Raw genomic sequence first — 57,671 nt, 5'->3', positions numbered from 1 at the left:
GGAACTTCTATCCATTAACGAACGAACTTTTTTTTCAATTTTAAAAGTATTTGGATCAGATTTAATGATAGGGAAAATTCGATTAACTTCGCCAATTATCGAAATATCTATATTATATGTATACCAATTTATAGGCACTAGTGGGTAAACTCTTGATTTTATATCTGAAAAAATAGGTTTGATTAGTTTTTTTCTATTCTCCTCCTTTTCTTCTAATATCATCAATTGTTTTTGAGCAATATGTAGATTCTTATCAGTTTGTTTGAAGGTAAGAAATAACCAGAGAAATGCTAATGGAGAGAATATTCCTGCAAGAAGACTACCAAAACCGCCAAAATCGATAGATTGTAATTTAATACCTACATTACCCCATAAATACTGATCAGGTTCTGCTAGAAAACAGATGTAAAAGATATAGAGTAAATATATTAATGTTAATAAGTAAGGTATGGTTTTTAATGAGAAAAATTTATCCATCCATGGTTTTGATGAATTAAATAATTTATTGTGCATGTTCTTAAAACCTATCATAAAGTCCAATAATTTTTCAATATGATAAATTTGTTCAAACAAATAATCATTAGAAATTGTTATTAAGTTATTAGGATTCTAAAATCTATACCTTTTATTAAAGCTAATACTATCTAAGTGTGGCTAAATTCTCTCTATATCATCTTAAAAAAGAACTAACAAAGACACGATCAAGTACTGACAAATTAAGTTATCTGTAAAGAATTTCCAATTTTTAAAAATTGAGCTTTATGAGCTTGTTGAGTGCATAATTTAGTTACGTGACAGGCTCATAACTATATAGCTATTTTTCAAGCCTAATGACCAACCGATTTCTTTATAGAATGGTTCGCCATATTTAATGGTATGTTCGATATAAAAATAGACCCAATCTTTCATTTGCTCATTCTCAGTTTTTCAGTAATTGATGTAATAATTAGGACTACCTAACCAGCCAGCCTATTAATTTTAATATCACTTATTATAAATACCTAATATTTTAGTATGATGATCTATTAATGTTTGAGCCTGATTTCTTGATTCGTTTTTCTCGAAATACAAGCGACTTTTGATTAATGCTTTTACCTGTTCAGAAATAATCACATCTTCAATCATATTCATAGCTTTCTTTAAATCATCGAAAGAAACTTGAATATAGCCATCAGTTACATCGTTATCATCATCGTCTGTGGTGTGATTAATTAGTCTTTTAATCGTATAGCTTCCAATTGCTAAACTGTTCGCAATAGTGCCAAAGGTACGGCGTAAATCATGGAACGTAAATTTTATACCAGAATTCTCAGTTACTTTTTCTCTTGCTGCTCGGCGATCTGAGATATGAGAAACACCATTTCTATCGGTAAAGACATATTTATTATCACCGGCACGTTTTTTACGTTCACGCATAATGTGCCAAAGGGTGTCACCCATAGGCAATAAAAGGTCCTCATGGTTTTTAGTGTTAATGATTTTGATGGTACCGAACTGAAGGTCCACATTTTTCCATTCAACAGATTCTGCTTCACTGCGTCTAAAACCAGTTAAAGCAAGTAAAAATAAAAAGTCTTGGTTTGTGTACGCTCTAAAATCGTTATTTTGTTCACCCATCCAGTAAGTGGTGGCAACTGCTAGTGCCCATGTTTCACGTTGATCCGCACGAACGTGGCCTTTCCTGCGTTTAATTTTATTGAAAGCCTTTTCTTCTTTAACGATAACAACCGGATTCTTAATATTTAGAATTTTATTTCCTGACTCATCCTTATACCTGCTAATCGTATGGTTAAAGAGGGCATGTAAAAATTTTGATGCAAGATTAGCTCGGGAAGGGCTTGATTCCGAAAGCTTCAAATGGCGATCAATAATCATTGCACTGGTGATTTGATCGAGTTTTAAATCTTTCCAGTCACTAAAGTAGTTCTCTATGCATCCGTCATAAGCAATTAAAGAAGTTTCAGCCAGCTTTTTACGCAATTTATAATATTGGTAAGCTTCAGAAAGGGTAGGCACTAGCTTTTGTAAGGCATCATTTTGAATTGCTGAGGCTCGTATTTCACGCTTTTGCTTAACTGGATCTACACCTTCATCCATCATGATTAGCAAGCGTTTAGCTTCAGTTCTGGCTTGTTCTAATGTATAGACGCCATGTTTTCCAATAACTTTACGTTTAGATTTGCCATTAGGCATTTTCTTTTCAGCAAAATAGCTTTTAGTTTTCCCCACACATAAGCCAAATCCTATAGTTACTGTATCTCTGTAAAAGATTTGTTTCTCTTCAGACAAAGGAATAGAGTCTATTACCGATTTAGTAAATTTAATGTGTTGAGCCATTTTTAATTTAAGCAATACAAAGCAATACCTAACGATACAACACAATAATTGTGAAGTCTATTAAGAGTCTATTTTGAAGAATTAGTCTATTAAAAAAGAGAGTTTTAAGTAGGGGATTTTGTTTTAAGTTATTGTTATCTATTTAAAAATAAATGCTCCGAAGATGCCGCTGCATGTCGTTACCCTTGAACCCTAAAGTTCAAGGTGGAGGTGACGCATACTTGCTGGGTTTCCTACTCGGGGTAGGCATACGCTCTAAATATGCAGAACACCATCCTAAAGAGATGATATCGGCTCAGGGGAATCAGACCGGCTGGCGAACATCCCAGAGACAGCTTTAGTATAACTGATCTGACTTCGTTGGCAATCATCTGAGCCTATCGAACTGTAAACTTACTTTGCGTTTGATGAAGCTTTATGCGAATTGTTTACACTATTTGTTCAACATCTTCCAAAATAGTCTGGAGTAAACGTTCACAATGCGCATATTCTTGCAAAGATTTATTTAAACTTAACACTTCTTGGGTGAGCTGTAGAGCTACCATGATGACAAGTTTATTATGCTCAACACGAGGTGCACTACGGCGCATATCGTTGAATTTTTCATTGAGAAGCTCAGCTGCACGTTCAAGCTCTTCTCTTTTATCAGAAGTCGTTGCAAGCCTAAAAGTTTGTTCAATCAGCCGAAGCTCTACCATGACTTGTTCACTCATGATTGTGTCTCCTCACCAGCTTCAGCATTTGGATGAGCAAGTTGCTGAATTTCTTGCGCATGTTGATCTTGAGCAGTACCTAAAATTGCTAAACGTTGAATGATGGCTTCAACTTTTGCTTTGGCAAGTTCATTTTTTTGTAACAAACGGTCACGATCTTGCTGCAAGTCGTGTAACTCTTGTTGAGTTTGACGTTGCTGTGACTGAAGTTTTTCTTTGGTAACGCGTAATTCATTACGCTCTGCCAAAATTTCCTGAAAACGATTTTTTAAATCGGTCGTACTTTTTTCTAGGCGGCTGTAACGCTCTGCAAGTGTGTTAGCATCTTGATTCAATTGTTGAAATTGGCCTTGTAACTGAGTGAGTTGCTCAGTTAATGTCTCAATTTCCTCTTGTTTTTTAGTGATGATGCTATTTTTTTGCACAACTTGTGCGTGATGCTCTGTTTCAGCCAGTTCTTTAGCTTCCGAGAGAGCAGAATTTTCACTCTCTAGATGATGTAAGCGTGTTTTTAAAACGCCAATATGCGCTTGTAGACGCTGTAATTGTTCTAACATAACGAGGTCGCACAGAATTGCAATCAAAGGTAATATATACGAAGTATAGAGATTGGATAAACGAATGCAAGACGATATTTCAGGCTGGACAGAATGGAACGCTCATTTTGAAGGAATTGAAGAAATTTCAAGCCCTAGTGAGTTACATGGTTTATTAACAGGTATTGTTTGTGTGACAGAAGCGCCTACGCGTGAAGAATGGACACAAATCTTAACAACTCTTAATGTGCCTGAGTTAAATGAAGAAGCTTTAGCGCTTTTAACAGATGAAGCAGAAGATGTAGCACATGCATTATCGGAAGATGAATTGGACTATTTACCAATGCTTCCAGATGATGAACATCTTCTTCAAGACCGTGTACAAGCGTTGTCAGATTGGTGTGCCGGCGTTGTGCTCGGTTTTGGTTTGGCATCGGGACATGTTCGTACAGATGAGCGTGAGTTGATCGAACATTTGCAAGATGTTGCAGCAGTAGAATTTGAAGACTCTGATAACGATGAAGAAGGCGAAAGCAGTTACGAAGAATTGTATGAATTTGTACGCCTTATTCCAGTGAGCTTATCTATTGGTAGAAAGAAAGTAACAGTGGCTGAAAGTTCATTGTTGAAAAACTTTTATGCAAAAAGTAAAACTTCTACTGTAGGCACCGCAGATCAAAATATTGTAGAAATGTTTACACCACATCGCCCAAGTTAATTGAGGCGATGTGTTATTGGCTGTGTTTAATTTTTTGACTTTAAAATTCTAAATCAAGTAGATCATTATGAAATTGCCTCAAGCTGATTTTCAACATCGCAGAAACCGTCTAGCAGAAAAAATGGGTCCAAACAGCATTGCGATTATTGCAACGCGTGAGGAAATGTACCGTAATCGTGATGCGGATTATAAATTCCGTGCCGATAGTAGTTTTTTCTATTTGACGGGTTTTGCAGAGCCTGAGGCAGTTGCTGTCATTGAAACCTTTGATGACGTTACTGACTATAGCTATAGTCTTTTTTGCCGTGAACGTAATCGTGAGATGGAAATCTGGAATGGTTATCGTGCGGGAATTGACGGCGCAATTGAAGAGTACGAAGCAGATGAAGCTTATGCAATTGATCTGCTTGATGAAGAAATTATTGAAAAATTATTAAATAAAGAGCGTCTTTATTATCGAATCGGACACAATGCTGCATTTGATGCCAGAGTAAGCCAATGGATCAAAAAAGCGAATGCCGAGCATCGTCATGAAGCCGCTCCAGCCCAGTTAGTTCAACTTGATCGCATTGTTGATGAAATGCGTTTAATTAAATCACCGCAAGAAATTGAGCTGATGCAAATCGCTTCAACAATTAGTGCTAAGGCACATACTCGTGCAATGCAAACTGTTCGCCCTGGCATGATGGAATATGCACTAGAAGCCGAGCTTAATTATATCTTTGGGCAAAACGGCTGTGTGCCTTCTTACAACAGTATTGTTGGTGGCGGTGCCAATGCTTGTATTTTGCACTATGTTGAAAATAACCAAGCTCTTAAAGATGGTGATTTGGTTTTAATTGATGCTGCATGTGAATATGAGTTCTATGCATCGGATATTACCCGTACTTTTCCCGTAAACGGGAAATTTAGCCCCGAACAAAAAGCATTGTATGAAGTGGTATTGGCCTCTCAATATGCGGCGATTGATGCAGTACGTATAGGTAACTCATACCGTGAGCCTCATGAGGTGGCAGTCAAAATTTTAACGGAAGGCTTAGTTGATTTAGGTTTGCTCAAAGGTGATGTGAGTGAGCTGATTGAAACAGAAGCCTATCGTCAATTTTATATGCATGGTACAGGCCACTGGTTAGGTATGGATGTACATGATGTCGGTTCTTATAAAAAAGATGACGACTGGCGCCAATATGAAGAGGGCATGGTTGTTACTGTTGAACCCGGTTTATACATTGCACCAGATGACGAAACTGTAGATAAAAAATGGCGTGGTATTGGCATTCGTATTGAAGATGATGTGGTCGCAACCTCAAAAGGCCCACGAGTTTTAACTGCCGATGTAGTTAAAGATATTGCAGATATTGAACATTTAATGGCGCAAGCTAAAGCATAATTAAACGTATTCGCCAAAGGAGCAAAACTCGATGCAACAACAAGTGATTATTGTAGGTGGGGGTATGGTGGGTTTAAGCCTTTCCCTCATGCTGGCGAAGGCTAATATCGCGGTAAAGCTATTAGAAGCTGTGAAATACCCAAACTATGATGATCAAAATGTTGCCCCTTATCATTCCAGTTTTGATGCGCGGAATACGGCTTTATCACGTCGTAGCGTACAGATTTATCAGAAGTTGGGGTTATGGGATGCCTTACAACAGCATGCCACTCCAATTTTGCAAGTTCACATTACTGAACAAGGCAGTTTTGGAAAAGCACGTTTAATTGCAGAACAAGAGAAAGTCGAAAGCTTTGGGCAAGTCATTGAAAATGCATGGCTCGGTCGTGTTTTATTAACTCAAGTACGTCAACAACCTTTGATTGAACTGATTGATGGCGTAAAAGTAATTGCTTTAACTCAAGACGCTGAACAGGTACATATTGAAGCTCAGCGTGGTGATGAAGTCTTAAAGCTTGAGTCAAAATTATTAATTGCAGCAGATGGGCGCGATTCTTTCTGTCGTCAAGCAATTGGTGTTGGTGTCGATGTCCACGACTATGATCAGGTTGCGATCGTTACGACTGTTCAGACTTCAAAACCGCATGAGCATGTAGGATTTGAGCGTTTTAGTGCATTAGGGCCTTTAGCTTTGTTGCCATTACCGGGTGAATACCGTCGCTCAGTGGTATGGCCTGTTAAAAAAGGCACTGAAGGTGAGTGGTTGGGCGAAGAAAATGACCAACACTTTTTAGATGCTTTGCAAAAAACTTATGGTGACAGAGCGGGTAAATTTGAAAAAACGGGTAAACGCTTTAGTTATCCGCTTTCACAAGTGCTTGCGCATAAACAAGCTGTTGGACGCGTTATTTTAATGGGTAATGCAGCGCATACAATCCATCCTGTTGCTGGGCAAGGTTTTAATTTATGTCTGCGTGATGCAGATGTATTGCTGCGTTATTTAGTGAACCAGTTAAGCGCATCTGATGATATTGGTAACCCAGATAATTTACTTGCCTATGAACAAGCCCGTTTATCTGACCAGCAGCGAGTAATTAAATTCTGCGATACCGTAGTTCGGGGCTTTAGTAACCAAAACCCATTATTAAAATTAATCCGTAATACGGGATTAATTGCATTTGATGTCATTCCGGGTGTGAAGCCACTGGTAGCAAACTATGCAATGGGGTTAAAAGCATGAGTGAAGTGTTAGATGTCGTCATTGTTGGTGGTGGACTAGTTGGTGGCTTAACTGCTTTATTACTTGCACAAGGTGGTGTACAACCTACCGTGCTTGATGCTGCCCCTGTACTTGATGTTGAAAAAACATTAAGCGTGATGAATCCACGTGTTTTAGCACTTAGCCAAGCGACGATTCATTTACTTAAAGCAGTCAATGTTTGGGATGATCTGGCACGTCAAATGCCTTATACCGGCATGCAAGTGTGGAACTTAAATGGCTATGGTGAAATTAATTTTGGCCATGAGTCTGTACAAAGGCCAATGCCAGAGCAAGCCTTGGGTTCTATGGTTGAGCCAAGTGTATTGAATGTTGCTATTCAACAAAAAATGCTTGAGCAGTTAACAGACTATCGTACTCAAGTTCGTGTTACCCGTATTGAGCAAGGTGTTGGGTGTTGGCATATTCAATTGGCAGATGGCGCGACACTTAAAACTAAACTGCTTATTGGTGCTGATGGCGCCAATTCATTTGTACGTGAGCAAGCCTTTATTGATCTAGATGTACTAGATTACAAACAAGCAGCGATTAGCTGTGCGATTAAAACGTCTAAGCCTCATCATTATGTTGCTCGGCAAATCTTTTTACCTACTGGACCTTTGGCATATTTGCCGATGGCTAGTCTTGAAGAAAGTGAAAATGGCTACTGGCAGTCCATTGTCTGGACACTGCCAGATGATTATGCCGATGAATATTCGGCTTTAAGTGATCGCGAGTTTATGCAGCTTTTAACTCGAGAAAGCCAACATATGTTGGGTGAAGTGTTAGATGTTCGTTCAAGAGCACAATTTCCATTAAAAGCGCGCGCTGCAAAACAATACGTTAAAGCTGGCCTAGCCCTAATCGGTGATGCAGCTCATGTGATTCATCCACTTGCTGGACAAGGGGTGAATATTGGTTGTTTAGATGCAGCGGTACTCTGTGATGCACTATTGCATGATTTAGGTCGTGGTGTATGGGCGCATGAACAAACCTTAATGCGTTATGAACACCGCCGTAAAGGACAGAATGATGCGATGATGCATAGTATGTCGGCAATTGGTTGGCTAGAAAGCAGTGAGCTATTTCCATTGATTTGGGCCCGGAATGTGGGACTCAAGCAAGTTGAACAAATTTCGTTCTTAAAAGAGCGTTTTATGCAACAAGCAAATGGTTTAGGGGCTTTACAAAACACCCAGTATAGTCGTTAAAATAATTACGAAGTTTATGCTCTACTGATCTAAATAAATATCAGTAGATATTTTTTAAACAATCATTTATATATCATTACCAATTCGGTCAGAAAAGATACGGATTTGACCAATTTGGCTCTTTGCTAAATGCAAAGAGATTGCTAAATTTCTGAGGTCTTGAAGACCATAGCGATGATGCAATACAAATCATTGTGGGGAGTGTAAAAATGACAGATATCAATGATTATGAAGATGCAGAAGATTCTGCTGTAGATGAAGATGAAGCCAAAGCGGCTGAAAGTGGCGCAGCTGATGAAGAAGCAGGCAACTTAACTGATGCCGATCTTGCAGAAGCAGAAACGCTTACTGTAACTGCGAAACAAAAACAACGTCAAGCGTTGGAAGATGAAGTCGCTGCGTTTTTAGCTCGTGGCGGAAGAATCACAGAAGTTCCACCAGATGAACATAGCGATCGTTAATATTAAAAAAGCATCACTTGAGTGATGCTTTTTTATTGCCCACTTTATGATGATTTAAGGATGGTTTTGTAGTTCTTTTAAAATGCCGCATTCATCTACTGTACGGTCGGTAGAGCAGTGTTGTTTTAAATCGATTAGGGTTTCTTTTAAAAGCAATAGACGTTCAATCTTTTCCGATACTTCTATCAAGTATTTATTCACCAAATTATCAACTTCCGTACAAGCCCGTTTCGGCTGAGCTTTCATTTCTTTTAGTGTTTTAATATCACTGAGAGAAATATCTAATTCACGGCAATGTTTAATAAATAATAGGTCTGCGAGTGTTTGATCTGTGTAAACACGATAATTATTTTCTGAGCGCTGAATGCGGTCCAGCACACCTACTTTTTCGTAATAACGAATAGTATCGATCGGGACATCCGCTTTTTTTGATAATTGACCAATAGAAAGACTCATAAGACTTGACTCTGGAGCTACTCAAGGGTTTTTAATCACTATAAAAGAGTTTTTGAGGAAATAAAATGGCTGGATGTGGATGTGCTTCAACCTGCTCTCCTACAAAGAAAGCAAGCCCGCGCTTTAGAAAAGCGTTATGGATTGCTCTTGTAATTAATGCACTCATGTTTGTCGTTGAGATAGTCGGCGGTTATAAAGCCCAATCTGTTTCATTATGGGCAGATGCATTAGATTTTGCCGGAGATGCTGCAAATTATGCTCTGTCTTTAGTCGTGCTTTCGATGAGCCTTTACTGGCGTGCAACCGCAGCACTTGTTAAGGGTATAACGATGGCTGCTTTTGGGTTCTTCGTTATTGCAAAAGTCGTTTGGTCATTTTTTCATGGTGTTTCACCTGAACCGATGGTCATGGGGGCAATTGGGGTAATCGCTTTAATTGCTAACGTTTCTGTTGCTTTAATGCTTTATGCATTCCGCGATGGTGATGCCAATATGCGCTCTGTCTGGTTGTGTAGTCGAAATGACTCTATCGCTAACATTGCTGTTGTTTTGGCTGCTGTAGGCGTGTTTGGAACAGGCACTATATTTCCGGATTTATTCGTAGCCTTTGTTATTGCATATTTAGGTGTATCTTCGGGTTACGCTGTGATTAAGCAATCATTACAAGAAAGAAAACAATCAAAGTTAATGTTGGGTTCAGAAGCTTAATCTTGATTGCATAAAAAAGTACCATGCTTACATGGTACTTTTTTGTTTTTGAATGCATTAGATGAGAAGTGATATTGCGATACTCCACATAACGCAACCAATCATGAAATCTAAAATTTTCCAAGCTTTTGGATTGATAAATAATGGTTTTAGAAATCTTGCACCATAGCCTAGACTGAAAAAGAAGATCCAAGAGGCAAGAATGCTACCTAAGGCAAAACTGATTTTATCTTCTAGCTGTGTCGCAACCGAACCAATCAGTACAATGGTATCTAAATAAACATGTGGATTCAGCCAAGTAAAGGCAAGACAGGTTATAAGTGCTTGAGTTAAAGTCTGCTTTTGGCTGCTATCAAGCTCCATGCCTTGGTTAGTTTTAAACGCGGCATAGAAGGCTTTTGCACCGTAGACGAATAAGAACGTTGCCCCTAAATATTTAGCGACTGTGATTAAGATGGGTGATGCTGTCATAATTTCGGCAAAACCTAATACACCACAGGCGATTAAAATCGAATCGGACAGGGCACAAATTAAGCATAGCCAAAATACATATTGCTGTTTAAGCCCTTGCTTTAGAACAAAAGCGTTTTGGGCACCAATTGCTACAATTAGGCCGCTACCAATACCTAAACCTTTAAAAAATACACTCAGAGAAAGCATAACCATTAAGCAGAAAAAATCAGATGGGGGAATTATCTGTCTTTTTATTAAGAAATAAGTAAAATTAAGAATATTTAGGTTTGGCTAAAAATAATTTAGGTTTTGTATGTTGGATAGTAAGCAATGTGAAGCTTTTCTGGCGGTTGCAGAAGTCGGAAGTTTTGATGCAGCAGGAGAGCATTTATGTATAACTCCCTCTGCTGTATCACTACGTGTACAAGCACTAGAAAAATATTTAGGGCAGATTTTAATTATACGGGGCCGTCCTTGTGTACTCACACAAGCAGGGCAAACCTTGCTCCAGCATTTACGTCATACAAGGTTAATGGAGCAAAATCTATTACAAGGTTTAATGGGCAAATCTTCTGAATCAGAATTTTATAAAATTGCGTTGGCTTCAAATGCAGACTCATTAGCAACTTGGCTTTTACCCAGTATTCAGCAAACACTTTTTAAAGAAAAAATCGTATTAGAGCTAAAAATTGATGATCAATCTCACACGCATACTTTGCTAGAAACAGGTCAGGTCAATGCATGTATTACAGCAGAAGAGCAAGTGATGGCGGGTTGCTTAGCTCAGCCTCTTGGTAAAATGCGCTATAAAATGCTGGCATCGGCCGAGTTTGTAAATCGGTGGTTTAGTGGTGGAATTAACCGAGAAGTTTTAAGAAAAACACCGGCGGTTATTTTTAACCATAAAGATTTAATGCATTCAGAGGTTTTATTAAAAGGATACGGTTTACCGATGCAGAGTTATCCTTATAGTTTTATTCCGGCGACAGATGCTTTTGTTAAAGCAATTCAGCTAGGTTTAGGCTATGGCATGGTGCCCGAGCTTCAGGTTCAACCATTACTCGAAAATGGAACACTTGTTGATATTATGCCTGAGGCTCAACTTGATGTTCCTTTATATTGGCATCACTGGAAAAGACAGTCGAAACAACTTGATGTACTGACCGAGACCATTGTTGAATCAGCAAAACAGATATTGAGATAATTTTAGATCTTAGTTTTTAAATGTCGATTTGAAATGTGTTGAATATAAAACTCTATATCTTGTACTGAGTAACCTAAAAGTTGTCCGATCCTACGGTCGAGTTCTAGGCGCTCTTCAAGTTGAGTTGCTTTTAATGACCTTTCAATACATAACATGAGTTCATTCAAATCTGCTAAAGACGCATCTTTATAGATCAGCATAATTGAAAAGGGGAAAGGTAGAGAGGTTTCAATGTCTTTACTGAGCATAGATAAAGTTCCTTGCTCAAGATGTTTTATAAATTCAATGGGTAATAACTCATAAAAATAAGCGATAGGTTTTTTGCCTGAGAGTAATAATTCTAGTTCTTGTCCTTCATGCGGGCCAAGTTTTCCAAGTGATTCAGTCATATCAATACTCTTATTTTTTTATCTTTAATATTGTTATGCAAAATTTATGCGCGGTGATGACATAGGCATTGGTCATCACCGTTTAGTTAATAAATTAAGATTGTGTTAACTCAAGCGCACGTTGATAAGCGACTTTTTTCTTAATACCCGTTAAATCAGCAGCCAGTTGAGATGCTGCTTTAACTGATAAATCTTGAAGTAAGCGATTTAAAAGTTCATCTAGTTTTTCTTGTGCCAGATCGGTTTTTTCTGCTGCACCGCCAACTACAAGAACAATTTCACCTTTTTCTTGGTTATGGTCATTTTCAATAAAACTAACCAAATCTTTTAAGGTCATTTTTTTGATCGTTTCAAATGTTTTGGTAATTTCACGTGCGAAACCTACAGGGCGGTTTTCACCAAATACTTCAGCCATATTTTTTACACATTCTAAAATACGATGTGGCGCTTCATAGAAAATTAAGGTTTGAGTTTCATTTTTAAGCTTTTCGAGTTGCGAAATACGTTGAGAAGCCTTTGATGGTAAAAAGCCTTCAAAACTAAAACGGTCACTTGGTAGACCTACAGCACTTAAAGCAGCAATTGCAGCACATGCACCCGGTACAGGTACAACCCTAATACCATTTTCTTGAGCAGCACGAACCAGTTTAAACCCAGGGTCACTAATAAGTGGTGTGCCTGCATCACTAATCAAAGCAATATTTTCACCAGCAAGTAGCTTTTGAACTAACTGCTCAATTTTGTTGCTTTCATTATGGTCGTGGCATGCGGTAAGTGGGGTAGATATATTATAGTGTTTGAATAATTGAGCTGATTGGCGTGTATCTTCGGCAGCAACAACAGAAACTGATTTTAAGATATCAATTGCACGGAAAGTCATATCATCTAAGTGCCCGATTGGGGTGGCTACAACAAATAACTGAGCACTCATTTGGTTTTTACTCCGTACAGATAAACAATTTTAATGGGTTAGTGTACCCGAAATTATGTTTTTGGCGTGAACAATGTCAGTAGGCTTTTTATTTTTCGAAACATCTGCTTTTGATTTGTTCAATTCAAAAATAAAAAGGTATAGAACCGGCTTTAACAGTATTTACATTTTTAATTGGGGAAACAAAAAAATTATGTTAGTTGCACAGCAGTTGGGCCAATGGGCGGAACAAACAGCACTAAAACTTTTAAAAGAACAAAATTATGAATGGGTCGCCAGTAATTATCATTCACGCCGTGGAGAGGTCGATCTGATTGTAAAACGCGGTAACGAATTGATTTTTGTTGAGGTAAAAGCGCGAGGGCAGGGAAATTATGGTCAAGCTTGTGAAATGGTGACCTTGAGCAAACAGAAAAAAATAATTAAGACGGCGATGAGGTTTTTACAGCGCTACCCATCTTATCAGGATTTTTATTGTCGTTTTGATGTGATTTGTTTTGATTTTCCACAGAAAATTGCAAAAACAGTACAGCAAGACTTTTCAAAATTCCATTATGATCTGCAATGGATCGAAAATGCATTTACTTTGGATTAAGAGTTCATTACTCTTTTGAGCAAATTAAAGACCGATGTTTTATGATCAAGCCAAGAAGAGATTGATAGGAGTCTGGTGGAGTGTTGAAACGTATTGCTGTAACAGCGCTTTGTGTCGCAAGTTTGTCAGGTTGCGCAAGTTTTATTTCTGGTGGAACAGGTACAGCTCCAGTTGGAACAGATAGTGGTGTACGTAGCTTAGGCCAAGTATTTATTGATTCTTCAATTAAGCGTACAGCGAATATTAACCTCTATAAGCTTGATCAGCGTTTTAAACAATCTCGTATTAACATCGAAAGCTTCCATAGCACAGTATTGTTAACTGGACAGGTGCCAGACCCATACTTAAAACAGTTGGCAGAAGACAACGTTAAAGCCATGAGTGATGTGAAAGCCGTACATAACTATATTACGGTGGGTAACAAAGTAAGCTATAACACGATCATGCAAGATGCTGGGGTAACCGCAAATACACGTGCTTTATTAATGAAAGCGCCAGTAGTATCGGACAGTAAAGTACTGGTCCATACCGAAGATGGTGTTTTATATGTGATGGGGCGTTTAAACACAGCTGAAATTAATGACTTAAACAATGTGCTTCAAAATGTCGGTAACGTAACTAAGATTGTAACGCTCATTGATAATATTGATTTAGCGCCTGCTCCGGCAGCGAGTACTGCCAGCGCAACAACTACACCAGTAATTAATAACGTTCTTGCTCAACCAACAGTTCAAACTCCTGTTGCAATTGATCCGGATCAAACAGATCCAGCATCTTCTGCACAATAAAATATGAACCTGATTGAACAATTACAAAGCAAAATTGAGCAGGCGAGAACTCTTTATAAAGAGTTCCGTCTGTATGATTTGGGGAGCTTTGCTTTAAACCGTTTTACACCAAAAGATGGTTTTGAGCAGGTTTTAAATGTGCGTTATGGCTTAAAGCCTCGCCATCGTCTAGATATTTATCGTTCTACTAAGCGCTTAGCTCATCGACCACTCATTGTTTTTGTACATGGTGGTGCTTGGCAACATGGTAATAAACGAGACTATTTATTTGTGGGTGAAGCGTTTACGAAAGAAGGTTATGACGTTGCTGTCATTAACTATCAGCTCGCACCGAAGAATATTTTTCCAAGTTATGTAGATGACTTAACGCAAGCGTTAAACTATTTACACCAGAACCAAGAAAAATTGGAAATCTCGACAGAGAATATTGTGCTTATGGGACATTCGGCAGGTGCATTTAATGTGATGTCTGCTGTTTATCATCCAAAGCCAAATACAATTCAATGTTTAGGTAATATTAAAGCAATTTTTGGTTTGGCAGGTCCTTATCATTTTGATTATAAAGGTGATCCGCTTGCCGAAGATGCTTTTGATCAAAGCATTTCTTATAAAGAAGTGATGCCATATTATTTTGTAAATCAAAATCATATTAAGCATTATCTGCTCATGGCTGAAAATGATCAGCTTGTAAAAAAAGAAAATACCTTTGATCTTGATCAGGCACTTAGACAAAGCGGAAATCACAGTCATATCGCTGTGATTCCTAAAACAGGTCATATTACAATTTTGGCGAGTTTATCGAGTTTTGTAAGTCATTACTTCCGAACTAAACGGACCATTTTGCACTTTCTGGATGAAGTATTCTAAAACATCTGTTTGAGAGCGCAGATTACTTCGCTTGAGTAATCTGCGTAATCATTGCGTGTGCAATACTGCCTTTAAATGGAATTTCAGGTAGCTGATCAAATTTAAAGAACTGCGCATCGGCAATTTCATCTTCTTGCAAAGAAATTTCACCTGACTCATATTCAGCTCTAAATGCAATCATGAGATTGCTTGGAAAAGGCCAAGGTTGGCTTGACATATATTGGATATTTTTGAGTTTAAGTCCCACTTCTTCTAAAGCTTCGCGCTGAACAGCTTCTTCAAGCGTTTCCCCAACTTCTACAAATCCTGCGATCAAGCCATACATATTGGTTTTATTGTGAATAGATTTCGCCAATAAAATTTCATCATCGCCCTTAGTAATGATAGTGATAATACATGGGTTTACACGCGGATATTGGTGGTAGCGACAAGAAGGGCACACCATAGCATATTCTGTAGGGTGTACTTCGGTAGCATGCCCACAGTGACTACAAAACTTGTGATTACGTCGCCATTCGAGCAATTGTACAGCACGACTTGCCTGTAAAAATTGTTCTTTTGACCAGTTGGAAATAAGTTGACGAATTGGAACGAGTTGCAGACCTTCCGGAATGGCTTCTTCACTCAACAGGTCACGTGCAATGACCTGTTCATCATGAGTGAAAAGCAGATCACTTGCTAACTTTTCGACTTTAGGTAATTGAAGGTTTTGGTCAACCAATAATTGTTGATGATGAAAAATATAAGCAAGTGATAACTCAGACATTAAGCTGCCTTTTTTTGAAGTTGTTGACTACTTAGCAATGCTACATCAAACATGGATTGTAGAACAGGCTGTTTATTTTTTAAATTGTCAACTAACATATCTAGCCCAGCTAATACATTAAAAATACAGTGAATCTGATCATGATTGAAAGGCTGATTTTGATCGATTTGCTGTTGTACAAACTTGGCAGTTTCAAGTAAAGCATTTTGTTGAACTGTGCTTCCTAAAAATTCAGCCGCGCCAGCCAATTCTTTTAAAGAACCTGCAATTGCTTCAAGATTTTGAGTTTGATCGTTGGCATAGAGAGTCAAACTTTGGCATACAAAATCGGTTAAATTTTTAGTCTCATTCAATAATGTCTGATGTGCTTCATCTAAACGATCTAGAGAGATATTGGTATTGTTCACACGAATTTGTAGACGGTTAGATGAATAATGGCGCACCAAAATACCAATGGCATTCATGGCAGATAAAATGCTTTTCATCAACTGCTGAGCATAGTTTTCATTACTCAAGATATTGATTTGGCTTAAACTGCTGGCTTGTTGAGAAAGCTCTGAAGCAGCTTCATTTAAGTTGAGTAATTTAAAAGTATGAGCAAGCTGCATAAGATTGCTTTGTAGTTGCTGAGCTTTTTCTGGTGACATGTTTTGGTAGTTATATTCAATATCATTACGAACTTTATTCATTTCGCTTAAGATTAATTGACTTACCGTTTGCATGGTATCAAAGTCTGGACCATACAAGTGTTGGCTCAGTGCTTTAAGTTGAGTGTCGGTGAGAAACTCATGACCAATGTTTAACTGACTACGGATTTGCTGCGCAAGTTGGTCTTCTTGTCCAATCACAATACTCAGGATATCTGCTAGAGCAGTTAAGTTTGCTTCAAAGCCTTCAGGTGAAGCTAAAAATAAACTTATGGCATTTTCAAGGTTAATGAACACACGTAGGCGAGCATCATTTAAAACAAGTTCATCAATATGACTAAAGGCAGAGTTCACCAATTGCCAGTATTGCTGGCTTGGTTGACCTTGAGCCATGCTCACTAAATAACTGCCAATCAGTTTAAATGCTTGAAAGTCTCGAGCACTTTCAGTTTTATTTAAAAATTGATGTAGTGATAATTTATAAAGCTGATGGATAAACTGAGTTCTTTCATTAATAAGCACTTCGGGTAACGGTAACTCAAGTGAAACTGTTGAAAGCTTTGACGCAATCTGTTGTCCAGAAGAGGTTAGTGGCTTATTTAAGGCTTTTTCTAAATTATTTAAGGTGTCTAAAAGAAACTGAGGTACTTCGACTTCACGTAAACAGATGAACTCAATATAACGTTTAACCATGGTTGTGCCTTCACTTAAAGCAACAACGTCATCTGTATTGATGCGCTCTGGATTCGCCATAATCTTTTGCATCAACTCGGTTGAATATTGAGTGATTTTTGCCAAATACGGAATATCAATGAGACGTAAGACTTGAGTACATTGTTTAAATTGTTCTAATGCATCATCAATACCAAAAGGGAGAGCCTGTTCTTCAATTAAGGTACTTACAGCGCCTTCCACCAGTTTTATTGAATTATCAATTTCATTTTTAATGATGAGTAACGCTGTTGGATCAAATTGAATCGAATTATGCTCAGACATAAAAATTCCCCTTTGCAAAAAAATCAATTGTTATATTCGTCATGGCTCAATAGTTTGAGCTAAAAATCTATACGACTAATATAACTTAACTTGCAAAAGGGGAAACTAAAAAAACATTAGAGAATCAAAAATTTATTTTGCAAAAAGGCAAGGTTCTCCATGTTTTTTCTCAAATTCTTTGACCCAAGTCTCATGTATGTTTAGCTCTTCATCTGAAGGGTAAATAACAGGTAATTCAATTTGAACTCTAGCTTTGGTCGTTTTTTGCTGGTCACTTTCACTTTGCGATAGGGCATCCATATCAAAGGAAACTTGACCACCTGTCATTGCCAAGTAAACATCAGAAAGAATTTCAGCATCGAGTAATGCGCCGTGGAAAGTACGGTCACGCGCTGGAATTTCATAACGTCTAACTAAGGCATCAAGTGAGTTTTTCTGCCCAGGATGCTTATTTTTCGCTAAAGCTAAAGTATCGGTAACTTCACAAACTTCTGAAAGAGCAGGTAACCCAACACGTTTAAACTCCATATCTAAGAAGTTCATATCGAAGGTTGCGTTATGGGCAATAATTTCTGCGCCTTTTAGGTATTCAAATAAGGTATCTGCAATTTCTGCATATTTTGGTTTGTCGACCAAAAACTCATCAGTAATACCGTGGACTTGAACAGAGTCACCCACTGGTTTTTCAGGATTAATATAAATGTGAATCGAACTGCCCGTAAGCTTACGGTTAATCATTTCGATGGCACCGACTTCAATAATGCGGTCACCATCTTGGAAATAGAAACCAGTTGTTTCCGTATCGAGTATGAGTTGTCTTGGGCCTTGTAATTTAAGCTTGGCTTCAGTCATCACAATTTGTGGATGAATATTGGTATTTTGCTGTTGTTCTTCTTGTTCTACAGCTTCAACTACATTCATTTCTTCATCCACAACAATCATCTCAACTTCTTGTGTCTGCTCTAAAGTGACCGTTTCATCTTCGGTTGTTTCAACCAGATCGAATCCGAAAGGATCGTCTAGTAACCAGTCCTGTTCAGGCTTTTTTATATCTTGCGATACAGTGGCTGACTGTGGTTGCTTAAGTTCTTGAGCAGTTTTGTCTGCACCTAAATTCGCAAGTTGGTCTGCCATTTCATTACCTGCATGTCCTGCATGGCCTTTAATCCAGTTCCATTCAATATTTCTACCCGCACAAACGGCATCGAGTTTTTGCCATAGGTCAGGATTTTTAACATCTTTCCAGTTTTTCTTTTTCCAACCATGAATCCATTCTGTAATACCTTGCTTCACATAATTTGAGTCTGTCCAGACAATTAATTGAGCATCAGGAGGGCAAAAAGAAATTCCTTCAATAGCCGCAGTAAGTTCCATACGGTTATTTGTTGTGTCGGGTTCACCGCCAAATAATTTATGTTCACCCTGTTCGGTAATGACATATGCACCCCAACCGCCTAAACCCGGATTGCCACGACATGCACCATCAACATACAGTGTGATTGTTTGAGACATAAATCGAAACCTAAACTGAAAGAAAAAGAGCTGAATTTGGTGTATTGTATACGCAAAAAGTTCGGTTCCATCGTTACAAAGCAAGCTTTTTTTAATTTCTTGTAACATTTCCATGCAAATGACATTAAATTATTGCCTTGTCTATCTTGCATGCTTTACTACAATGGCATCGAAGACCTAGGGTTTGTGGGCAGACCCCAAGAAATATTACGCGAGTTGTTTGGAAGTTTTTATGTATAAACCAACCACATTTGTGTGGCAGCCATCTGCAGCATCATTATTCAAAATTACAGTCCTTAGCTCTGCTTTAGCTGCGTTGGGTATTACAACAGGCTGTTCTTCGACTCCGCAATCTGCAAAAACCTCGAAAACAAAACAGGTGAGTGGAGCAGGCTATCTTGATGCAAGCAGTCTGGACTCTTTAGAAGACTTACTTTCAGCAACAGATATGCGCGCTGTAGAGGGTGACCGTTTACTTATTTTAAAACACGGTGATGTCTGGAAGCGTATGGCCGTAGGCTTCAAAATGGACCTTAATCATTGGGATCCACGTATTGAAGCACAGCGTAGTTGGTTTATCTCACGTCAGCCCTACCTTGACCGCTTAAGTGCTCGCGCAAGTCGTTATTTATATCATACTGTTAAAGAAGCAGAACGCCGTGGTCTTCCAACCGAACTTGCGTTATTACCAGTGATTGAAAGTTCATATGACCCAGCTGCAACAAGTAGTGCGGCGGCGGCGGGTTTATGGCAATTTATTCCTAGTACTGGTCGTATTTATGGTTTACAACAAACGGGTATGTACGACGGACGCCGTGATGTTGTGGAATCTACTCGTGCTGCCTATGAGTTTTTAGGAAGCTTATATAACCAGTTCGGTTCATGGGAATTAGCTTTGGCTGCTTATAACGCTGGTCCGGGTCGTATTCAACAGGCGATTAACCGAAATCAGGCTGCTGGTTTGCCAACAGACTATTGGTCACTAAAATTACCGCAAGAAACCATGAACTATGTTCCGCGTTTCTTGGCTGTTGCACAAATTATTAAAAACCCACGCGCTTATGGGGTTTCGTTACCTCCGATTGCAAACAGGCCCCATTTCCGTGAAGTTACCTTATCTGCACCATTATCTTTAAATGAAATCGCATCGGTAACGGGCCTTAGCCGTGCTGAGTTATATGCATTAAACCCAGGCTATCGTGGTGAAACAGTAGACCCTGCAAGTCCAATGCGTATTTTGATTCCAGCTGATATAAGTCCTTCAGTGGATAACAAGTTAAAAGGAATGAAAGCAGGTGGAAGTTCAGGCTGGTGGGCAAGTGTTACTTCGCCGTCTAAACCGACCACAACAACTTCAACCTCAGTCACAGTTAGAACTACTCCATCAACTCCAGCTCAGCCAGTAAGACCATCGACGCCTGCTAAAACAAGTAGCAGCTCGGTAACGGTAAAAACTGCAACACCTCGTGGTTCTGATGCGCTAGCTGCTTTTGCAGCGTCAGCTGATGTACCAAGTGCACCACGTATTCCTGTTGCGGTCACTCCGGCTGCAAATATCAAACCTGTGAGAACGGAACCGCCAATTTCAGCAACTGAACGCGAGAAAATTTTAGCGGCAGTGCGTGCTGAAGGGGAAAAGGAAACAGTTGATCAAGCTTTAGAGCCTCAAGCTACTCAAGCTGAAAAAGATCAAGTTGTTGCCGAGTTAAAAGCACTTGCACCTCAGGGTACAGAAATTGTCGATCCGTATGACGGCAAAATTAAGTTAACCGCAATTCAGACCAGCCAATCTGTTGCTGAGCAGCAAGGTAAAGAAGTAAGTAAAGGTTTTGCTTATCCAAAAACTTTAGCTGAAGATGCAACTCTTGCAAACTCTGAAGATGCTCAGCGCAATAAAGATAAGCCTTATATCAAGACTGATACAGATGTTGTGGTTGTACAACCTAAAGGTAAGCGTAGTACTTATACAGTACAACCGGGCGATACTTTAGCAGTTATTGCCATGAAGAATGGTGTGAACTGGCGTGATGTAGCTAAATGGAACCAGATTGATCCTGAAAAGACTTTATTTGTAGGAACCAGTCTATATCTCTATGATGCTAAGCCTCAAGAGGCGGAAACTACGGCAAAATCGGCAACTAAACCTGATGTCTATGTTGTTCAAGCAAATGACAGTTTAACAGGAGTGGCAAATCAATTTAATTTGTCAGTGAAACAGCTAGCTGAATATAACGATTTATCTGTAACAGATGGCTTGTTTGTAGGGCAAAAATTACAGTTAAAAGAGCCTAAAGGTAATCGTGCTGCTAAAGTAGAACCAAAGGCAATTCAAGCAAGTACACGTCGTATTGCAACGAAGAGTTATACGGTTAAACGTGGCGAATATTTGAAATTAATTGCAGACCGTTATGCATTATCTAATCAAGAGTTGGCAGACCTAACACCAGGGTTATCAGCTGGTAGTAGTTTAATTGTAGGCCAAAAAATTAATGTACCTGCAAAAGAAATCACTGTTGATGAAGTTGATGACAGCAAGGCTTCTGGTAAATATGAAAAGCTTGCAGCAGGTCCATCATATAAAACTGAAAGTTATAAAGTGCAGCGTGGTGATACATTATCAAGCATTGCGACTAAGTCTAAAATTAGCCTAGCTGAGCTTGCTGAACTGAACAACTTAAAAGCCAACAGTCATGTCCAACTGGGACAAACTCTAAAAGTTCCGGCTGGTGCATCAGTTCCTGACCAATATGTTGTGCAGTCAGGCGATAGCTTAAATGCAATTGCAGCTAAATATAACTTACAAACCAGTTATTTGGCTGATTTGAATGGTTTGTCACGTACTGCAGGCCTTCGTGCTGGTCAGCGTTTAAAATTAACTGGTGAAGTTGAAACAACTAGCAAAGTTTCGGCTAAAAATACCAAAGAAGAAACACCAGAGACCTACACAGTTAAATCTGGTGATAGCCTAGGAAATATCGCCAACCGCTATCATTTACAGTTAGATTACCTTGCTGCATTGAATGGTTTGTCTCGCAACAGTAATGTTCGTGTTGGTCAACGCTTAAAATTAACAGGTGATTTACCAACAGTAGAAGCAGCTAAAACGGATACGGCAAAATCGTCTCCAAAAGCTGTAGTTGCAGGAAAAAATACTGAAAAGTACACGGTTAAAGCTGGTGAGTCGTTAAATGCTATTGCGAGTCGTGCGGGTATTTCAGTTCGTGAACTTGCTGAAATGAATGCATTAAAAGCAAATGCCAATTTACAGCGTGGACAAAATATTGTGATTCCAAAAACTGTAGTGGAATACAAAGTCAAACGTGGTGATACCTTAATTGGTCTTGCGAGTAAATATGGTTTAGAAACCACTTTATTGGCGGAACTCAACAACCTAACACCGTCGACTCAATTGCGTATTGGCGATATCATTAAAGTGCCTAATTTATAGAATAATTAGTACTTTATGCAAAAGTTATATTCTCAACTGAGCCTGCTAGTCGGGCTCAGTGTTTTTTCGCAAGTTATATTCTCTGCTCAGCAAACCACGCCGTATATCGCAATTCATTCTAAGCCTAAATATCTGGCAATGGCTGCTATGCCTTATGCCAACCCGAATGCACCTAAAGGCGGAGTATTGAGTCAGGCTGCGCAAGGGACATTTGATAACTTAAACAGTATGAACGGTAAGGGAAATGCGACAGAAGGGGTAAATTATCTTTTTGATACTTTAATGACCCAGTCACTTGATGAAGTGGGCGTGTTATATCCACTCTTGGCAGAAAAAGTTTCGTATGATCCTATAAAAACCCAGTCAGTTACTTTTTATTTAAACCCAAAAGCTCGATTTAGTAATGGGCTGCCCGTAACAGCTGAAGATGTGAAATTTAGCTTTGATACCTATCAAACCAAATCTAATTTTGGTCTACAAATGTATCTTGGAGACTTAGCGAAAACAGAAGTGATAAACCCACATCAAGTTAAATTCACTTTTAAGTCCAGCCATAATCCTAAAATGCCATTTGTTGTGGCGAGTTTACCGATTTACTCAAAAGTAGATTGGCAGAAACGCGATTTTACCCGTATTAGCTTGCAACCGATTATAGGCTCAGGGCCTTACGTGGTTGAGAAAATTGATGCAGGTCGAAGTATTAGTTATAAACGTAATCCGAACTATTGGGCAAAAGACTTACCTATTAATAAAGGGCGCTATAACTTCGATCATTTAAAGTATGTTTATTACCGAAATTGGGATATTGCATTCGAAGGTTTTAAATCTGGGCAATATACCTTGCATGAAGAAACTAATCCTAAAAAATGGGTTACTGACTATCATTTTCCGGCTGTAAAAGCAGGCTTGGTAACGCAATATAAATTTAGACATCATAACCCCATTGCAACCGAGAGTTATGTTTTTAACACAAGGCGCAAACCTTTCAATGACATCCGCTTTAGACAAGCTTTAACTTATGCCTATGATTTTGAATGGCAAAATAAAGCTTTGTTTTACGGACAATATCAAAGACTACAAAGTTATTTTGAAAATAGTGATTTGGCAGCGACAAGTCGTCCTTCAAACAATGAAATGGCCATATTAAAGCCTCTTTTGCCAAAGCTTTCTCCAATCATGCAAAAAGCTGTTTTGGCTGATTGGAAATATCCAGCTTCAGATGCCAGTGGTTTTAACCGGCAAAACCTATTATTTGCTAGACAGTTGCTGATTGAGGCGGGTTATAAAATTAAAGAAGGGCAGTTATATACGCCCGAAGGCAAACCTGTACAAATTGAGTTTCTCATTCAGCAAGATGGCAAACAAAGAACACTGATGCCATTTGTAAGAAATTTAAAAAAATTAGGAATTAATATTAATTTAAGGCAGGTTGATGCGCCGCAATATTTAGAGCGTACACGCCGTTATGACTTTGACATGACTACGATGAATTTGCCTCAATCTTTAAACCCGGGCAATGAACAGGCTCAGTTCTGGGGAAGTGCCGCAGCAGTTCAAGATGGCAACTATAACTACGCTGGTATTCGTAATCCGGTAATTGATGAGGTGATTTCAAAACTGGTCACTGCCAAAGACCGTGAACAGCAAATCACTTATACTCATGTTCTTGACCGATTACTTCGTGCAGGATATTACCAGATCCCGACTTATGGAAAAGGGGATTATTGGTATGCGTACTGGAATATGTATCAGCAGCCTAAAGTGAAACCTGTGCTCTCTGCCGGTATAGAGTATTGGTGGAGTAATGCAAACCAAGCTAAGAAAGTTGCTCAATATTTACATCAACAATAAAAGCACGTACCTAAAGGAAATCCTGTTATATGGGTTCATATATTCTAAAGCGACTTCTTTTAATGATTCCAACGTTGTTCATTATTTTATTGATCAACTTTGTGGTCGTGCAAATTGCACCGGGTGGACCAGTTGAACAGGCAATTCATGAAGTAGAAAGTGGTTTAGGAGCAGGGCGTATATTAGGCACTGAAATGTATTATCAAGGTGCTAAAGGATTAAGTCCTGAAATGGTCGAGCAAATTAAAGCCCAATACGGGTTTGATCATTCTCCAGTAGAACGTTTTTTACTGATGTTAAAAGGCTATTTGACTTTAGACTTTGGACAAAGCTTTTTTAAAGATAAATCAGTGGTTGAGCTGCTCTGGGAAAAAATGCCTGTGTCAATTTCACTTGGGCTATGGAGCACTTTGCTGATTTATCTTATTTCAATTCCGCTCGGTATTAAAAAAGCCAAACAACAAGGTACATGGTTTGATCGTTCCACTTCTTTATTGCTAGTGGTGGGTTATGCAGTACCCAGCTTTGTCTTTGGTATACTACTTATTGTCTTTTTTGCTGGCGGTTCATATTTTCAGTGGTTCCCACTACAAAATCTAGTGTCAGATAATTTTTATCAATTGAGTTGGTTCGGAAAAATTACGGACTATTTATGGCACATGACGTTGCCGCTTATTACCATGGTGTTGGGTGGTTTTGCCAGCCTAACTTATCTAACTAAGTATTCATTTTTAGAAGAGCTTAATAAACCTTATGTCTTGGCAGCTTATGCAAAAGGTTTAAATAGCCAGCAAGTCTTATATAAACATGTATTTCGTAATGCCATTTTAGTGGTTCTTGCGGGATTGCCTGAGGCTTTAGCAGGTATTTTCTTTGTGGGAAATCTGTTTATTGAAATTATTTTTCACCTAGATGGTGTGGGGTTGTTGGGCTTTGAAGCAATTGTTCAGCGAGACTATCCGGTTATTTTTGGCGTATTATTTTTCTTCACGCTGTTCAGTCTGCTTTTACGACTTATTTGCGATGTACTGTATCAATGGATTGATCCGCGTATTCACTTTGACGCACAAGGAGGCAAATAATGTCTTTTATTGTGCGATCACGACTGCAAAAGTTTAGGCAACATAAATTAGGGTGGGCAAGCTTTGTTTTGTTTAGCCTCATTTTAGGGATGTCCTTAGCTGCTGAGCTCATTGCTAACGACAAACCATTATTGGTGAAATATGAGGACGCTTATTATTTGCCTGTCTTTAAAACATATCCCGAAACCACTTTTGGTGGCGTGTTTGAAACAGAAGCAGATTATAAAGATCCCGCTGTACAAAAGCTTATCAATCATAAAGGATGGGCTATTTGGCCCCTTATAAGATTTTCTTACCAGACTCCTAATTTAGACTTGGCTGTATCTGTGCCATCGCCACCTTCTAAGCAGAACTGGTTAGGAACAGATGACCAAGGGCGAGACGTACTTGCACGTATTCTCTATGGGCTTAGAGTCTCATTACTTTTCGGCTTGGCTTTAACAGGTTGTGCAGCACTACTTGGCATTTTTGTGGGTGCTATACAAGGCTACTATGGTGGCTGGGTCGATTTGTTAGGGCAACGACTGGTAGAAGTCTGGAATGGTTTACCTATGCTCTTTATGGTCATGATTTTGGTCAGCATGTTTACCCCAAATGTATATTGGCTATTTTTTATTATGCTGTTCTTTAGCTGGACTGTACTTGTGGGAATTGTCCGTGCCGAATTTTTAAAAGCGCGTCAACTTGACTATGTGCGTGCGGCTCAGGCTTTAGGTGTAACTGATAGAGCAATTATCTTTAAGCACATTTTGCCAAATGCCATAAGTTCTAGTCTATCGCAGTTACCTTTTATTTTGACCACTAATATTATTGCTTTAACCGCACTTGATTTCTTGGGCTATGGCTTACCACCAGATGCAGCTTCTTTAGGTGAATTATTGCTACAAGGTAAAAATAACTTGGATGCACCTTGGTTGGCTTTATCAGGATTTTTTAGCCTTGCTTTTGTGTTGTCATTATTAATTTATATTGGGGAGGCTGCACGCGATGTATTTGACCCAAGAAAATAACTTAAGTGAAGATGCTACCTTGCTAAAAATAGAAAACCTTTCAATCTCTACGCAAGATCAGATTTTATTGGAAGGTCTCAATTTACACTTACAAGCTGGTGATACGCTTGCAATTGTAGGTGAAAGTGGTTCAGGTAAAACAATAAGCTGTTTGGCGATGATGGGATTATTACCAGAAAAATTAAAAACATCTGGTCGTATTATTATTGATTCAAAAAATATTTTACAAATAGACGAAAAGACTAGAACTTATTTACGTGGCCATCATATTGCCATGATTTTTCAGGAGCCTTCTACAGCTTTAAACCCATTACATCGGGTTGAAAAAATTGTCGGTGAAAATTTTATTTTACAAGGTAGATCAAAATCGAAAGCTCAGCAGCAGGTAATTCAATTATTAAAAGATGTAGGAATCGCTAATCCAGAGTACATTTTAAAACGTTATCCGCATGAACTTTCAGGTGGTCAAAAACAGCGGGTAATGATTGCAGCTGCGCTAGCTCTTCAACCTAAAATTTTAATTGCAGATGAACCAACTACCGCGCTTGATGTGATTTTACAGACGCAAATTTTAGAATTATTAAAATCTTTGCAAAGCAAATATGGTATGGCACTGATTTTAATTAGCCATGATTTAAATTTGGTACGCCGTTATGCTGATAAGCTGATTGTATTACACAAAGGACAAGTTGTAGAGCAAGGTCAGCTTCAGCAGATCTTTAAAAATCCTGCGTCAATTTATACCCAGCAATTATTAGAACATGACCTTGGTTTCGCTGAGCAACGTTCAACCAGTCATAAAATTTTATCTGTTCAACAACTCAATGTTAAATATCCAATACGACGTGGTTTCTTTAACCGAATTCAGGGTTATACCAATGCGGTTGAAAATGTAAATTTTGAGCTTGCTCAAGGCGAAGCATTAGGCATTGTGGGTGAAAGTGGATCCGGAAAATCTTCATTGGCTTTGGCTCTGGTTCGATTAATTAAAAGTGAGGGACAGATTAACTTTCTAGGGCAAGATATAAACCGCTTAGAACAAAAAGCTTTACGCAAGATCAGGTCAGACTTACAGATTGTTTTCCAAGATCCATTTGGTAGTCTAAACCCACGTATGACGGTAGGGCAGATTATTGCTGAAGGGTTAAAAGTCAAAGCGATAGCTGATAAAGAAATTAAACAGCAAGTTGAATCAGCTTTAATAAAAGTTGAGTTGGCTGAAGGCTTTCAACATCGCTATCCACATGAACTTTCTGGTGGGCAACGACAACGTGTTGCTTTAGCGAGAGCTTTAGTAGTTCGACCTAAACTTTTAATTTTAGATGAACCAACGTCTGCCTTAGACCGAACCACGCAAAAAGCGATGATTCAATTATTACGACGTTTACAACAAACAGAGCACTTGAGCTATATTTTTATTAGTCATGATTTAAATGTGGTCAAAGCACTGTGTCATAAAGTGATGGTATTACGACATGCAAAAGTTATGGAATATCAGCCGACTGAGCAGTTGTTTAATGCCCCAAAAACTGAATATACCAAGCAATTAATTGCAGCAAGTTGTTAAATATATTTAATAAGATTCTGTTTTATAATAATAAATTTTATTTAAATTTTTAATGCAAAAAGTTGCATTTTTTTATATTTTTTAAATTTGACATGTGCTATTGTCAGTTGTCGATTTCCCCTTGACATGACCTATAACTCATCTAAATTAGAGTAATTGCTCTAAAATATTAAAAGAGGTTAACCATGAGCCAGATTGCACAACCAATCACAATTCGAAATACCACATTTAAAAACCGGATTATTAAAGGTGCAATGAGTGAGGCACTTGCAAACTATGAAGGCCAGCCGAATGAATTACATTTAGGTTTGTATAGTGCATGGGCCAAAGGTGGTTTGGGCTGTGCGATTACTGGAAATGTTATGGTCAATGTAGAGGCCAAAAACGAACCTGGGGTAGTGGTGATTGAAACCGAGCGTGACCTAGAGCGTTTAAAAGAATGGGCAGCAGTCGGTAAACAATATGGAATGGTACAGCTTATTCAATTGTCTCACCCTGGTCGTCAGTGTCCAAAGGGCCTAAATAAAGAAACAGTTGCACCTTCGGCAGTTCCTTTTAGCCCAGCTTTAGCGACTATGTTTGGTACTCCACGTGCTCTTACGCATGAAGAAATTTTGGATATTATTAAACGTTTTGCGACTGCTGCTCGTATTTGTGAAAAGGCGGGTTTTGAAGGGGTACAGTTACATGGTGCACATGGCTATTTAATTAGCCAGTTTTTATCACCATTAACCAATAAACGTACAGACCAGTGGGGTGGTTCAATCGAAAACCGTACTCGCTTTTTACTAGAAGTTTATAAAGCAGTACGTGAAGCAACTTCTGATAATTTTATTATTTCAGTTAAGCTCAACTCTGCCGACTTCCAACGCGGCGGTATTAGCGAAGAAGATGTGATTTCGGTATTTAAAGCAGTTGATGAAGCAGGAATCGACTTAATTGAAATCTCAGGTGGAACTTACGAAGCACCTGCAATGGCTGGTGCCAAAGCTGATAAACGTAAGGCAAGTACTATTGCACGTGAAGCGTATTTCTTAGACTTCGCTGAAAAAATCCGTCAGTATGTAAAATGTAAACTTATGGTGACAGGTGGCTTCCGTACAGTAGAAGGCATGAATGCTGCTCTAGCAAGTGGGGCATGCGACTTTATTGGTATTGCTCGTCCACTTGCTGTTGAAACAGATTTAACTGACCGTTTAATCGCAGGCCAAGACGTTCGCTACGCCGTAAAACCAATTAAAACAGGTTTACCTTTTGTCGATAAAATGGCAATTATGGAAATTATTTGGTACGCGGCACAATTTAAAGCCATTGGGCAGGGTAAAAAGCCAAATCCTAAACTGTCACCTTTAATCGTGTTTTTAAATTATGCCAAGGGTAATATTAAGGCTGTTGTTCAAGGACGCGTGAATTCACGTAAGTCAGCGTAAAAATTTCTTAAAGTAAAGGTACTATTTCTAAGGATGAAATAGTACCTTTATGCTCAATTTAGAACGTATAGCTCATACCTAATCGAACGGTACGTGATTCACCCGGATAAGCATATAAATTGAAAGCACTTTCATCATAAACTTTATCAAAAATGTTCTTCACATCTAAGTTAAGACGAAGTTTTGGTGTCGCCTGATAATAAGAAACCAAATCTGTAACTGCATAACCTTTCATGGTATAGGTACTATTAGCTGTCTGACCTGCACGTTTATCAATATATTTTTGATTGATGCCTAGACCTAAGCCTTGTAAAGGGCCATCTTGAAATTCATAGATATTTAAAAGATTAAAACTATTTTTTGGAATATTGGCTAGAGCTGTTCCTTTTTGCAAAGTATTGTCTTTAGTTACTTCCGCATCTGTATAAGCATATCCACCAATAATTTTCCAAGCTGGTGTAATTTGACCAGCAATATTTAACTCAATGCCACGGCTACGAACTTCGCCAGCAGCGACTTTATAAGCTGAATCAACAGGGTCTAATGTTAATACATTTTCTTTATTAGCATAAAAAATAGCGGAATCAATTGATAACATATTATCAAGTGCTTGCCATTTAAAACCTAACTCGTAAGCCGTACCTTCTTCAGGATCAAAACCTTCTCCGTTACGGCTGGCGCCAGTATTGGGTTTAAAAGATTTTGCAGCATTGCCATAGAGTGAAAGGTCATCACTTGCTTTATAAACTAAGCCTAAACGTGGAATAAATGCATCATGACTGGTATTCCAGTTGGTAGTATTTGGTAATAGGTTTTTGTAATCGTGCTCGTAATGTTCAAATCGTAAGCCTAAGAGTGCACTTAAACGCTCATTTAAGTCGATTTGGTCTTGTACAAAAAGGGCCGTTGTTTTTAAGTTTTCACGGTCATGTGTGGTTACACGATTGAGCTCAGGTAAAGGTTGCCCTAAAACTGGATTATAAATATTAATAGGGTAGCTACCGATATCTCCACTTGAGCGAATAATGTATGACTTATAATCATAATTTTCATATTCAAGCCCAGTCACTAAAGTATGGGCTAAACCTAAAAGCTGAAAATTACCTGTGAGATTAATTTGGGCATCGGTATCTTGCCATTTTAATTCGCGATAATTGTAATTTCGCCCTAATGTTTCTCCATCAGCCTGTATGCCATTTGCTTCTACTGCATAGCCATGCAATTTGCCATTTAAATATTGCACGCCAGCATTTAGCTTCCAGTCATTCCCAAGGTCATGTTCAACTCGTAATTGAGTCATATTGTTATCATTGTAGAGTCGATTGTAGTATTTACCCGTTTCCCATAAATAGGTTTCTGGTGAGCTATTAAAAGATTTCTGTGCTGGATAACGTGTATGACCACGGTCGAGTGGATGTTGGTTTCTTAAAATATCGGCTTCAAAAGTAACTTTGGTGGCATCAGTAGCTTGCCATTGAATGACTGGAGCAATGCCATAACGTTTAGATTCGATATGGTCACGGTAACTATCCCCACCTTCTGCAATCACATTTAGACGATAACCAATATTTTCTGCATCGGGTACAGTACCTGTCGTGTCTACGGTAGTGCGGTATAGACCTTCACTGTTGAGCTGTGCCCCTAAAGTGGTTTGTTGCTCAGACTTTGGTGTTTTAGAAATTAAGTTAAACGTACCGCCTGGGTCACCACGTCCATATAAGCTAGAAGAGGGGCCACGTAAAACGTCTACACGTTCAATGGTGTTGCTATCTGGCGCATTTGGATAGCCACGGTTAATTGGAAACCCATTTCGATAAAACTCACCACTGGTAAACCCGCGCACGTTAAAACCAGTTAAACCTTGACCACCAAAGTTATTAGCACGAGTCACGCCACCAGCTAAATCAAGTGCTTCAACTAAGCGAGTTGCACCAATATCTTCAATTACTTTTTGGGTTACTACGCTTACAGATTGCGGGGTATTTTGTAATGCAATTTCACTACGCGTAGCACTACTGGAACTATCCACTTTATAAGTCTGGTCAGATGCCTGTTGGGCTTTAATTTTGATAGTTGCAAGAGTAGTTGAAGAGTTGTTCGTGTCTGCAAAAGCAGCTGGAATACAGCATAGTTGTGCAATACTCAGGGAGAGAAGGCGAAGCTTAAGATCCATTTAAAACCTTTTTGATAATAAATATCAGTATAAAAATAAGAATTATTATATTGTAAATCTATGTAAAGGAAATACTGGATCAGTGATATATTTGCACAAGTGTATTTTATTTAGAAATAAAGAAAAATATAAAAAGAATAAGAAGACAGAACTTAGAGAGAAAAATTTTATATGAAGAGAATATGGCGTCCCTACGGGGATTCGAACCCCGGTTACCGCCGTGAAAGGGCGATGTCCTAGGCCTCTAGACGATAGGGACGTTGAGGATGGCGGTATCTTAAGAAGCCGCCACCAAACTGTCAAGGAGGTAAGGAGATAGTTTGTTCAAAATATAGCAAAACAGTTCAGCAGTCTTTTGAGTATCGTATAAAGCAGAGTGTGCTTCTTTACCATCAAACTCAATTCCAGCTTGAATACATGCTTTTGCAAGTACAGTTTGTCCAAACATTACTGCACTTAAAGTGACCGTATCCATCACTGAAAAACTATGGAACGGGTTTTGGTTTTTTGTGCCTGAGCGAGCAATGGCCGCTTGTAAAAACCCAAGGTCAAAATGCGCGTTGTGGCCTACGAGTACTGCATGAGTACAATGTTGCTGTTTACGAACTTCATTAACCGATTTAAAAATGCGACGTAAAGCAGTTCTTTCATCTTCAGCCATTGCAATACGCATTGGGTTGAATGGGTCAATACCAATGAAGTCTAGCGAACGGCGGTCGAGGTTAGCCCCTTCAAAAGGGTTAATATGTGCATGAAATGCAGGACCAGGGACAAATTGTCCCTGCGCATCATACACAATCGGAATGCATGCGATTTCTAGCAATGCATCTGTCTGGGCATTAAAACCTGCCGTTTCAACATCGACAACAACAGGTAAGAAGCCACGAAAACGTTGGCCAATGACCGGGACAGAGTTTTCTTGTGTCACACTTTTCTCCATTGCAGCGTTTTCCCGGCATGCAGCGGGATGATTTTTTGATTATCTAAATAATCAAAAGATTCTGGAACGAGGTTATCTTCTTTAACCAAAGTAATGGTAGAAGTATTACGTGGTAGACCGTAGAAGTCCGCACCAAAATGGCTAGCAAAACCTTCTAGACGCTCTAATTTACCGACTTGGTCAAATGCTTGTGCATAAAGCTCAATTGCATTTGGTGCACTATAGCAGCCTGCACATCCACAAGCATTCTCTTTTGCATTTTGTGCATGAGGAGCGCTGTCTGTACCTAAGAAAAACTTAGGATTACCGCTTGTCGCCACTTCAAGTAAAGTCGTTTGATGCGTTTGACGTTTTAAAATTGGTAAACAGTAGAAGTGCGGTTTAATACCACCAACCAACATATCATTACGGTTAAATAATAAATGTTGTGGAGTGATTGTTGCCGCCACATTACGGTCTTGTTCTAAAACAAAGTGTGCTGCATCACTGGTAGTGATGTGCTCAAGCACAACTTTAAGTTTCGGGAACTGTTTCAATAGAGGTGATAATACCTCATCTAGGAAGCGTTTTTCACGATCAAAAATATCTACATGATTATGAGTTACTTCACCATGAAGCAATAACGGAACTTGATGTTCCTCTAATTGCTCAATGACTGCATAAACTTTACGAATATCACTCACACCATTATCGGAGTTTGTGGTCGCACCAGCAGGATAAAGCTTAATCGCATTTACATGTTCTGATTCTTTAATTTTACGAACTTCATCTGGTGAAGTGTGGTCAGTAAAATAAAGCACCATACGAGGGTCAAAATTATTGCCTTCCGGAACATGAGCAAGAATGCGTTCGCGATAAGCTAAAGCTTCTTCTACTGTTTTTACAGGCGGTACAAGGTTAGGCATACAAATCGCACGGGCGAATTGTTTAGCCAAATCTGGAACAGTACGTTTTAATGCTAAACCATCACGTAAATGTGCATGCCAATCATCTGGCTGGAGCAGGGTAATAGAGTTCAAGGCAGTTCAAACTTCGAAATAAAACAAATGATAATCGATAAAGTGTGAAAATGGTAACGAGAATTACGGACAAATGGCAAAATAAAGCGCAGGGAGCTTTAAAAAATAATGTTATATTTTGTTAATGCAGAATATGTAGGAATCGACTAGTGGCGAATAGGGGAAATGTACATCAATTACTCAAATCTAAAGAAGAAATCGAGTATTTGGTCACTCTACATACCCATCGTTATGCCAATATGCCTTTGCCCAAACAACTGGAAAAAAAATTCTGGTGTTTAAATCTTGATCGAACTAGACAGAACATCTCAAAGTTTCTAGCAAGTGGTGTACTAACTTATTTAATTTTTATTTTATTGGCCCTGCCGACCGACTATTTAGTGATTGGGGTACCTTATATTACTTTGGACTTTATTCATTGCTTACTTAGTGCAATGAATATTGCACTTGCCCTGTTATTGTTTTGGGTTTTTGCCAAATTTACAAAACTCTCCGAGCACTTTTATTTAGCTGCATGTGGCATTGTATTTTTAACCATTATTATTAATGCGATGTTATTGCTTAGTGTCGGAAATATGGCGCTGAAGAACCAGTCTATGTTGCTTCTTTCATTTTTATATATGCTCGGGTTCATATTAAGCGGTATTAAACCTTTGCATATGCTTTGTGTTGGTTTATTGGCAGCATTTTTAGTTTTTGCTTTTCTTATTTTGTTAGACGTAAATTGTGACTATATTGCACTGGGTCGTGCTTTGTTCGGTAGTTGTATTTTAGGTTTCTCGATTAGCAGTATGCTCATCTCAAGAGAGAGAAGTCTTTTTTTAAATAACCAACTTGCTGAAATTAATGAACAGATCTTACGGATTGAAGCATCGGAACTTCTGCATTTAAGTCAGCAAGATGCGCTTACTCAAATTTCGAATCGACGTACATTTGATGAGATGTTTGATTTTTTCTACTACCGAGCAAATCAAGAGAAGCGTCCTTTAGCTGTTTTATTTATTGATATTGATTTTTTTAAAAACTATAACGATTTTTACGGGCACCAGATGGGAGATAAAGTCATCTCTAGCATTGCCGCAGCAATTAAAAACTCAATTCGTCATGTTGACTTTGTTGCGCGTTATGGGGGCGAGGAGTTCGTTGTACTTTTACCTGAAACACCTGCACAGGGCGCTTATTCAGTGGCTGCAAATATCTATAAAGCCATTGAACGGCAAGCGATTCCTCATGCAGCTTCTTTAGTGTCGAAGTATGTCACTATCAGTTTAGGGTTTACTGTATATACGGGTGGGCTAAAGATGGGACAAGATAGGCTTATTCATGCGGCAGATCAGGCTTTATATCGGGCAAAACAGCTTGGTCGTAATCAAATTTATTATCAACCATTACAAGTCGCCGAAATTGCCTAACTTAACTTTAAGTATAAAAAAGCCACCTATTGAGGTGGCTCTTTTGACCTTATAAGAAATTATTTTTTCTTATTGTCTAATTGAGGTACAGCAGAACCTTGACCGATTGAAAGCAAGCCAGCATCTGTATAGATACCTAGTTTTGCACGTGTATCGGTAATGTCGAGGTTACGCATAGTCAACTGACCAATACGGTCCATTGGCGTAAACATTGAATCACCTTTTTCCATTGTTAAACGTTCAGCTTCGTACGTTAAGTTTGGAGATTCAGTGTTCATAATGGTGTAGTCATTACCACGACGAAGTTCAAGTGTTATTTCACCAGTAATCGCTTTAGCTACCCAACGCTGTGCAGTTTCACGCAACATAAGCGCTTGTGAGTCGAACCAACGGCCTTGGTAAAGTAAACGGCCTAAACGTAAACCATTAATGCGGTATTGTTCGATCGTATCTTCGTTGTGAATACCAGTAACCAAACGCTCGTAAGCAATATGAAGAAGGGCCATACCCGGTGCTTCATAGATACCACGAGATTTCGCTTCGATAATACGGTTTTCGATTTGGTCAGACATACCTAAACCATGGCGACCACCAATACGGTTTGCTTCAAGAATAAGCTCAACCGGATTGTCAAAACGCTGACCATTTAATGCAACAGGTACACCTTCTTCAAAACGTACAGTCACTTCTTCTGGTTTGATTTCAACTTCTTCTTTCCAGAAAGCAACGCCCATGATTGGGTCAACGATTTTGATACCTGCATTTAGGTATTCAAGATCTTTTGCTTCGTGAGTTGCGCCCAACATGTTTGAGTCAGTTGAGTACGCTTTTTCTTTTGACATTTTGTAGTCAAAACCGTTGTCGATGAGGAACTGTGACATTTCTGCACGGCCACCAAGCTCATCAATAAAGTTTTGATCTAACCACGGCTTATAAATTTTAAGATTTGGGTTAGTCAACAAACCATAACGATAGAAACGTTCAATATCGTTACCTTTATAAGTTGAACCGTCACCCCAGATGTTTACGTCATCTTCTTTCATGGCAGTAACGAGCATAGTACCTGTTACTGCACGACCGAGTGGAGTCGTATTGAAATAAGGAACACCACCTGTACTGATATGGAATGCACCACACTGAATTGCAGCAATACCTTCAAGCGCCAATTGTAAGCGGCAGTCAATCAAGCGAGCTTTCACAGCGCCGTATTGTTCTGCTTTCTTTGGAATTGCATCGTAGTCATCTTCATCTGGCTGGCCTAAGTTTGCAGTATATGCATAAGGCTCAGCGCCTTTTTGTTTCATCCACAATAAAGCAGCTGAAGTGTCTAGACCACCGGAGAAGGCAATCCCAACTTTTTTGCCTACTGGTACATGCTGCAAGATAGTTGCATTATCAGTCATTGCTAATCCTAACATTTATGAAAAAGACCCCGTTGAGGCGGTCTCGAGAATTCTGAATGGCGGCTATTGTAGCACTATTCATGGTGCTTTTTTTGGCAAAAAAAGCATTAATTCACTTGTTCTGGTGGCTATTTATTATTTAAAGAAAAATATGGGATTATCTGCTTCATTTATAGATTGACCATAATCTCAAATAAAAAATAATTCTTGGTCATCCAAAATTATCAAAAAAGTATTAAAGTACTATGCAACAAGTTGCAAAAAAATATTGGGACGCAGCATGACAAGTTACGCCAATTTATTAAAACCATTACATTTGGGCTTCACAACCATTAAAAACCGTGTGGTCATGGGATCTATGCATACGGGATTAGAAGACCGCTTTTTTAACTACCCAAAACTGGCAGCTTATTTTGAAGAGCGTGCCAAAGGTGGAGTTGGTTTGATTGTGACTGGCGGTATTTCTCCGAACCGTCAAGGATGGTTGGCTCCGGCTGGCGGAACCATGAATAGCTTATTTGATATTCCGCAGCACCGTTTGGTGACTCATGCCGTTCATAAGCATGGTTCAAAAATTTTGATGCAAATTTTGCATGCGGGACGCTATGGTTACCAGCCATTTGTAGTGTCTTCGAGTGCAATAAAATCACCGATTTCACCATTTAAGCCACGTCAACTTTCTGAAAAAAATATTCTCAGTACCATTGAAGATTATGCACAGTGTGCCGACATTGCCAAAAAGGCAGGCTACGATGGCGTTGAAATTATGGGGTCGGAAGGATATCTGATTAACCAGTTTTTAAGTCGCCATGTAAACCAGCGTACAGACCGTTGGGGTGGTGAAATTGAAAACCGTATGCGTTTCCCGGTTGAAATTGTCAAAGCGATCCGCGCAAAAGTTGGCGAAAAATTTATTATCTGTTTCCGTTTATCGCTGCTTGACCTTGTGCATGACGGTAACACCATGCAAGAAGTGGTTACGGTTGCGAAAGCTTTAGAAAAAGCGGGTGTCACTTTATTAAATACGGGTATTGGTTGGCATGAAGCACGTGTGCCGACTATTGTCACTTCTGTGCCTCGTGCCGCGTTTGTCGATTATACGGCTCATGTAAAACAACATATTTCAATTCCAGTCATTGCGTCTAACCGTATTAATATGCCTGAAACTGCTGAAGAGATTTTGGCAGCCGGCAAAGCAGATATGATTCAAATGGCTCGCCCTTTATTGGCCGATGCTTTTTGGGTAAATAAAACTGCGACCAATCGTGTAGATGAAATCAATACGTGTATTGCCTGTAACCAAGCATGTTTAGATCATGCATTTAAAAATAAGCGTGTGTCTTGTTTAGTAAACCCACGTGCAGGCCATGAAACTGAATTGGTTTATTTAAAAACCAAACAACCAAAGCGTATCGCCGTTGTAGGTGGTGGTGTAGCCGGTATGTCTGCTGCAACTGTTGCTGCAAGTCGCGGTCATGCAGTGACCCTGTTTGAAGCCAATGCAGATGTAGGTGGTCAGTTTAACTTTGCAAAGGTTGTGCCGGGTAAAGAAGAATTTCACGAAACGATTCGCTACTTTAAAGTACAACTTCAAAAAACAGGGGTAGATGTTCGTTTAAATACTCGTGTTAATCGTGAACAACTTGAACGTGAAGGTTTTGATGAGGTGATTGTGGCGACTGGAGTCGTGCCGCGTGCATTAAAGATTGAAGGAAGTAATTCACCTCAAGTTCTTTCTTATGCTCAAGTTTTACAGGGCGCTGAAGTTGGACGAAAAGTTGCAGTGATTGGGGCAGGTGGTATTGGTTTCGATGTCTCAGAATTTTTACTTAAACCACCACATCAACCACAGCCTCAACCTTTAGCCGAGTGGCAACGTGAGTGGGGTGTAGACCCAGATCCAAATTATGTTTCTGAAGGTGGTATGCAACCACCAGTAGTTGAGCCAGCGATACGAGAAATTTATTTGCTGCAACGTAAAACAACCCCACTCGGTATTGGTCTTGGTAAGACTTCGGGGTGGGTACATCGTGCCCAGCTTAAAAAGCATGGTGTACGCATGCTTCGTGGCGTGCAATATAAAGCAGTTACCGATGAAGGGCTTTGGATTGAGCATAATGGTCAAGACCAGCTTTTACGTGTAGATACCGTTGTGGTGTGTGCGGGGCAAGAGTCGGTAAAAGACTTGATGCCAAAAGAAGGGGAGTCGACTATAGCGAACTACCATATTATTGGTGGTGCAAAGCTCGCAGCAGAGCTAGATGCGAAGCGTGCGATTAAAGAAGGAGCAGAATTGGCTGCCCAACTGTAAAATTGATGAAACAATATGCACTTGAACACAAAGCGATGATTTTTTTCTTGAATAAAATGAATAAGCTTTGTATTCTTACGCACATGGAAGCGTGGCAGAGCGGTTTAATGCACCGGTCTTGAAAACCGACGAGGGTGTGAGTCCTCCGTGAGTTCGAATCTCACCGCTTCCGCCAAATTCTAAAAGCTCCTGTTAAAAGCAGGGGCTTTTTTTATATCTATTATTTTACCCCTCATCCTCCCCTATATAAAAATTTAGATTGAGTTGGGCAGAATTAGACTCCAGTTTAATTTTATATTTCATAATTTCTTAAGGTTGAATACTAATTTTTCTAGTATTTAATATTTAGCGTGTTGTTTTTTCTCAAAATCATGAACCATTCGAATACGTTCTTCAGTTGCAGGATGAGAAGATAAAGCATCAACAACAGCTATAGATAGCTTATTATCTGAAGATTCTTTTTGAGAGGTTGGTGAGGTGGACTGACTTGCTTTATTTAGATCTTCTTCTGTTTTATCGTTTAAACGTTGTAAGAAATTTGCAAAGTGTGAGACTTCTATATTTTTCCTATCCATCAGTTGTAATGCATATAGATCGGCTTCGGACTCAAATTTACGTGAGTAATTTGCACCAACCATAGCAGCAGGTAACGACGTAAATAAATCTGAATTATTACCTGTCATCGCAATGTATAATACACTTAGTCCTAAACTAGTTAATCCTTGTTGTAAACTATGGCGATAAACTAAATGTCCTTGTTCATGGGCTAATACTCCCAATATTTCTTGATTATTATGGGCTATTTGAATCAGTTCATCTGTAATGATAATTGTATTATTGGGTAGTGCTACAGCATTTGCCCCTAATCGATTACCTTTACGGAACACTAATTTGGCTGGTTTGTTTTCAGCAACAGTATTCAAATATTGTTTAGTAATTTGGTCTTTTTGAGTTTGAGCTAATTGGCTGGGTGCAGTCCAATTATTTAGTACATAATTCTCGGCTTCATCTCCTAGTTTCTTTAAACTATTCTCTGGTAATTTAAAAGCAATATAATGGGAAGTGGCGGGAACTCCCCATTTTACTAAACTGATTCCGAAAGTAATCACAAAAATTAAACTAAAAAAAATAAGACTTGGAGAACGTTCAAATTTCCAAATCGAATGTTGAATCTTTTTAGTTGAATAATTAAACCATTCAGGTAATGCACCATGAAATTCAATTCGTGCATCATCGTCTAATTCAATTACTGGATGTAACTGTCCCAGAGCACCAATCAATTTCATATCAGTGTATTGATAATGACGCTGTTGTTCTAATTGCTCACCATATCGAATCAGAACTTCAGTTTCAGATTGAGCTGAAATCTGTGCATGGTATGGTTTAGACACTATGCCATCATAGAAAATGATATCTACTGCTTGGGACATAAATTATTAAACTCAGATTATTATAGGGAGATATCAATATCAAAAATATCACTGATTTCTTCAGCTAAAGCACTTTGTTCTTGCTGAGCTAGATTCATCATTTTATCTGGATCATCTAGCAAGATTAAGCTCATTGATTCAACCTGATATTTGTGAATGCGAACAGCGGCCCAAGCAGACATTAAACCTAGGGTTAAGATTTTTACTACCCAGTTTGATGCTACAATCCATGCAAAACGCCATTGATTACAGTCTGTTTTAAATTGACTGTTTCCAACTGTAGTATTGTTCCATGTAGTAATGAAAAGACGCGCAGCAATTAATGGATAAATAAATAATCCAATAATGGCATACATCATAAATATCCCAAAGATTACAGAATTCGATGAGAACCCGGAAAGGGTTCCTAAAATACTAAAATAAATAATTGAAAAGATAGCAATGATGCCAAGAGCAATAAAAATGGGTACATAAACTGCAGCCATATATGCAGTCCAGTTCACGTTTAATTTAAAATTTAATTGTCCAGCATATAGGTGATTAAGATAATATTTTTTATATAGCCAAATAGCTACAGGCGTAAAAATTCCTAATGTGAAAATATATACCAATATACTTAAAAGGAAAATTTTATAAGATTCTTTTATAGTACCACCAAAATAAAAGCGTGCGTTACCATACTTACTATTTCTTGCAGTAAAACGTAAAGTAGCGCGAATTAGCCAAGGCACAGCCATATATAACACAACTATTCCAACTACAGTTGCAATAATTGAATACTGTGATGAAATTGAAAATGCTACGTAAATTCCTAATGCAATTAAACGCCCAATCAAAATCTTGGTTGGAATACCAGTAAAATCAAAACGACGTTCAAAAAACTCTGTATTTCCATAGAAATAACGTAAACGACGAACTTTAGCCCAAGGCGCATATAAGCTTAAAGTAATAATAGTTAAAAGAATATTAACGATCCAAATTCCAAAATATTCTGAGGCATTACCGTGAAATTTAAAATGATGAATACCTGAGTATGAAATTGGTGGACGTGTAATACTTTGATCCTCATTTAAATCTTGAGGGAATGATGGCAAAGCTTGGTCTTGCATTTTATTCTCTTTCTTGAAAATATATGATCATGAATGAATGTAATAGATAATTAGAAAACTATTGAGGAATATTATATATTTTTTATAAATTGAAATAAATAGGATAAAAAGCAAACAATAATTTATTATGGCCTTTCACTGAGTTGTGTGAAACAAAAAATTATTGCAAGAAATTTACATAATAGTTTTAAAGAGATATTGATGCATTATTATGTTTTTAAATTTAGTAGTCACACTAATTTGAACTGGAACTTTTCTACATCATTTATTTCATACTATTCACCTTCCTTGGAGCTAATAGAATATATCTTTATAAAATTTATTTTTATTAAAAATTTAAATAATAAAAAATAATTTATATAAATAGCTTATATTGCTAATGAGAAATTTTGTCGCTTCCGCCAAATTCAAAAATCTTTGTGAAACCGAAGATTTTTTAAGCCAAGGATAAAAATTACAACTTCATTTAGCTTAAATCTTGCTAATAAATCCTGAAAAACTTATATAAATCAAACAAGTGCATATTTTAATCAAAAATCTATATTTTATATAATATATTTTTTGTTTTCAATATCTTAGTAATAAGTGGCCTATATATCAGAATCGAACAAGTTATTTGTAGAATATTCATTTATTGATATATGATGAGGCCATATTTAGAAACTGTTTCAAAACATAATTCTATTGTTCAGCGTGCAAATTCACGGAAGGAATGATGCTGAAATCAGGCTTCTAAACCCTATATCTGGAAATTATATCCAGCCAAATATTGCATTTCGACCCAATGGTTGGAAATGTCTCTCTCTGATTTAGGGGAGGCGTTTCCTATTTTAGGATATATTTATGAAAAAATTATTTAGCGTACTGTTCAGTGCCTCTGTACTGACACTGACAGCATGTAATAAGCAACCTGCACAAACTGAAAATACAGCAGCAGCCAAAGATAAAACTGAGTCAGTTCGTACAATTAAATTGGTTTCAACAGGTTCTGATACGGACGTATGGAAATACGTAGCAACACTTCCTGAAACTGCTCAAGCGGGCATTAAACTCGAAGTGACCAATTTAACTGACTATGTTGTGCTCAATACGTCTGTAGCAAGTGGCGAACAAGATGTAAATGCGTTCCAGTCATTCAACTATTTGGCAGCTTATAATGCTTCAAATAAAGCTAAAGTTGCTGCTGTTGCGACAACTTACTTGGAACCAATGGGTATTTATGCAAATAAAGTTAAAACCGTTGATGAGTTCCCGCAAGGCGCTACCATTGCAATTCCAAACGATACTGCTAACGAAGCTCGTGCATTAACATTATTGCAGTCTGCTAAATTAATTAAACTTAAACCAGGTTTTGACCCTGTAAAAGGGACAGTGAATGATATTGCTGAAAACCCTAAAAACTTACAATTAAAACCTATTCAAATGACAACCGCAGTTCGTGTTAAAAACGATGTAGATGCGATTGTACTGGGTAATACATTGGCACTTGAGGGTGGCCTCAATGTAATGAAAGACGCAATCTTCCGTGAGCCAATCGATCAGTCTACTAAGCTTTATGTCAACTTATTGGGTGTTGCTGAAGCGAACAAAAATGACCCGATCTATACGAAGCTTGGTGAACTTTACCACTTACCTAAAGTACAAAAGTTTGTAAATGAAAAATTTGGCGGCACAAAAGTTGAAGTGAACAAGCCTGTTTCTGAATTTGCAGACATCAAATAAGTAATTTTTTAATTAAAATTATTTTTTAAAGCTAAGTCGCGGTTATCGTGGCTTAGCTTTATTTTATTTGGAATAATGCCATTTTCTTCCTCCGTATATGTATCTAGAAATTTTTTCACCCAACACTATTTAAATGCATTAACGCTTTCTATAGGAATTCCTCTTTAATAGGAGGATCGAATATTGAGTCTTTATTATCTAGTGTTCATTCTCTTTATAAATCCTACTTTAACAATAACTTGTTAATTATTTATCCTTACTTTTTAATGATCTAATTTAAATCAAATGTCATTTTGTGTGCTTGACTACAAGAGGGTGGAATACTATTCTTCGCATGCTGGCCACATTGCCAGCCGGTTGTCGCAGACCGGGAAAACAAAGTCGATATGCAAAATTCTTGTTTTGTGTGTCGGGAACTCGTTCGCCCCCTTTTTCTCTACGGTAGGGCGGAAGGGGGACACCTCTGGTGTGCTGGTTCCTTTGTTTCCAGTCTGCGAACCCCCTTTCGTTCTGCCACCATAATTTAAATATTTTGGCAGAACTCCCAATAAAAAGGAGTTGGCTTTGCACATCCACTATTTTTTGGCAGCCTTTGCCAAAAGCTATAACGACACAACTTAACAATTTAAAGCAGCTTGATAGCCTGTAGGGTTTTCATGCTTTAAGTCATTACGGCTCAAAAAACTTGCATCAACAATAAAACTTGAGATGTGCCAAGCACAGTCTTTATGGCTTTGATGTGCCTTTTTTTCTCCTAAAAAAGTATCTCATTTAGAAACAACAAGAATTTATAACGGTAAAACTATGTCAAATTTAGTTCTCCCAACACGTGCCTTATACGTTGTAAATAAAGCAATTGATCTGTTTCATCACCGTGGGTTCCACCTTATTGGGGTCGACAGAATAGTGAAAGAATCAGAGATTACTAAAGCGACTTTTTATAATTATTTTCACTCTAAAGAACGACTCATTGAAATTTGCCTGATGGTGCAAAAAGAAAAGCTCCAGGAACAAGTAGTCGCAATGGTCGAATATGACTTAAACACTCTTGTAATAGATAAACTCAAAAAGCTTTACTTTCTACATACCGATTTAGAAGGGCCGTATTACTTATTATTTAAAGCCGTTTTTGAAATTAAAAATAGCTATCCCAACGCTTATCAATCCGCAGTGCGCTATAGAACATGGCTAAAAAAATGAAATTTATAGCCAGCTTAGAACCCTAAAAACCGATGTCTCTTTTACCGATGCCAAACTATTTTTATATATGGTGGAAGGCACAATTCAGCTTTTAAGTTCTGGCAGGGTAAGCGAGAGGGAGAGTGTGTTTGAATATTTTTTACGAGGACTAACTTCATGCAAATAAAAAGTTTTGGGTGCATTGGTTGTAACTAAACACGGTGTAATGGAGAGGTGTTATTATTGCAAATATATGTTTATCAAAATATTTGCAATAATTTAGAAGTGAAAGAAACAATTTTTTAAGACTAGGTGTATATAAAAAGACAAATTTTTGAATATTTTTTAATTGTTGAGTCTATAAGCTTATATAAGAACAAAAAATATTTTTATAAGGGCTCTACAAAGATTCTTTAGTTTTTCTTAAAAATATTTGTTCGAAATATAAGAACTCTCAATTTGCATATTTGATTGTATTCATTTGAGTATATAAATGTATATTTCCTAGATGCAAGGATTTATTGCAGAAAATAAAACTGTTCATAAGGATTTTGTTATGGTTAGAAAAAAACTGACAATCGCATCATTATTTATACCAACGATGCTATGTGCAGCTTTGGCTAATGCGACCGATACTGTTAGGAAACCTAATGTATTAGTGATTGTTGCAGATGATTTGGGTTTTTCTGATACAGAGCCTTTTGGGAGTGAAATACGAACTCCTAATATTAATAAGCTCGCTAAAGAAGGCGCTATTCTAACTAATTTTCATGCAGGTCCAACATGTTCAGTAACTCGTTCCATGCTTTTGACGGGCAATGATAGCCATCAAGCCGGATTTGGAACCATGGCTGAGTATTTGCAGCCTGAACAAAAAGGTAAACCTGGTTATGAAGGTCGCTTAAATAAAAGAGTAATTACTTTAGCTGAAATTTTAAAAACTCAAGGATATGCTTCATTTGTAGCAGGTAAATGGCATTTAGGCTCCACTGAAGACAGTAATGCAAAAGCTCGAGGTTTTGATCGCTCATTTACACTAATGCCAGGTGGTGCTGCACATATGGATGCAAGCCAAATGTTCCCTGGTAATTATAAAGCCCGCTATCTTGAAGATGGTAAAGATGTAAATTTACCTAAAGATTTTTATTCAAGTGATTTTTTTACAACTAAAATGATTTCCTATATGGAAAATGATCGAAAAAAAGGACAACCTTTTTTTGGATATTTGGCTTTCACCGCACCACATTGGCCGTTACAAGCACCTGATCAGTATTTGAAAAAATATGAAGGGCATTATAAAGAAGGGTATGAAAAAATTCGCCAAGCTCGTTTAGAGCGTATGATTAAGCTTGGAATTATGCCAAAGGGAACAAAAATTAATAATCCATTAATGGATGTTTTCCCTGCATGGGAGCAGTTAACAGAAAGCCAAAAACAAGATCAAATAAAAACAATGCAAATTTATGCAGCAATGATCGATAATCTTGATCACAATATTGGGCGTGTAATTGATTACTTAAAGCGTAGTGGAGAGTTAGATAATACGCTTATTTTATTTATGTCTGACAATGGCGCTGAGTCTGCTACTCCTGAATCGTTGGGGACAACTGAGGATAAGAATGGTATCCGAGAGTGGGTAAATGCTACATTTGATAACAGCCCTAAAAACATGGGACGTAAGGGTTCGTATGTAACATTAGGACCTCAATGGGCACAAGTCGCTTCAACACCGCTTCCATATTTTAAAAGCTTCTTGGCGAATGGGGGAATTCATGTCCCAGCCATAATTCGTTATCCAGCTAAAGTTAAAGCTGGGCAGATTAATAGTGAAACACTGCATGTTATGGATTTCGTACCTTCAGTTTTAGATCTTACAAATACTAAACGCCCAGAAAATTTTGAAGGAAATCCAATTTTAAAGTTAGAAGGTCGTTCATTCTTACCTATTTTTAGCGGGAAAAAATTACCAGAAAGAACGTTAGGATGGGAATTTAACACACGCCGTGCTCTTTATAAGGGAGATTGGGCTATTCAGTATCAGGCTCCTCCTTACGGTACAGGACAATGGGAGTTATATAACCGTAAAACTGATCCTTCTTACCGTATTAATTTGGCACTTAAAAAACCAGAAAAAGTAAAGGAACTAGCAGCAGATTGGGATGTATATGCCAAACGTGTAGGTGTAACTGAAGCTCCTGTACGTTATAAATATGGTCAAATGAATTGTTTTTATGATAAATGCATTCAACCTGAATTTTTAAAACAAGTAGCTAATCAGTCAACTACTGCTCACTAAGGAATTATCTGACTTTGGGGATTTTAAATAGAGCTTATTCATTTGAGTAAGCTCAGTTGATTCTCGAAATATAATATTTATTGGTTTGAATCTCAAAAGGAAATTGGTATGAGAACTATTCAATGTGTAGTGGTTTTTGCCTGTATTTTGGGAGCCACAGGATGTAGTAAGCCTTCCAAAAAGCAAATTCGGGGACCTAAGTTACAACAATTAGGAAGTTTAAATAAATGTAAAGAGTATTCAGGTCTACCTGTTAACTGGCAAAAAGATGCCTATGCTGGGATGGTAAAAATACCTAGTGGGACTTTTAAGATTGGAAACAATAATAGTTATCCTGAAGAAAAAGCACTCTATAAAAGTGATCGTACAATTAAAGAATTCTGGATTGATGCGACTGAGGTGACAAATGCACAATTTCAAAGTTTTGTAAAAGCTACAGGGTATTTAACGGAGGCAGAGTCACAAGGAGAAGCTGCCGTATTTACTCCTCCAAAAGAACAAGTTGCTGAACTGGCTTGGTGGTCTTTGATGAAAGGGGCAAATTGGCGACATCCTTGGGGACCAGATGCTACACGGCAGATTCTTCCTAATGAGCCTGTCCGCATGATTACATTGAAAGATGCAATGGCCTATGCCGATTGGTTAGGAAGAGACTTACCTACTGAAGAACAATGGGAATATGCAGCTAAAGGCTTCAGTAAAGAGCGGGATATTAGTGCAAATCTTGAGCATATAGATGCAAATGTTTGGGAAGGGCAATTCCCTTATCAAAATGAAAATAAAGATGGATTTGAGGATGTCGCACCAGTAGGTTGTTTTCCATCAAATGGATTTGGTCTATATGACATGATCGGTAATGTATGGGAGTACACAAGTAGTCCATTTAAAGGGACTCATGATGACCATATGGGAGAGCAACAATTACACACGGGTCATCCTCAAGTTTTTAACAGTTATACGATAAAGGGGGGCTCATTTTTATGTGCCTCTAATTATTGTATGCGCTATCGAGCATCAGCGCGCCATTCACAAGAGGCCGATTTAGGAATCAGTCATGTAGGATTCAGGACTGTAAAAAATATTAAATAAATTAATGGATTAAAAATGAATAAACTTATTTATATTGTGCCATGTCTTTTGGTCATGGCGGCAAAGGTTAATGTCGTCTTTGCAAAAGACATAAACGTAGATTTAACATTTAAAAATCTTTATGCAGATCGGGATTATAACGATGACAGTAAGCCTTCGATTGGAAGCTGGAGTCAGGGAGTAATTGCTCGAGCAAGTACTAAGCAGAACTTAACTCAAGATACAAATTTATTAATAACAGGATCCTTGCAGTATGCACAGCGTTTAAGTAGTGATAATCATTTAAATGATTTAATCTTGCCTTTCGATAAAGGCTCTCAAAAGCAAGCTTCAAGTTATAACAAAATTGCAGGATCAATTGGCTTTCAGCATAAACAACATAAGTTAAGTTGGGGAGAGCAATGGGTTGATACGCCTCTTGCTACTACGGATTATAGTCGCCAACTAATAACGATCTATCAAGGAGTTTTATACTCAGGGCAGATTAATAAAGATTTAAATATAGATATTGGTCATTTAAATAGATATTCAGTAAGAAATGAGGAAAAATTTAAAAAATTATCTGTAAAAAATCATGAATCAGATGGTTTAACATATATCGATCTAAAACATAAATCTTTTCAAGGAAAACTTGATACACAGTTATTTGTGAGCGAGCTAGAAGATTTATATGATCAGTATTCATTGGGGCTAAATTTAAAAGAAGATTTTGATCAATTTAGATTAAAAACTAAATTCCGTTATTACTATACAGAAGAGACCGGACGTCAATTATTAGGAAAAATTGATAATCAATATTTTGGTTTGATGCAAGAGATTGGGTATGGACCAAATACTTTCGGTATAGGGGTTCAAAAAATTGGAGGGAATACTGATTTTCCTATGTTAGATGGGGCTGTTCCTGTTCTTAGTTATATTAATTGGACGCAAGGCACTTTCAATAAAGCTAATGAGCTTTCATACCACTTCACTTTTAATCATGATGCTGGCTGGTTAATGCCTGGTTTGAGCTTTTTACTTCGTTACGTTGATGGGAAAAATTATCTAATTAATAATGAAAAAGGATTTGATGAAAGTGAATTTGATTTCATTATGAATTACAAAATAAAAGAAGGAAAATTCAAAGAGCTTGGCCTGCAATGGCTTAACTTAAATTATAAAAATGATATTGGAGGGGACTATATGGAAAACCGGATTATTACCTCATACACGCTTAACTTTTAAGAAGTAAATAAAGATAATTTCAGTTCTTTTTTACATCATGAATAGTATATTTGAAGAGCTGTCTGGTTGAGGCAGTTCTTTTCTTAATTGAAGTAATGAGGGTAAAGATTAATTATTGAAACAGCTTAACCATAGGTGATAAATATCCCTTTTCGATGAGCTGTTGATCCCACTCAGGTACTAGATCAAGTTTTTCAACTAGAAAATCAATCATGCAACGAATCTTGGTTAAATTTCTAGAGTTTGAAGGGAATACTGCTCTTAATCCATAATTAGGCAGTGGGTAGTCTATAAGTACAGGAGTCAGTTTTTTATCTAAAAGGCTCTCTCGAGCCACAATTGTTGGTAAGCAAACGATTCCTCCTCCTGTTAATGCAAAATCATGTAATAAATGAATTGAGCTTGATGAGACCCTTGCGTGAATAGAGAATTCATGGAATCTATTATTGATCATAAATTGGATCTTATTTCTTTCAGGGTATCCCGAATAATAGCCTAATTCAAATTGCTGAAGCTGCTGTGGGCTTTGGGGTTGACCATGTTTTTCGATAAATTCTGGTGAAGCACACATTACACGGTTTATATTAAAAATTTTTCTCTCAATTAGACTTTCACCTTTTGGGGGGAACATCTGAAAAGCGATATCAAATCCAGAAGAAATTGGATCAATGACTTTATCATATACAACAATATCTAATTCAATATCTCTGTATTGTGTAGTGAATTGAGATAAAAGTTTACTGAAATAGCTTAAAGCAAAACCTGGTGCCATATAAATACGTAAGCGACCATGTAACTCATTTTTTGCATGTGACATCTCATCGGCTAGCTGCTCGAAACGACTAATTAGCTCTACACATTCAGGATAATACTTTTCACCAATAGCTGATAATCTTACTGATCGTGTACTACGATGAAATAATGGTGCATCTACAAATTTTTCAAGCTGCTGAATACGTGTACTTATCACTGAGCGTGTAACACCAAGAGATTCTGCGGCCTGAATAAAACTTCCACTTTGTGCGACTCTCACAAAGGCTTCCATACATTGTAATTTATCCATGAGTTAATCCATCAACTATGAAAATAAAGGTATTGATTTTATACCCGATGAAATTTACAGATTTACTTAAATTACCTAAATAATCAGTTATACATTTAGAAAAATTAAAGCATGCCTGATATGCAAGCAAAAGGTATCAATGACAGGTTTGCTAAAAGTTTGAAAAGTTATATATTTTTTAACATGATAGAGTAGAAAAAGCACTCCTTAAGAATGCTTTTAATAAAAGATGTAAACTATTCTTGAGTTGGCTCAATTTCAAATGCTTGGATATTTTGTACTTTACGCGGAGCTGTTTCAAGAATAAAGAAACTAATAAACATACCTATAATTGCTCCTATTAAACTTAGATAGAAAATATTTTGAATACCATAGTTTTCAGCAATTATTCCCGAAATTACTGGAGCAACACCTCCACCAAATATTTCACCAGCGCCAACAACAAGGCCAATTGCAGATGCAACTAAGCCTACAGGGGCAGATTCAGCAGCTAATGGACCTGAAAGTAAAGCAATTAGACCTAAGCTAAAAAATGAGACTACAAACAGTAATCCAAATAGAACAGATACGGATGCTGAAGCATTCGCAAATAAATAAATGAAAATAGCTGAACCTAGAAATCCTAAAATAGAAGCCATACGGCGGCCAATCCAGTCAGAAAGCGCAGGAACAAGAAATTGACCCAAGAAACCACCAAATCCAATTGCAGAAACAATTATCCCCATATCTTGTGGATTCATTTTTAAAAAGTTTTCAAGATATAGAGGGACCATTGCACTAATCACGAAAACACAGGACATTGTACAAAAGAGACCGATCATGCTTAGCAAAATATTACGTGTCTTTAATAATTCCATCCAATTAACTTTTACATGAGCTTCAGTATTTTTCTGAGCAATTAATAATTGTCCCCCTTGAGTATTTTGAGGTTCTCTTAATACAAAGAAAAGACAAGCAGCTAAAATGAATCCAGGAATTGCAACTACCCAAAATACCTCGCGCCAAGATGGTATGATTAAAAGTAGTTGAGTTGCGATAAGTGGTCCTAGGCCTAGACCAAATAAGGCAAAACCACTTTGCTGCAATCCTTGTAATGCTCCACGGCGTGAAGGTTTTGCTGCTACAGCTGTTGCTGCAAAACTAGTCGGACAAAATGCTCCTTCTGAAATTCCCATCAATGCTCGGATCAATATTAAGCTCGTAAGTCCCATTGCTGAACCAGAAAAACCAGAAGCTAAAGAAAAGACAAGTAGTGATACTATTAAGATTTTACGATGACCAATTTTATCTGAGAGACTACCAGCAAAAATTGCAAAAACACCCCATGTGATACCTAATGCTCCAAATATCAGACCAACGTCCTGATAGCTTAAAGAGAGGTCTCTCATAATTGAAGGTAGTAATGGTGCAATAATCCATCTATCTAATCCTACAAGTCCAAAACCAAGAGTGAGAAGAAGTACAATTTTCCATTCATAGGAAGTATCCCATTTTTGTAGATTCATCTTAATATCCTTTTAAATGAATTTTAAAAAAGAAAGTTAAATCAATTAAATATGATAATTTTCTACTTTCAATTCCAGTGAGTAGTGGATGTAAACAGTTTTTACTACGATAGCCTTTGCTCTTCTCGTAAAAAAATTATGAGAGCACATAACTTATGTACTTCATCCGAACGTTTTTTATTCAAGTGCAAAGTATGCTGAGCTGTCAATGTGACTAAAACAGAGGATTGTTATAGAAAGTATTTGTAAGATTTTGTTTTTTATATTTGTTTTTTTAATTGTTCGCAGATTGCAAACATTCATGTTGCTGCTTTCTTCATTGTCTTCAACAAGGGATTGGCGTAATTTCAAACTGTCGAGGAAAGACCATACACGAAGAATTTCAGTAAGGAATATGGAAATGAGTGCTTATACAACAAAGCTCGGTAGTTTGGAAAACTACGAAAAAGGTTCAATCCAGATTATTCAGGGTGAAGCTACTAATTATGCCTTTTCAAATATTTTTGAAGTGGCAGCAATGAGCAAACCTTATGAAAAAACAGTTGTTGGGATGAACCTCAAGTTTGTCATTGAATCTGTTCTGGCAGAAGGACAATCTGCTTGGTATACCGCATCACATGATGAATTTGTTATTGTAATGGATGGCGAAGTTCGTGTCGATTATTTGAAATTAAAAGACCCAATAGTCTTACAGGATCAAGAGGGTACTCATCTTGCGGGAGAGAGACCAGATGGAATACCAATGGGATATGTTGTCTTGAAAAAAGGTCATCAAGCAATTTTACCAGTCGGATCAGCCTATCGTTTTGATGCATCAAAAAAATCAGTGATGTTAATCCAAACAATTAAAGGTCCACTTTCTGTCGAAAAATGGAATGACATTTGTATTAAGTAATCAAGGAGAGATGAAAATGAATGCGATGCAAAATAAATTTGTTGAAGATGATGGTGTAACGATTACTGGATATGATGAAATTTCAGGTTATTCAACTTTCCAGTTAGGTAATTTTAAGTTTAGCCGTGATGAATACTTTGCCAAAGTAACATGGGAAGCAAAAGGTCAAGAGCATTCTCATTTAATGTCTGTTGATGCTTTTTTACGGGCTTTGATGAGAGATGTTGCTTGGGGTTTTTTCTATGGTTGGGTTAACTTCGATCATGTTATTGGCACTCAAAACCACTATGGCAATGTCGACTTATATGCTGGCACTTTTAATGGGGTATTAAAAGCAGCAGGGGTAGATTATGTTGAGAACTTTGAAACTCCACTAATCATGGCGACTTTTAAAGCTATTTTACATGATTGGGTAAGTGAAGGATTTGATCCATTTGCTGCCCCAGCAGAAACGGGTTCTGCTTTTGGTCGTAAGCATGGTGATAATTCAGAAGCGATTGACCGTTATCGAATTGCCACCAAACGTATGCCTGGGTTACCTGATGATTCGCCTTTACGTGATGATTTACCAGTTAACCGTCAGTTTGAAGATGTGGCTCAAGATGATCCACTTATATATTGTGAACCTGGTTTTGAAGGTCAACTTAGTGGTTTTAACTTGTTTAAATATCTGTCGCGTTCAGATGTGACATGGAATCCTTCTGTAACTTCTGTTTGTAAACAGAGCTTATTCTGCCCTACTACAGAAGAATATATTTTACCAATTTTTCATGGCAATGATCGCGTAGAGTGGTTCTTGCAATTATCAGATGAAATCACTTGGGATATTGGCGATAAAGTAGATGGTAGTCCTATTGCCCGCGTCATTATGAAAGCGGGGGATATCGCAGCAATGCCAGCCAATATTCGTCATCAAGGATACTCAACTAAACGCTCAATGTTACTTGTTTGGGAAAATGCGACACCAAATCTACCTGAACGTTATGAGTCAGGCGAATTATCTCCTTATCCAATCCAATTCTAAGCATTCAGCTAGAGGCTGTTAACTTCCTACATTTAACAGCCTCTAATACTCATTAGGTAAAATTATGAATACTCAATTATTTATTGATGGCCAATTCGTGCCTGCAAAAAATGGTGGCACCATTGATGTACTCAATCCATCTAATGGCGAGTTAATTACCAAAATTGCGGCGGCTGAAGCAGAAGATGTCAATATTGCTGTTGCTGCGGCAAAGCGTGCTTTTCCGGCATGGGCAGCAACGCCAGCGGCTGAACGTGGCAGATTATTATTAAAACTTGCTGATCTGATTGAGGAAAATCTGGAAGAATTGGCTCAGCTTGAGTCACTCGATACCGGACATCCGATTCGTGATTCACGCCGTTTAGATGTACCACGTACCGCGGCATGTTTCCGCTATTTTGGTGGTATGGCTGACAAAATTGAAGGTTCGGTTATTCCGGTTGAGCAAGGTTTTTTAAACTACGTGGTTCGTGAACCAATTGGTGTGGTTGGGCAGATTGTGCCGTGGAATTTCCCGCTTATGTTTACCAGCTGGAAACTTGGCCCTGCGCTTGCGGCAGGTAATACCGTGGTGATGAAACCTTCAGAATTGACACCTTTATCGACGCTCAAAATTGCTGAATTAGTGAAAAAAGCCGGTTTTCCAGATGGTGTAGTTAACGTGGTAACAGGTTATGGTCATACCGCAGGGCAACGCCTGGCAGAGCATGAAGATGTCGGCAAAATTGCCTTTACTGGTTCAACTTTAACAGGTCAGAACATTGTCCGCTCATCTGTAGGTAACTTAAAACGCGTACAGCTTGAGCTGGGTGGTAAAGGTGCCAACATTGTGTTTGAAGATGCCAACATTGATGCAGCAGTAAACGGTGCAGCATGGGCGATTTTCCACAATCAGGGACAAGCATGTATTGCTGGATCACGCTTGGTGCTGCATGAGGCTATTGCCGATGAGTTCCTGGAAAAATTTATCAAACTGGCAGAATCCATCCGTTTAGGTGACCCGCTAGATCCAAACACCGAAATGGGACCATTGACCTCGGAAGCTCACCGCAACAAGGTATTGTCTTATGTGGAAATTGCCAAAGAACAGGGTGGACACGTCCTGTCAGGTGGTAAGGCACCAGAAGATTCCAGCCTTCAAAATGGCTACTACGTTTTACCAACGGTGGTTGAAGCCAAACCGATGGACCGTGTAGCACAAGAAGAAGTGTTTGGGCCTTTCGTAACGGTATTGCGCTTTAAAACTGATGATGAAGCATTGGATATTGCCAACTGTACTGAATATGGTTTGGGCAGTGGTTTATGGACACAAAACTTACAACGTGCGCACCAGTTTGCCAAAAAGATTAATGCCGGAATGTGCTGGATTAACAGCTATAAACGTGTCAATCCGGGCAGTCCGTTTGGTGGTGTAGGCAAATCGGGTTATGGTCGTGAAATGGGTTTTGAAGCCATCCATGACTATACGGAAGCCAAATCGATTTGGGTCAATGTTGATGCAAATATTCCACCGCATTTTCAGCGAGGATAAACAGCATGAATGCATTCCATTATAAGTCATTGCCATTGGACGTGTATTTTGACAATGGCAAATCTAAAGAAATCAAAGAGATTTTGACACAGCATGGCTATCAGAAAGTTTTGGTACTAACGACCCCTGAGCAGGAAGACGCAGGCCAAAAGCTGGCAGAACAACTTGCAAATATTGCCGTGGGCGTATATCCACATGCAGTAATGCATGTTCCGGTTGATGTGGCGAATCAAGCCGTCGAGTATGTGCAAGCCAACAATATTGATTGTTGTTTGGCATTGGGTGGTGGTTCGACCATTGGTCTGGCTAAAGCGATTGCTTTAAAAATTCATACCCCGATTGTGGCTATTCCAACCACCTATGCCGGTAGTGAAATGACTACGGTATATGGTCTGACCGAAAATAATCTGAAAACTACTGGTAAAGACATTCATGTGTTACCCAAAGTGGTGATTTATGACCCAGAATTGAGCATAACTCTACCCGCAGAAATTTCGGCTTGTTCCGGCATGAATGCGATGGCACATGCGGTGGAAGCCCTATATGCACAGGACAAAAATCCGATTATTAGCTTGATGGCAACGGATTCGATTCAGGCGTTAAAAGCCGCATTACCAGCGATTGTTAAAGATACACATGACCTTGAAGCACGTCAAAAAGCGACTTATGGTGCATGGCTGGCGGGTATTTGTTTAGGCTCTGTTGGCATGGCAATTCACCATAAAATCTGCCATACCTTGGGTGGAACCTTTAACCTGCCGCATGCACAGGCACATGCCATTACTTTGGCTTACTCGGTACATTACAACCGTAATGCTGATGTTGAAGCCATGGATCGATTGGCAGGGGCATTAGGCGTAGCAAGTCGTGAAGACGTTGGTATGGCAATTTATCGATTAAACCAGTCTTTAAATATTCCATTGGCACTAAAAGATATTGGCCTGCCGGAACAAGGGCCTGCTGAAGTGGCGCGAATTATTTGTGACAGTCCGTACTACAACCCACGTGGCTATGATTACGACGAGTTACTTGATTTGCTCACCAAAGCTTATCAAGGGCTGCCACCGGTTTAAGACAAACCGAAACTCATCATGAAGATAGATCTGACCGCAGTACTTTATTTGCTGCGGGCGGGTGACTCACGCCGCAAAAAAGGAATTGATCATGAGCGTAACAACCCAAGCTGTTCAAAGCTTCCAACGTATAGAAGATGTTCGTCACCGGACTTTAATCACAGCACTCGTACAAAAGTTGCATGACTATATCAACGAAGTTCAACTGACCGAAGCTGAGTGGATGCAAGCTATCCAGTTTTTAACCCAAACTGGGCAACTTTGCCATGAGCAACGACAAGAGTATATTTTGCTCTCTGATGTACTCGGTATTTCTATGTTGGTTGATCAAATTAACCATCAAAAAAATGAAGTTCAAACGCCGTCTACTGTTTTCGGGCCATTCTTTATTGCCGATATGCCAGTTCGCAACTTTGCAGATAGCATTGTGATCGAAAATGCTGAGCAATGCCGCCCTTTACTGATTAAAGGCAATATTCGTAATACACAAGGCGAAGCAATAGCTAATGCTTATATTGATGTCTGGCAAACAGCCGCCAATGGCATGTATTCTGGTCAAGATCCTGAACAGCAAATTGATAACCTGCGTGGAGTGTTTGTGAGTCAAGCTGATGGTGCGTATGCGATTAAATCTATTCTACCCGTCAGTTATGAAATTCCTTCGGATGGTACGGTGGGACAACTGCTGAATTATGCCAAACGAACCTTTTGGCGACCTGCACATATTCATTTCAAAATCGTTGCCGAAGGTTATCAACCTCTTGTCACGCATATCTTTTTAGAGAATGATGAATACTTACAAAATGACGCTGTATTTGGCGTAAAAGATCGGTTAATTGTCTGCCATGAATCGAAACAAGCAGATCCTCAAAGCCAAGCTGTATACGGTTTAGACGGTGATTATGATCTGATGGAATACGATTTTATTCTTTCGGAGGCTTGAGCATGGTTAACTTAATTAAGCTTTGTGAGCAGACCGATTTTCAGGAGAAGATCTGCTTTCGGGTGCTTCATCCAGAGGATGAGAAAAAAAGTATTGTGGTGATCAAAGGGCAGAATGGTTTTTATGCCTATGAAAATGTTTGTCCACATTTTTCAGTACAACTGGATTATAAGGATGGGGTGTTTAGTACTTACAAGAATAAGTTGATCATGTGTGCCCATCATTCTGCCATGTTTGACATTACCACTGGAGAATGTGTGGATGGGCCCTGTAAAGGTCATTATCTTAAGGCTGTACCTATCGATGTAACAGATGGTGTTGTATTTTTAAAACGTTAGCGCTGATTTGTCGCTAACGCTTTATATGTTGATTAAGCACTAAAAGGAGTTGCCTGATACATCATCAACTTCAACTGATCCTGCTGCTTTTTCCAAATCGACAATGCCCGATTTTGTAAGGTGCGTGGTTGCTTGCCGACCAGTAACTTTGCATGAAAATTGGCAGTAACAATCACACAATCTTGCATATCAACCACGTTAATAATATCGTAATCAATGTGTTGATAATCATAATAACCCGCCTGTAATTTGTTCATAAAAGCAGACAAATCATCGACTGTGCCACTAGTGTGTACATAACGTAAATGTTGGTCACACATTGCAGCAAAATGATCATATTGTTTATTAATTAGACTGTTGAAGCGCTGTTTTTCCATTTCACGGACTTGCTCTTCCATATCGTTGACTCCTTATGATTGATCATGTCTTTATCATATTGAGTTTGGAGCAGTGGGATTGTTCTAAATTACAGAACATTGTATTTGCAGTTTCACAGGCTATTTATGTGGACGAACGCAATACAATAGAGGGAAGGGATTTTAGAATAATGGATGAATTATGATTGACAAAAGTAAGTCCTCACTAAGCGAGGTTCTATCGCAGATTAAAGATGGTGCAACCATTCTGATTGGTGGTTTTGGTACCGCAGGACAACCCGCTGAACTCATT

The 57,671-nt window shown here is 38.3% G+C and carries 49 protein-coding genes, 2 tRNA genes, 1 other RNA gene and 1 pseudogene (1 of these 53 running past the window's edge); 31 read left to right on the top strand and 22 right to left on the bottom strand.

Annotated elements, in window-relative coordinates; translation table 11 throughout:
• The 5 genes from KNQ97_RS17880 to KNQ97_RS17860 form a co-directional block, all read right to left on the bottom strand.
• A protein-coding gene (locus KNQ97_RS17880) for a hypothetical protein (RefSeq protein ID WP_253612548.1) crosses the window boundary here: on the bottom strand, positions 1 to 513 show its 5' portion. 261 nt of this gene lie to the left of the window's left edge; only the first 513 of its 774 coding nucleotides appear in the window; it begins with the start codon at positions 511 to 513; the stop codon falls past the left edge of the window.
• 471 nt (positions 514 to 984) lie between these two features.
• Positions 985 to 2,337 (bottom strand): integrase family protein, encoded by a 1,353-nt coding sequence (locus tag KNQ97_RS17875; RefSeq protein ID WP_253612547.1) that lies wholly within the window; start codon positions 2,335 to 2,337, stop codon positions 985 to 987.
• 150 nt (positions 2,338 to 2,487) lie between these two features.
• A non-coding RNA gene (gene ssrS, locus KNQ97_RS17870) (6S RNA) lies at positions 2,488 to 2,672 on the bottom strand.
• 93 nt (positions 2,673 to 2,765) lie between these two features.
• Complete coding sequence (locus KNQ97_RS17865) at positions 2,766 to 3,050, bottom strand: cell division protein ZapA (RefSeq protein ID WP_000003719.1); 285 nt, start codon at positions 3,048 to 3,050, stop codon at positions 2,766 to 2,768.
• Positions 3,047 to 3,607, bottom strand: a complete 561-nt coding sequence (locus KNQ97_RS17860; RefSeq protein WP_000893185.1) for a hypothetical protein — start codon at positions 3,605 to 3,607, stop codon at positions 3,047 to 3,049. The genes KNQ97_RS17865 and KNQ97_RS17860 overlap by 4 nt, the downstream gene beginning before the upstream one ends.
• Positions 3,608 to 3,671: 64 nt before the next feature.
• Between KNQ97_RS17860 and KNQ97_RS17855 the strand changes: the two genes are divergently transcribed.
• The 5 genes from KNQ97_RS17855 to KNQ97_RS17835 all read left to right on the top strand — a co-directional run bounded on the left by KNQ97_RS17855 (position 3,672) and on the right by KNQ97_RS17835 (position 8,624).
• Entirely contained in the window at positions 3,672 to 4,304 is a 633-nt protein-coding gene (locus KNQ97_RS17855; protein ID WP_001150153.1) for a UPF0149 family protein, read from the top strand.
• Positions 4,305 to 4,371: 67 nt separating this feature from the next.
• Positions 4,372 to 5,694, top strand: coding sequence for a Xaa-Pro aminopeptidase (pepP, locus tag KNQ97_RS17850; RefSeq protein ID WP_002046001.1), 1,323 nt, complete (start codon positions 4,372 to 4,374; stop codon positions 5,692 to 5,694).
• Between the two features lie 31 nt (positions 5,695 to 5,725).
• Positions 5,726 to 6,934, top strand: a complete 1,209-nt coding sequence (locus KNQ97_RS17845) for an FAD-dependent monooxygenase (RefSeq protein WP_253612546.1) — start codon at positions 5,726 to 5,728, stop codon at positions 6,932 to 6,934.
• Entirely contained in the window at positions 6,931 to 8,163 is a 1,233-nt protein-coding gene (locus tag KNQ97_RS17840) for an FAD-dependent monooxygenase (protein WP_253612545.1), read from the top strand. The genes KNQ97_RS17845 and KNQ97_RS17840 overlap by 4 nt, the downstream gene beginning before the upstream one ends.
• A 209-nt stretch (positions 8,164 to 8,372) precedes the next feature.
• Complete coding sequence (locus tag KNQ97_RS17835) at positions 8,373 to 8,624, top strand: hypothetical protein (protein ID WP_000129799.1); 252 nt, start codon at positions 8,373 to 8,375, stop codon at positions 8,622 to 8,624.
• Positions 8,625 to 8,678: 54 nt separating this feature from the next.
• Here the strand turns inward: KNQ97_RS17835 and KNQ97_RS17830 are convergent, their stop codons facing one another.
• Positions 8,679 to 9,080 (bottom strand): MerR family transcriptional regulator, encoded by a 402-nt coding sequence (locus KNQ97_RS17830; protein WP_000058923.1) that lies wholly within the window; start codon positions 9,078 to 9,080, stop codon positions 8,679 to 8,681.
• A gap of 65 nt (positions 9,081 to 9,145) precedes the next feature.
• Here KNQ97_RS17830 and KNQ97_RS17825 point away from each other — a divergent pair, with 65 nt between their 5' ends.
• Entirely contained in the window at positions 9,146 to 9,787 is a 642-nt protein-coding gene (locus tag KNQ97_RS17825) for a cation transporter (RefSeq protein WP_000896577.1), read from the top strand.
• A gap of 57 nt (positions 9,788 to 9,844) precedes the next feature.
• Here KNQ97_RS17825 and KNQ97_RS17820 read toward each other — a convergent pair whose 3' ends face one another.
• Positions 9,845 to 10,447 carry a LysE/ArgO family amino acid transporter gene (locus KNQ97_RS17820; RefSeq protein WP_000950251.1) on the bottom strand — a complete coding sequence of 201 codons (603 nt, stop codon included), beginning with the start codon at positions 10,445 to 10,447 and terminating at the stop codon, positions 9,845 to 9,847.
• 106 nt (positions 10,448 to 10,553) lie between these two features.
• Here KNQ97_RS17820 and KNQ97_RS17815 point away from each other — a divergent pair, with 106 nt between their 5' ends.
• On the top strand, positions 10,554 to 11,444 hold the full coding sequence (locus KNQ97_RS17815) for a LysR family transcriptional regulator ArgP (RefSeq protein ID WP_000887363.1): 891 nt from the start codon (positions 10,554 to 10,556) through the stop codon (positions 11,442 to 11,444).
• Positions 11,445 to 11,446: 2 nt separating this feature from the next.
• On the opposite strand, the gene KNQ97_RS17810 is transcribed toward KNQ97_RS17815, so the two are convergent.
• Entirely contained in the window at positions 11,447 to 11,833 is a 387-nt protein-coding gene (locus tag KNQ97_RS17810) for a hemin receptor (RefSeq protein WP_253612544.1), read from the bottom strand.
• A gap of 94 nt (positions 11,834 to 11,927) precedes the next feature.
• The gene (rsmI, locus tag KNQ97_RS17805; protein ID WP_253612543.1) at positions 11,928 to 12,764 is read right to left on the bottom strand and encodes a 16S rRNA (cytidine(1402)-2'-O)-methyltransferase; all 837 of its coding nucleotides are present in this window, start codon (positions 12,762 to 12,764) and stop codon (positions 11,928 to 11,930) included.
• 193 nt (positions 12,765 to 12,957) lie between these two features.
• On the opposite strand from rsmI, the gene KNQ97_RS17800 reads away from it, so the two are divergent.
• The 3 genes from KNQ97_RS17800 (at position 12,958) to KNQ97_RS17790 (ending at position 15,014) form a co-directional block, all read left to right on the top strand.
• A complete protein-coding gene (locus KNQ97_RS17800; protein WP_000959396.1) occupies positions 12,958 to 13,359 on the top strand; it encodes a YraN family protein in 402 nt (133 codons plus the stop codon).
• An 80-nt stretch (positions 13,360 to 13,439) separates the two neighbouring features.
• Positions 13,440 to 14,147: a BON domain-containing protein gene (locus KNQ97_RS17795; protein WP_000919363.1), complete on the top strand. Its 708-nt coding sequence runs from the start codon at positions 13,440 to 13,442 to the stop codon at positions 14,145 to 14,147.
• Between the two features lie 3 nt (positions 14,148 to 14,150).
• Positions 14,151 to 15,014 (top strand): alpha/beta hydrolase, encoded by an 864-nt coding sequence (locus tag KNQ97_RS17790; RefSeq protein WP_001048903.1) that lies wholly within the window; start codon positions 14,151 to 14,153, stop codon positions 15,012 to 15,014.
• Between the two features lie 22 nt (positions 15,015 to 15,036).
• Here the strand turns inward: KNQ97_RS17790 and nudC are convergent, their stop codons facing one another.
• From nudC to dnaQ, 3 genes are all read right to left on the bottom strand, one after another.
• The gene (gene nudC / locus KNQ97_RS17785; protein WP_001292948.1) at positions 15,037 to 15,780 is read right to left on the bottom strand and encodes an NAD(+) diphosphatase; all 744 of its coding nucleotides are present in this window, start codon (positions 15,778 to 15,780) and stop codon (positions 15,037 to 15,039) included.
• Positions 15,780 to 17,423 (bottom strand): chemotaxis protein, encoded by a 1,644-nt coding sequence (locus KNQ97_RS17780; RefSeq protein ID WP_253612542.1) that lies wholly within the window; start codon positions 17,421 to 17,423, stop codon positions 15,780 to 15,782. The genes nudC and KNQ97_RS17780 overlap by 1 nt, the downstream gene beginning before the upstream one ends.
• A gap of 132 nt (positions 17,424 to 17,555) precedes the next feature.
• On the bottom strand, positions 17,556 to 18,935 hold the full coding sequence (dnaQ, locus tag KNQ97_RS17775; RefSeq protein WP_000084042.1) for a DNA polymerase III subunit epsilon: 1,380 nt from the start codon (positions 18,933 to 18,935) through the stop codon (positions 17,556 to 17,558).
• A 232-nt stretch (positions 18,936 to 19,167) separates the two neighbouring features.
• Here dnaQ and KNQ97_RS17770 point away from each other — a divergent pair, with 232 nt between their 5' ends.
• From KNQ97_RS17770 to KNQ97_RS17745, 6 genes are all read left to right on the top strand, one after another.
• Complete coding sequence (locus KNQ97_RS17770; RefSeq protein ID WP_253612541.1) at positions 19,168 to 22,383, top strand: LysM peptidoglycan-binding domain-containing protein; 3,216 nt, start codon at positions 19,168 to 19,170, stop codon at positions 22,381 to 22,383.
• 15 nt (positions 22,384 to 22,398) lie between these two features.
• Positions 22,399 to 24,234, top strand: a complete 1,836-nt coding sequence (locus tag KNQ97_RS17765) for an extracellular solute-binding protein (protein WP_253612540.1) — start codon at positions 22,399 to 22,401, stop codon at positions 24,232 to 24,234.
• A 29-nt stretch (positions 24,235 to 24,263) separates the two neighbouring features.
• Positions 24,264 to 25,316 carry a microcin C ABC transporter permease YejB gene (locus KNQ97_RS17760; RefSeq protein WP_000536102.1) on the top strand — a complete coding sequence of 351 codons (1,053 nt, stop codon included), beginning with the start codon at positions 24,264 to 24,266 and terminating at the stop codon, positions 25,314 to 25,316.
• Positions 25,316 to 26,326, top strand: coding sequence for an ABC transporter permease (locus KNQ97_RS17755; RefSeq protein ID WP_253612539.1), 1,011 nt, complete (start codon positions 25,316 to 25,318; stop codon positions 26,324 to 26,326). Before KNQ97_RS17760 ends, KNQ97_RS17755 begins: the two co-directional genes overlap by 1 nt.
• Positions 26,304 to 27,893 (top strand): ABC transporter ATP-binding protein, encoded by a 1,590-nt coding sequence (locus KNQ97_RS17750; protein ID WP_253612538.1) that lies wholly within the window; start codon positions 26,304 to 26,306, stop codon positions 27,891 to 27,893. The genes KNQ97_RS17755 and KNQ97_RS17750 overlap by 23 nt, the downstream gene beginning before the upstream one ends.
• A 185-nt stretch (positions 27,894 to 28,078) precedes the next feature.
• Complete coding sequence (locus KNQ97_RS17745; RefSeq protein ID WP_253612537.1) at positions 28,079 to 29,323, top strand: NADH:flavin oxidoreductase/NADH oxidase family protein; 1,245 nt, start codon at positions 28,079 to 28,081, stop codon at positions 29,321 to 29,323.
• A gap of 58 nt (positions 29,324 to 29,381) precedes the next feature.
• Here KNQ97_RS17745 and KNQ97_RS17740 read toward each other — a convergent pair whose 3' ends face one another.
• The 4 genes from KNQ97_RS17740 to pyrC form a co-directional block, all read right to left on the bottom strand.
• Entirely contained in the window at positions 29,382 to 31,496 is a 2,115-nt protein-coding gene (locus tag KNQ97_RS17740) for a TonB-dependent siderophore receptor (RefSeq protein ID WP_253612536.1), read from the bottom strand.
• A 183-nt stretch (positions 31,497 to 31,679) separates the two neighbouring features.
• A tRNA-Glu gene (locus tag KNQ97_RS17735) sits at positions 31,680 to 31,755 on the bottom strand.
• An 18-nt stretch (positions 31,756 to 31,773) separates the two neighbouring features.
• The gene (gene rnt / locus KNQ97_RS17730) at positions 31,774 to 32,436 is read right to left on the bottom strand and encodes a ribonuclease T (RefSeq protein WP_001982681.1); all 663 of its coding nucleotides are present in this window, start codon (positions 32,434 to 32,436) and stop codon (positions 31,774 to 31,776) included.
• Positions 32,421 to 33,455: a dihydroorotase gene (pyrC, locus tag KNQ97_RS17725; RefSeq protein ID WP_001084867.1), complete on the bottom strand. Its 1,035-nt coding sequence runs from the start codon at positions 33,453 to 33,455 to the stop codon at positions 32,421 to 32,423. The genes rnt and pyrC overlap by 16 nt, the downstream gene beginning before the upstream one ends.
• A gap of 149 nt (positions 33,456 to 33,604) precedes the next feature.
• Between pyrC and KNQ97_RS17720 the strand changes: the two genes are divergently transcribed.
• Positions 33,605 to 34,867: a diguanylate cyclase gene (locus KNQ97_RS17720; RefSeq protein WP_000013374.1), complete on the top strand. Its 1,263-nt coding sequence runs from the start codon at positions 33,605 to 33,607 to the stop codon at positions 34,865 to 34,867.
• Positions 34,868 to 34,926: 59 nt separating this feature from the next.
• Here the strand turns inward: KNQ97_RS17720 and argG are convergent, their stop codons facing one another.
• Entirely contained in the window at positions 34,927 to 36,285 is a 1,359-nt protein-coding gene (argG, locus tag KNQ97_RS17715; RefSeq protein WP_171066375.1) for an argininosuccinate synthase, read from the bottom strand.
• 265 nt (positions 36,286 to 36,550) lie between these two features.
• Between argG and KNQ97_RS17710 the strand changes: the two genes are divergently transcribed.
• The gene (locus tag KNQ97_RS17710; RefSeq protein ID WP_005132852.1) at positions 36,551 to 38,581 is read left to right on the top strand and encodes an NADPH-dependent 2,4-dienoyl-CoA reductase; all 2,031 of its coding nucleotides are present in this window, start codon (positions 36,551 to 36,553) and stop codon (positions 38,579 to 38,581) included.
• An 85-nt stretch (positions 38,582 to 38,666) separates the two neighbouring features.
• Positions 38,667 to 38,756, top strand: a tRNA-Ser gene (locus KNQ97_RS17705).
• A gap of 163 nt (positions 38,757 to 38,919) precedes the next feature.
• Here the strand turns inward: KNQ97_RS17705 and KNQ97_RS17700 are convergent.
• Positions 38,920 to 40,011 carry a M48 family metallopeptidase gene (locus KNQ97_RS17700; RefSeq protein ID WP_213064260.1) on the bottom strand — a complete coding sequence of 364 codons (1,092 nt, stop codon included), beginning with the start codon at positions 40,009 to 40,011 and terminating at the stop codon, positions 38,920 to 38,922.
• 20 nt (positions 40,012 to 40,031) lie between these two features.
• On the bottom strand, positions 40,032 to 41,120 hold the full coding sequence (locus KNQ97_RS17695) for a YjgN family protein (RefSeq protein ID WP_253612535.1): 1,089 nt from the start codon (positions 41,118 to 41,120) through the stop codon (positions 40,032 to 40,034).
• A gap of 843 nt (positions 41,121 to 41,963) precedes the next feature.
• Between KNQ97_RS17695 and KNQ97_RS17690 the strand changes: the two genes are divergently transcribed.
• The 5 genes and pseudogenes from KNQ97_RS17690 (at position 41,964) to KNQ97_RS17670 (ending at position 48,630) form a co-directional block, all read left to right on the top strand.
• Positions 41,964 to 42,842 (top strand): MetQ/NlpA family ABC transporter substrate-binding protein, encoded by an 879-nt coding sequence (locus KNQ97_RS17690; RefSeq protein WP_000732870.1) that lies wholly within the window; start codon positions 41,964 to 41,966, stop codon positions 42,840 to 42,842.
• Between the two features lie 804 nt (positions 42,843 to 43,646).
• Positions 43,647 to 44,208: pseudogene (locus KNQ97_RS17685) on the top strand (TetR/AcrR family transcriptional regulator).
• 369 nt (positions 44,209 to 44,577) lie between these two features.
• Positions 44,578 to 46,317, top strand: a complete 1,740-nt coding sequence (locus KNQ97_RS17680; RefSeq protein WP_103236060.1) for an arylsulfatase — start codon at positions 44,578 to 44,580, stop codon at positions 46,315 to 46,317.
• Positions 46,318 to 46,425: 108 nt separating this feature from the next.
• Positions 46,426 to 47,406 carry a formylglycine-generating enzyme family protein gene (locus KNQ97_RS17675; RefSeq protein ID WP_253612534.1) on the top strand — a complete coding sequence of 327 codons (981 nt, stop codon included), beginning with the start codon at positions 46,426 to 46,428 and terminating at the stop codon, positions 47,404 to 47,406.
• A gap of 15 nt (positions 47,407 to 47,421) precedes the next feature.
• A complete protein-coding gene (locus KNQ97_RS17670) occupies positions 47,422 to 48,630 on the top strand; it encodes an OprD family outer membrane porin (RefSeq protein ID WP_103236056.1) in 1,209 nt (402 codons plus the stop codon).
• 112 nt (positions 48,631 to 48,742) lie between these two features.
• Here KNQ97_RS17670 and KNQ97_RS17665 read toward each other — a convergent pair whose 3' ends face one another.
• Positions 48,743 to 49,693, bottom strand: coding sequence for a LysR family transcriptional regulator (locus KNQ97_RS17665; protein WP_103236055.1), 951 nt, complete (start codon positions 49,691 to 49,693; stop codon positions 48,743 to 48,745).
• Between the two features lie 236 nt (positions 49,694 to 49,929).
• On the bottom strand, positions 49,930 to 51,198 hold the full coding sequence (locus tag KNQ97_RS17660; protein ID WP_103236054.1) for an MFS transporter: 1,269 nt from the start codon (positions 51,196 to 51,198) through the stop codon (positions 49,930 to 49,932).
• A 400-nt stretch (positions 51,199 to 51,598) separates the two neighbouring features.
• On the opposite strand from KNQ97_RS17660, the gene KNQ97_RS17655 reads away from it, so the two are divergent.
• The 6 genes from KNQ97_RS17655 (at position 51,599) to KNQ97_RS17630 (ending at position 57,002) form a co-directional block, all read left to right on the top strand.
• On the top strand, positions 51,599 to 52,093 hold the full coding sequence (locus KNQ97_RS17655) for a hypothetical protein (protein WP_001277452.1): 495 nt from the start codon (positions 51,599 to 51,601) through the stop codon (positions 52,091 to 52,093).
• Between the two features lie 16 nt (positions 52,094 to 52,109).
• A complete protein-coding gene (locus tag KNQ97_RS17650; RefSeq protein WP_103236053.1) occupies positions 52,110 to 53,117 on the top strand; it encodes a hydroxyquinol 1,2-dioxygenase in 1,008 nt (335 codons plus the stop codon).
• A gap of 64 nt (positions 53,118 to 53,181) precedes the next feature.
• Positions 53,182 to 54,648: an aldehyde dehydrogenase family protein gene (locus KNQ97_RS17645; RefSeq protein ID WP_001095978.1), complete on the top strand. Its 1,467-nt coding sequence runs from the start codon at positions 53,182 to 53,184 to the stop codon at positions 54,646 to 54,648.
• 5 nt (positions 54,649 to 54,653) lie between these two features.
• Entirely contained in the window at positions 54,654 to 55,721 is a 1,068-nt protein-coding gene (locus KNQ97_RS17640; protein WP_000990946.1) for a maleylacetate reductase, read from the top strand.
• A gap of 91 nt (positions 55,722 to 55,812) precedes the next feature.
• Complete coding sequence (locus KNQ97_RS17635) at positions 55,813 to 56,664, top strand: dioxygenase (protein WP_253612533.1); 852 nt, start codon at positions 55,813 to 55,815, stop codon at positions 56,662 to 56,664.
• A gap of 2 nt (positions 56,665 to 56,666) precedes the next feature.
• Complete coding sequence (locus tag KNQ97_RS17630; protein ID WP_000247645.1) at positions 56,667 to 57,002, top strand: Rieske (2Fe-2S) protein; 336 nt, start codon at positions 56,667 to 56,669, stop codon at positions 57,000 to 57,002.
• A gap of 32 nt (positions 57,003 to 57,034) precedes the next feature.
• On the opposite strand, the gene KNQ97_RS17625 is transcribed toward KNQ97_RS17630, so the two are convergent.
• Positions 57,035 to 57,400 carry a nuclear transport factor 2 family protein gene (locus KNQ97_RS17625; RefSeq protein ID WP_000392591.1) on the bottom strand — a complete coding sequence of 122 codons (366 nt, stop codon included), beginning with the start codon at positions 57,398 to 57,400 and terminating at the stop codon, positions 57,035 to 57,037.
• Positions 57,401 to 57,560: 160 nt separating this feature from the next.
• On the opposite strand from KNQ97_RS17625, the gene KNQ97_RS17620 reads away from it, so the two are divergent.
• Positions 57,561 to 57,671, top strand: a 111-nt coding sequence (locus KNQ97_RS17620) for a CoA-transferase (protein WP_275945709.1), incomplete at its 3' end; no start/stop codon positions are given.

This window comes from Acinetobacter sp. UC24323, assembly GCF_024151445.1.
GTDB classification, from domain to species: Bacteria; Pseudomonadota; Gammaproteobacteria; order Pseudomonadales; family Moraxellaceae; genus Acinetobacter; species Acinetobacter baumannii.
Note: the sequence above shows the minus strand (reverse complement) of the source record. Positions and strands in the feature narration are given on the sequence as shown.

Bases quoted from the DNA above. Each gene is read 5' to 3' on its own strand.
- KNQ97_RS17820 (WP_000950251.1), bottom strand. From the start codon at position 10,447: ATGCTTTCTCTGAGTGTATTTTTTAAAGGTTTAGGTATTGGTAGCGGC.
- pepP (WP_002046001.1), top strand. From the start codon at position 4,372: ATGAAATTGCCTCAAGCTGATTTTCAACATCGCAGAAACCGTCTAGCA.
- rnt (WP_001982681.1), bottom strand. From the start codon at position 32,436: ATGGAGAAAAGTGTGACACAAGAAAACTCTGTCCCGGTCATTGGCCAA.
- KNQ97_RS17750 (WP_253612538.1), top strand. From the start codon at position 26,304: ATGTATTTGACCCAAGAAAATAACTTAAGTGAAGATGCTACCTTGCTA.
- KNQ97_RS17630 (WP_000247645.1), top strand. From the start codon at position 56,667: ATGGTTAACTTAATTAAGCTTTGTGAGCAGACCGATTTTCAGGAGAAG.
- KNQ97_RS17835 (WP_000129799.1), top strand. From the start codon at position 8,373: ATGACAGATATCAATGATTATGAAGATGCAGAAGATTCTGCTGTAGAT.
- KNQ97_RS17875 (WP_253612547.1), bottom strand. From the start codon at position 2,337: ATGGCTCAACACATTAAATTTACTAAATCGGTAATAGACTCTATTCCT.
- KNQ97_RS17690 (WP_000732870.1), top strand. From the start codon at position 41,964: ATGAAAAAATTATTTAGCGTACTGTTCAGTGCCTCTGTACTGACACTG.
- KNQ97_RS17625 (WP_000392591.1), bottom strand. From the start codon at position 57,400: ATGGAAGAGCAAGTCCGTGAAATGGAAAAACAGCGCTTCAACAGTCTA.
- KNQ97_RS17665 (WP_103236055.1), bottom strand. From the start codon at position 49,693: ATGGATAAATTACAATGTATGGAAGCCTTTGTGAGAGTCGCACAAAGT.
- KNQ97_RS17740 (WP_253612536.1), bottom strand. From the start codon at position 31,496: ATGGATCTTAAGCTTCGCCTTCTCTCCCTGAGTATTGCACAACTATGC.
- KNQ97_RS17825 (WP_000896577.1), top strand. From the start codon at position 9,146: ATGGCTGGATGTGGATGTGCTTCAACCTGCTCTCCTACAAAGAAAGCA.
- KNQ97_RS17865 (WP_000003719.1), bottom strand. From the start codon at position 3,050: ATGAGTGAACAAGTCATGGTAGAGCTTCGGCTGATTGAACAAACTTTT.
- KNQ97_RS17770 (WP_253612541.1), top strand. From the start codon at position 19,168: ATGTATAAACCAACCACATTTGTGTGGCAGCCATCTGCAGCATCATTA.
- KNQ97_RS17800 (WP_000959396.1), top strand. From the start codon at position 12,958: ATGTTAGTTGCACAGCAGTTGGGCCAATGGGCGGAACAAACAGCACTA.
- KNQ97_RS17855 (WP_001150153.1), top strand. From the start codon at position 3,672: ATGCAAGACGATATTTCAGGCTGGACAGAATGGAACGCTCATTTTGAA.
- KNQ97_RS17675 (WP_253612534.1), top strand. From the start codon at position 46,426: ATGAGAACTATTCAATGTGTAGTGGTTTTTGCCTGTATTTTGGGAGCC.
- KNQ97_RS17790 (WP_001048903.1), top strand. From the start codon at position 14,151: ATGAACCTGATTGAACAATTACAAAGCAAAATTGAGCAGGCGAGAACT.
- KNQ97_RS17645 (WP_001095978.1), top strand. From the start codon at position 53,182: ATGAATACTCAATTATTTATTGATGGCCAATTCGTGCCTGCAAAAAAT.
- KNQ97_RS17655 (WP_001277452.1), top strand. From the start codon at position 51,599: ATGAGTGCTTATACAACAAAGCTCGGTAGTTTGGAAAACTACGAAAAA.
- KNQ97_RS17695 (WP_253612535.1), bottom strand. From the start codon at position 41,120: ATGCAAGACCAAGCTTTGCCATCATTCCCTCAAGATTTAAATGAGGAT.
- KNQ97_RS17680 (WP_103236060.1), top strand. From the start codon at position 44,578: ATGGTTAGAAAAAAACTGACAATCGCATCATTATTTATACCAACGATG.
- KNQ97_RS17830 (WP_000058923.1), bottom strand. From the start codon at position 9,080: ATGAGTCTTTCTATTGGTCAATTATCAAAAAAAGCGGATGTCCCGATC.
- KNQ97_RS17760 (WP_000536102.1), top strand. From the start codon at position 24,264: ATGGGTTCATATATTCTAAAGCGACTTCTTTTAATGATTCCAACGTTG.
- KNQ97_RS17860 (WP_000893185.1), bottom strand. From the start codon at position 3,607: ATGTTAGAACAATTACAGCGTCTACAAGCGCATATTGGCGTTTTAAAA.
- KNQ97_RS17635 (WP_253612533.1), top strand. From the start codon at position 55,813: ATGAGCGTAACAACCCAAGCTGTTCAAAGCTTCCAACGTATAGAAGAT.
- KNQ97_RS17765 (WP_253612540.1), top strand. From the start codon at position 22,399: ATGCAAAAGTTATATTCTCAACTGAGCCTGCTAGTCGGGCTCAGTGTT.
- nudC (WP_001292948.1), bottom strand. From the start codon at position 15,780: ATGTCTGAGTTATCACTTGCTTATATTTTTCATCATCAACAATTATTG.
- KNQ97_RS17670 (WP_103236056.1), top strand. From the start codon at position 47,422: ATGAATAAACTTATTTATATTGTGCCATGTCTTTTGGTCATGGCGGCA.
- dnaQ (WP_000084042.1), bottom strand. From the start codon at position 18,935: ATGTCTCAAACAATCACACTGTATGTTGATGGTGCATGTCGTGGCAAT.
- KNQ97_RS17840 (WP_253612545.1), top strand. From the start codon at position 6,931: ATGAGTGAAGTGTTAGATGTCGTCATTGTTGGTGGTGGACTAGTTGGT.
- KNQ97_RS17710 (WP_005132852.1), top strand. From the start codon at position 36,551: ATGACAAGTTACGCCAATTTATTAAAACCATTACATTTGGGCTTCACA.
- KNQ97_RS17755 (WP_253612539.1), top strand. From the start codon at position 25,316: ATGTCTTTTATTGTGCGATCACGACTGCAAAAGTTTAGGCAACATAAA.
- KNQ97_RS17780 (WP_253612542.1), bottom strand. From the start codon at position 17,423: ATGTCTGAGCATAATTCGATTCAATTTGATCCAACAGCGTTACTCATC.
- KNQ97_RS17745 (WP_253612537.1), top strand. From the start codon at position 28,079: ATGAGCCAGATTGCACAACCAATCACAATTCGAAATACCACATTTAAA.
- KNQ97_RS17700 (WP_213064260.1), bottom strand. From the start codon at position 40,011: ATGTCCCAAGCAGTAGATATCATTTTCTATGATGGCATAGTGTCTAAA.
- KNQ97_RS17815 (WP_000887363.1), top strand. From the start codon at position 10,554: ATGTTGGATAGTAAGCAATGTGAAGCTTTTCTGGCGGTTGCAGAAGTC.
- argG (WP_171066375.1), bottom strand. From the start codon at position 36,285: ATGTTAGGATTAGCAATGACTGATAATGCAACTATCTTGCAGCATGTA.
- KNQ97_RS17660 (WP_103236054.1), bottom strand. From the start codon at position 51,198: ATGAATCTACAAAAATGGGATACTTCCTATGAATGGAAAATTGTACTT.
- rsmI (WP_253612543.1), bottom strand. From the start codon at position 12,764: ATGAGTGCTCAGTTATTTGTTGTAGCCACCCCAATCGGGCACTTAGAT.
- KNQ97_RS17640 (WP_000990946.1), top strand. From the start codon at position 54,654: ATGAATGCATTCCATTATAAGTCATTGCCATTGGACGTGTATTTTGAC.
- KNQ97_RS17810 (WP_253612544.1), bottom strand. From the start codon at position 11,833: ATGACTGAATCACTTGGAAAACTTGGCCCGCATGAAGGACAAGAACTA.
- KNQ97_RS17845 (WP_253612546.1), top strand. From the start codon at position 5,726: ATGCAACAACAAGTGATTATTGTAGGTGGGGGTATGGTGGGTTTAAGC.
- KNQ97_RS17650 (WP_103236053.1), top strand. From the start codon at position 52,110: ATGAATGCGATGCAAAATAAATTTGTTGAAGATGATGGTGTAACGATT.